General features: G+C 52.7%; 55 protein-coding genes, 3 tRNA genes and 1 pseudogene (2 of these 59 cut by a window edge). 9 read left to right on the top strand and 50 right to left on the bottom strand.

Annotation, left to right across the window (positions count from 1 at the left end):
• Positions 1–356, top strand: the final stretch of a protein-coding gene (locus JZM60_RS12505; protein ID WP_207162773.1) for a helix-turn-helix domain-containing protein. It extends 496 nt beyond the left edge of the window; the window shows 356 of its 852 coding nt (coding positions 497–852); the start codon falls outside the window, past its left edge; the stop codon is at positions 354–356.
• A 141-nt stretch (positions 357–497) separates the two neighbouring features.
• On the opposite strand, the gene JZM60_RS12500 is transcribed toward JZM60_RS12505, so the two are convergent.
• The 7 genes from JZM60_RS12500 to JZM60_RS12470 form a co-directional block, all read right to left on the bottom strand.
• Positions 498–574: transfer RNA gene (locus JZM60_RS12500), tRNA-Arg, on the bottom strand.
• 84 nt (positions 575–658) lie between these two features.
• Positions 659–1,174, bottom strand: a complete 516-nt coding sequence (locus JZM60_RS12495) for an adenine phosphoribosyltransferase (protein WP_207162772.1) — start codon at positions 1,172–1,174, stop codon at positions 659–661.
• A 33-nt stretch (positions 1,175–1,207) separates the two neighbouring features.
• A complete protein-coding gene (locus JZM60_RS12490; RefSeq protein WP_207162771.1) occupies positions 1,208–2,191 on the bottom strand; it encodes a sigma-70 family RNA polymerase sigma factor in 984 nt (327 codons plus the stop codon).
• A 34-nt stretch (positions 2,192–2,225) separates the two neighbouring features.
• Positions 2,226–2,876 carry a protein-L-isoaspartate(D-aspartate) O-methyltransferase gene (locus JZM60_RS12485; protein WP_207162770.1) on the bottom strand — a complete coding sequence of 217 codons (651 nt, stop codon included), beginning with the start codon at positions 2,874–2,876 and terminating at the stop codon, positions 2,226–2,228.
• Between the two features lie 134 nt (positions 2,877–3,010).
• Positions 3,011–3,760 (bottom strand): 5'/3'-nucleotidase SurE, encoded by a 750-nt coding sequence (surE, locus tag JZM60_RS12480; RefSeq protein ID WP_207162769.1) that lies wholly within the window; start codon positions 3,758–3,760, stop codon positions 3,011–3,013.
• Positions 3,761–4,070: 310 nt separating this feature from the next.
• Positions 4,071–5,666 carry a GH3 family acyl-acid amido synthetase gene (locus tag JZM60_RS12475; RefSeq protein ID WP_207162768.1) on the bottom strand — a complete coding sequence of 532 codons (1,596 nt, stop codon included), beginning with the start codon at positions 5,664–5,666 and terminating at the stop codon, positions 4,071–4,073.
• Positions 5,663–6,745, bottom strand: coding sequence for an alpha/beta hydrolase (locus tag JZM60_RS12470; RefSeq protein ID WP_207162767.1), 1,083 nt, complete (start codon positions 6,743–6,745; stop codon positions 5,663–5,665). The genes JZM60_RS12475 and JZM60_RS12470 overlap by 4 nt, the downstream gene beginning before the upstream one ends.
• Before the next feature lie 274 nt (positions 6,746–7,019).
• On the opposite strand from JZM60_RS12470, the gene JZM60_RS12465 reads away from it, so the two are divergent.
• From JZM60_RS12465 to istB, 4 genes and pseudogenes are all read left to right on the top strand, one after another.
• Complete coding sequence (locus JZM60_RS12465) at positions 7,020–8,195, top strand: PP2C family protein-serine/threonine phosphatase (protein ID WP_241426251.1); 1,176 nt, start codon at positions 7,020–7,022, stop codon at positions 8,193–8,195.
• A gap of 7 nt (positions 8,196–8,202) precedes the next feature.
• Complete coding sequence (locus JZM60_RS12460; RefSeq protein ID WP_207162765.1) at positions 8,203–9,177, top strand: ATP-binding protein; 975 nt, start codon at positions 8,203–8,205, stop codon at positions 9,175–9,177.
• Between the two features lie 366 nt (positions 9,178–9,543).
• Positions 9,544–11,061: pseudogene (gene istA / locus JZM60_RS12455) on the top strand (IS21 family transposase); the annotation flags it as partial.
• A 16-nt stretch (positions 11,062–11,077) separates the two neighbouring features.
• A complete protein-coding gene (gene istB / locus JZM60_RS12450; protein WP_207162069.1) occupies positions 11,078–11,839 on the top strand; it encodes an IS21-like element helper ATPase IstB in 762 nt (253 codons plus the stop codon).
• A 61-nt stretch (positions 11,840–11,900) separates the two neighbouring features.
• Here istB and JZM60_RS12445 read toward each other — a convergent pair whose 3' ends face one another.
• Positions 11,901–12,161 (bottom strand): hypothetical protein, encoded by a 261-nt coding sequence (locus tag JZM60_RS12445; RefSeq protein ID WP_207162764.1) that lies wholly within the window; start codon positions 12,159–12,161, stop codon positions 11,901–11,903.
• A 57-nt stretch (positions 12,162–12,218) separates the two neighbouring features.
• On the opposite strand from JZM60_RS12445, the gene JZM60_RS12440 reads away from it, so the two are divergent.
• Together JZM60_RS12440 and JZM60_RS12435 are read left to right on the top strand one after the other, a co-directional pair.
• A complete protein-coding gene (locus JZM60_RS12440; RefSeq protein ID WP_207162763.1) occupies positions 12,219–12,365 on the top strand; it encodes a hypothetical protein in 147 nt (48 codons plus the stop codon).
• Positions 12,366–12,523: 158 nt separating this feature from the next.
• The gene (locus JZM60_RS12435) at positions 12,524–12,727 is read left to right on the top strand and encodes a hypothetical protein (RefSeq protein WP_207162762.1); all 204 of its coding nucleotides are present in this window, start codon (positions 12,524–12,526) and stop codon (positions 12,725–12,727) included.
• A 107-nt stretch (positions 12,728–12,834) separates the two neighbouring features.
• Here the strand turns inward: JZM60_RS12435 and JZM60_RS12430 are convergent.
• The 42 genes from JZM60_RS12430 to JZM60_RS12225 form a co-directional block, all read right to left on the bottom strand.
• Positions 12,835–12,911, bottom strand: a tRNA-Pro gene (locus tag JZM60_RS12430).
• Positions 12,912–12,918: 7 nt separating this feature from the next.
• Positions 12,919–13,269, bottom strand: a complete 351-nt coding sequence (locus tag JZM60_RS12425) for a MerR family transcriptional regulator (protein ID WP_207162761.1) — start codon at positions 13,267–13,269, stop codon at positions 12,919–12,921.
• Between the two features lie 22 nt (positions 13,270–13,291).
• Positions 13,292–13,567 carry an integration host factor subunit alpha gene (locus JZM60_RS12420; RefSeq protein WP_004511650.1) on the bottom strand — a complete coding sequence of 92 codons (276 nt, stop codon included), beginning with the start codon at positions 13,565–13,567 and terminating at the stop codon, positions 13,292–13,294.
• 95 nt (positions 13,568–13,662) lie between these two features.
• A complete protein-coding gene (pheT, locus tag JZM60_RS12415) occupies positions 13,663–16,068 on the bottom strand; it encodes a phenylalanine--tRNA ligase subunit beta (RefSeq protein WP_207162760.1) in 2,406 nt (801 codons plus the stop codon).
• Positions 16,069–16,139: 71 nt separating this feature from the next.
• Entirely contained in the window at positions 16,140–17,156 is a 1,017-nt protein-coding gene (locus JZM60_RS12410; protein WP_207162759.1) for a phenylalanine--tRNA ligase subunit alpha, read from the bottom strand.
• 74 nt (positions 17,157–17,230) lie between these two features.
• On the bottom strand, positions 17,231–17,584 hold the full coding sequence (rplT, locus tag JZM60_RS12405) for a 50S ribosomal protein L20 (protein WP_207162758.1): 354 nt from the start codon (positions 17,582–17,584) through the stop codon (positions 17,231–17,233).
• 110 nt (positions 17,585–17,694) lie between these two features.
• Positions 17,695–17,892, bottom strand: coding sequence for a 50S ribosomal protein L35 (rpmI, locus tag JZM60_RS12400; protein ID WP_004511654.1), 198 nt, complete (start codon positions 17,890–17,892; stop codon positions 17,695–17,697).
• A gap of 36 nt (positions 17,893–17,928) precedes the next feature.
• Positions 17,929–18,447 (bottom strand): translation initiation factor IF-3, encoded by a 519-nt coding sequence (gene infC / locus JZM60_RS12395; protein WP_207165591.1) that lies wholly within the window; start codon positions 18,445–18,447, stop codon positions 17,929–17,931.
• Between the two features lie 11 nt (positions 18,448–18,458).
• Positions 18,459–20,369 carry a threonine--tRNA ligase gene (gene thrS, locus JZM60_RS12390; RefSeq protein ID WP_207162757.1) on the bottom strand — a complete coding sequence of 637 codons (1,911 nt, stop codon included), beginning with the start codon at positions 20,367–20,369 and terminating at the stop codon, positions 18,459–18,461.
• A 73-nt stretch (positions 20,370–20,442) separates the two neighbouring features.
• Positions 20,443–20,517, bottom strand: a tRNA-Val gene (locus JZM60_RS12385).
• A gap of 63 nt (positions 20,518–20,580) precedes the next feature.
• The gene (locus tag JZM60_RS12380; protein ID WP_207162756.1) at positions 20,581–21,669 is read right to left on the bottom strand and encodes a glycosyltransferase family 9 protein; all 1,089 of its coding nucleotides are present in this window, start codon (positions 21,667–21,669) and stop codon (positions 20,581–20,583) included.
• A 94-nt stretch (positions 21,670–21,763) separates the two neighbouring features.
• Positions 21,764–22,999 carry an ATP-binding protein gene (locus JZM60_RS12375; RefSeq protein ID WP_207162755.1) on the bottom strand — a complete coding sequence of 412 codons (1,236 nt, stop codon included), beginning with the start codon at positions 22,997–22,999 and terminating at the stop codon, positions 21,764–21,766.
• Between the two features lie 191 nt (positions 23,000–23,190).
• Positions 23,191–24,180 (bottom strand): glycosyltransferase family 2 protein, encoded by a 990-nt coding sequence (locus JZM60_RS12370; RefSeq protein WP_207162754.1) that lies wholly within the window; start codon positions 24,178–24,180, stop codon positions 23,191–23,193.
• Positions 24,180–25,268 (bottom strand): glycosyltransferase, encoded by a 1,089-nt coding sequence (locus tag JZM60_RS12365; protein ID WP_207162753.1) that lies wholly within the window; start codon positions 25,266–25,268, stop codon positions 24,180–24,182. Before JZM60_RS12365 ends, JZM60_RS12370 begins: the two co-directional genes overlap by 1 nt.
• Complete coding sequence (locus JZM60_RS12360; protein ID WP_207162752.1) at positions 25,256–26,557, bottom strand: radical SAM protein; 1,302 nt, start codon at positions 26,555–26,557, stop codon at positions 25,256–25,258. Before JZM60_RS12360 ends, JZM60_RS12365 begins: the two co-directional genes overlap by 13 nt.
• 67 nt (positions 26,558–26,624) lie before the next feature.
• On the bottom strand, positions 26,625–27,452 hold the full coding sequence (locus JZM60_RS12355; RefSeq protein ID WP_207162751.1) for a class I SAM-dependent methyltransferase: 828 nt from the start codon (positions 27,450–27,452) through the stop codon (positions 26,625–26,627).
• Complete coding sequence (locus JZM60_RS12350) at positions 27,445–28,140, bottom strand: ABC transporter ATP-binding protein (protein ID WP_241426250.1); 696 nt, start codon at positions 28,138–28,140, stop codon at positions 27,445–27,447. Before JZM60_RS12350 ends, JZM60_RS12355 begins: the two co-directional genes overlap by 8 nt.
• A 4-nt stretch (positions 28,141–28,144) precedes the next feature.
• Entirely contained in the window at positions 28,145–28,933 is a 789-nt protein-coding gene (locus JZM60_RS12345) for an ABC transporter permease (RefSeq protein ID WP_207162749.1), read from the bottom strand.
• A 5-nt stretch (positions 28,934–28,938) separates the two neighbouring features.
• Entirely contained in the window at positions 28,939–30,252 is a 1,314-nt protein-coding gene (locus JZM60_RS12340) for a radical SAM protein (protein WP_207162748.1), read from the bottom strand.
• 5 nt (positions 30,253–30,257) lie between these two features.
• Positions 30,258–31,352 carry a radical SAM protein gene (locus JZM60_RS12335; RefSeq protein ID WP_207162747.1) on the bottom strand — a complete coding sequence of 365 codons (1,095 nt, stop codon included), beginning with the start codon at positions 31,350–31,352 and terminating at the stop codon, positions 30,258–30,260.
• Positions 31,330–32,217, bottom strand: coding sequence for a glycosyltransferase family 2 protein (locus tag JZM60_RS12330; protein WP_207162746.1), 888 nt, complete (start codon positions 32,215–32,217; stop codon positions 31,330–31,332). The genes JZM60_RS12335 and JZM60_RS12330 overlap by 23 nt, the downstream gene beginning before the upstream one ends.
• Positions 32,210–33,082 (bottom strand): decaprenyl-phosphate phosphoribosyltransferase, encoded by an 873-nt coding sequence (locus JZM60_RS12325; protein WP_241426249.1) that lies wholly within the window; start codon positions 33,080–33,082, stop codon positions 32,210–32,212. The genes JZM60_RS12330 and JZM60_RS12325 overlap by 8 nt, the downstream gene beginning before the upstream one ends.
• Positions 33,079–33,993, bottom strand: a complete 915-nt coding sequence (locus JZM60_RS12320; protein ID WP_207162745.1) for an ABC transporter ATP-binding protein — start codon at positions 33,991–33,993, stop codon at positions 33,079–33,081. The genes JZM60_RS12325 and JZM60_RS12320 overlap by 4 nt, the downstream gene beginning before the upstream one ends.
• The gene (locus tag JZM60_RS12315) at positions 33,994–34,860 is read right to left on the bottom strand and encodes a hypothetical protein (protein ID WP_207162744.1); all 867 of its coding nucleotides are present in this window, start codon (positions 34,858–34,860) and stop codon (positions 33,994–33,996) included. It lies immediately after the preceding gene.
• An 8-nt stretch (positions 34,861–34,868) separates the two neighbouring features.
• Complete coding sequence (locus JZM60_RS12310) at positions 34,869–35,660, bottom strand: ABC transporter permease (RefSeq protein ID WP_207162743.1); 792 nt, start codon at positions 35,658–35,660, stop codon at positions 34,869–34,871.
• A 2-nt stretch (positions 35,661–35,662) separates the two neighbouring features.
• On the bottom strand, positions 35,663–37,393 hold the full coding sequence (locus JZM60_RS12305) for a tetratricopeptide repeat protein (RefSeq protein WP_207162742.1): 1,731 nt from the start codon (positions 37,391–37,393) through the stop codon (positions 35,663–35,665).
• A 102-nt stretch (positions 37,394–37,495) separates the two neighbouring features.
• Positions 37,496–37,888 (bottom strand): hypothetical protein, encoded by a 393-nt coding sequence (locus JZM60_RS12300; RefSeq protein ID WP_207162741.1) that lies wholly within the window; start codon positions 37,886–37,888, stop codon positions 37,496–37,498.
• Positions 37,889–37,930: 42 nt separating this feature from the next.
• Complete coding sequence (locus JZM60_RS12295) at positions 37,931–38,158, bottom strand: type IV pilin protein (protein ID WP_207162740.1); 228 nt, start codon at positions 38,156–38,158, stop codon at positions 37,931–37,933.
• A gap of 217 nt (positions 38,159–38,375) precedes the next feature.
• Positions 38,376–39,752: a sigma-54-dependent transcriptional regulator gene (locus tag JZM60_RS12290; RefSeq protein WP_207162739.1), complete on the bottom strand. Its 1,377-nt coding sequence runs from the start codon at positions 39,750–39,752 to the stop codon at positions 38,376–38,378.
• Between the two features lie 50 nt (positions 39,753–39,802).
• Positions 39,803–41,446: a two-component system sensor histidine kinase NtrB gene (locus tag JZM60_RS12285; protein ID WP_207162738.1), complete on the bottom strand. Its 1,644-nt coding sequence runs from the start codon at positions 41,444–41,446 to the stop codon at positions 39,803–39,805.
• A 9-nt stretch (positions 41,447–41,455) separates the two neighbouring features.
• Positions 41,456–42,673, bottom strand: coding sequence for a type II secretion system F family protein (locus JZM60_RS12280; protein WP_207162737.1), 1,218 nt, complete (start codon positions 42,671–42,673; stop codon positions 41,456–41,458).
• A 30-nt stretch (positions 42,674–42,703) separates the two neighbouring features.
• On the bottom strand, positions 42,704–43,801 hold the full coding sequence (locus JZM60_RS12275) for a type IV pilus twitching motility protein PilT (RefSeq protein WP_207162736.1): 1,098 nt from the start codon (positions 43,799–43,801) through the stop codon (positions 42,704–42,706).
• A 42-nt stretch (positions 43,802–43,843) separates the two neighbouring features.
• Positions 43,844–45,550: a type IV-A pilus assembly ATPase PilB gene (gene pilB, locus JZM60_RS12270; protein ID WP_207162735.1), complete on the bottom strand. Its 1,707-nt coding sequence runs from the start codon at positions 45,548–45,550 to the stop codon at positions 43,844–43,846.
• Between the two features lie 65 nt (positions 45,551–45,615).
• A complete protein-coding gene (locus JZM60_RS12265) occupies positions 45,616–46,476 on the bottom strand; it encodes a shikimate dehydrogenase (protein ID WP_207162734.1) in 861 nt (286 codons plus the stop codon).
• 3 nt (positions 46,477–46,479) lie between these two features.
• Positions 46,480–48,339 (bottom strand): glycosyltransferase family 117 protein, encoded by a 1,860-nt coding sequence (locus JZM60_RS12260; protein WP_207165589.1) that lies wholly within the window; start codon positions 48,337–48,339, stop codon positions 46,480–46,482.
• A gap of 2 nt (positions 48,340–48,341) precedes the next feature.
• Positions 48,342–49,376 carry a lysylphosphatidylglycerol synthase transmembrane domain-containing protein gene (locus JZM60_RS12255; protein WP_207162733.1) on the bottom strand — a complete coding sequence of 345 codons (1,035 nt, stop codon included), beginning with the start codon at positions 49,374–49,376 and terminating at the stop codon, positions 48,342–48,344.
• Positions 49,373–50,341 (bottom strand): bifunctional riboflavin kinase/FAD synthetase, encoded by a 969-nt coding sequence (locus JZM60_RS12250; RefSeq protein WP_207162732.1) that lies wholly within the window; start codon positions 50,339–50,341, stop codon positions 49,373–49,375. Before JZM60_RS12250 ends, JZM60_RS12255 begins: the two co-directional genes overlap by 4 nt.
• A gap of 9 nt (positions 50,342–50,350) precedes the next feature.
• The gene (gene tatC, locus JZM60_RS12245) at positions 50,351–51,211 is read right to left on the bottom strand and encodes a twin-arginine translocase subunit TatC (protein WP_207162731.1); all 861 of its coding nucleotides are present in this window, start codon (positions 51,209–51,211) and stop codon (positions 50,351–50,353) included.
• A gap of 78 nt (positions 51,212–51,289) precedes the next feature.
• A complete protein-coding gene (rnr, locus tag JZM60_RS12240; RefSeq protein ID WP_207162730.1) occupies positions 51,290–53,593 on the bottom strand; it encodes a ribonuclease R in 2,304 nt (767 codons plus the stop codon).
• A 274-nt stretch (positions 53,594–53,867) separates the two neighbouring features.
• A complete protein-coding gene (locus JZM60_RS12235) occupies positions 53,868–54,437 on the bottom strand; it encodes a hypothetical protein (RefSeq protein ID WP_207162729.1) in 570 nt (189 codons plus the stop codon).
• Positions 54,438–54,598: 161 nt separating this feature from the next.
• Positions 54,599–55,780: a type I restriction endonuclease gene (locus tag JZM60_RS12230; protein WP_207162728.1), complete on the bottom strand. Its 1,182-nt coding sequence runs from the start codon at positions 55,778–55,780 to the stop codon at positions 54,599–54,601.
• Between the two features lie 144 nt (positions 55,781–55,924).
• Positions 55,925–56,428, bottom strand: coding sequence for a helix-turn-helix domain-containing protein (locus tag JZM60_RS12225; protein ID WP_207162727.1), 504 nt, complete (start codon positions 56,426–56,428; stop codon positions 55,925–55,927).
• A 26-nt stretch (positions 56,429–56,454) separates the two neighbouring features.
• On the opposite strand from JZM60_RS12225, the gene JZM60_RS12220 reads away from it, so the two are divergent.
• Positions 56,455–56,664, top strand: coding sequence for a helix-turn-helix domain-containing protein (locus JZM60_RS12220; RefSeq protein WP_207162726.1), 210 nt, complete (start codon positions 56,455–56,457; stop codon positions 56,662–56,664).
• A gap of 116 nt (positions 56,665–56,780) precedes the next feature.
• On the top strand, positions 56,781–57,671 hold the 5' portion of the coding sequence (locus tag JZM60_RS12215; RefSeq protein WP_207162725.1) for a hypothetical protein. Its footprint extends 105 nt past the window's final position; only the first 891 of its 996 coding nucleotides appear in the window; its start codon is at positions 56,781–56,783; its stop codon lies beyond the right edge, outside the window.

Below are 57,671 nucleotides of genomic sequence, written 5' to 3'. Positions count from 1 at the left end.
GGAGCGTTTTTGAATTCATACAAACACACTGGCTGCCACCTGACCGTTTGCCGCAGGACTTCAAGCGAGTTGATGTTGCTAAAATATGCCAGATGCTAGAAAGAAAACGCGGTGGGGGGTACGGTGACGAGAAAAACGAATCCTTGAAGCTTATTTACAGAACGTTCAATGAAGTGGTCAGGAGATACGATGTTCCCGACACGGCAATGGACAAGCTGGATGATCTGTTTGTAACCAAGTTCAAGGAACTGTCGTCAGTTCCAAGTACCTCAATCAAAGTAACATTACTGATGGCTGAAATAGGGAAGGCTCTGAAAAGTCTGGGGTGTCAGAAAAGAAAAGAGGAGCAATACTGATCGGGAAATGGTTTGAGTGTAGCAGAGGGTTCCAGAAGATCGAAAATGGTTCCATGATTCAATTTACGCACAGAGGTTCCACAAGAGGTTCCATTCAAGACAAAGCGGGTTAGCTCTTGTGAGCTAACCCGCTGTTTTTATTGGCGTCCCCGAGACGATTCGAACGTCCGGCCCCTTCCTTAGGAGGGAAGTGCTCTATCCAGCTGAGCTACGGGGACAGAAGTTCTTTTTTATAGCCCATCATCTCTGGTTTTGCAACCCTTTTCCCGGCTGAGAACAGAGGCAAAACGTGGCCGAATCCCTTAGAATGAAAGGAGCGAGAACACTTTACCCTCTGGCAGTTTCTTTCTGCCGGCAAGAAATTCAAGCTCGGCCATGAAACAGCATTCGACAATTTCTCCCCCCAGGGCCGTTACCATGTCGACAACGGCAGCCATGGTGCCGCCGGTGGCAAGAACGTCGTCGGCTATGACCACCTTTTCCCCCTTGCGAATTGCATCGGTATGAATCTCGAGGGTATCGGTGCCGTATTCAAGCTGGTAGGTCTTGCTGAACGTTTCAGAGGGGAGTTTTCCCGGCTTACGCACGAGTACCACGCCGGCACCGAGTTTGTAGGCAAGGGCGGCGCCGATGATGAAGCCCCTGGCCTCGACGCCTACCACCTTGTCAATCTTCTCTCCAACATATCTATGCGCCAACAGGTCAACCATTCGCTGAAATGACTTCGCGTCGGCCAAAAGCGTTGTAATATCTTTAAAAACAATTCCCTTCTTGGGGAAATCAGGTACATCCCGGATTATATTCCTGAGGTCATTCATTCCTGTTGTGTTCTCCTTATTGCTCATTCAAAATCACTCGATTGCGTTAATGTCACTGTTTTCAATATATTTTCTCAGTTTTTCAAGAGATTTGGCTTCTATTTGCCGGATCCGCTCCCGGGTTACGCCAAAGCTCCGACCTATTGTGTCCAGGGTTTGAGGCTCCTTGTCTTCAAGTCCAAAGCGCAGAGTCAGAATCTTCTGTTCGTTGTCCGTAAGGGAGGCAAACCACTTGGAGACGATTTCATACTTGTTCAGGTCTTCGAGAAAAGTCGCCGGAGATACGGATAAAGTATCTTCTATGGTATCTATAAGGAAATAATCGCTGTTCTCACCCATTGGACGCTCAATTGAATAGGTTTTCTTGAGCAGGACCATGAGGCGGCGTATGTATGCCGGGTTGACGTTCATCTCGGTAGCGACTTCTTTTACAGTCGGCTCCCGGTTAAAGCGCTGCACCAACTCGCGGGTTGTTTTGAGCATTTTGTTAATGTCGTCGGATACGTGAACAGGAAGCCTTATGGTACGCGACTGGTTCACCAGCGCCCGTTCGATGGACTGGCGTATCCACCAGGTGGCATAGGTGGAGAAGCGACATTCCTTGGAGAGCTTGAACCGTTCCACCGCCTTGATGAGCCCCATATTTCCTTCTTCAATGAGGTCGAGGAAGGGAAGACCGCGGTTTATGTACCTTTTGGCGATCTTTACCACGAGACGCAGGTTGGACTCTATCATCTTGTCCCGCGCAGCCTTTTCACCCTTGGCAATTCTGGCCGCAAGCGCTTTTTCTTCATCGGCGGTAAGAAGCGTAGTTTTCTGGATTTCCCGGAGGTATAGCTTGATTGCGTCGTCGAAATGCTCTTCCTCGACGACCTTCACTTCCTCGTCAGCTTCCTCTTCTTCTTCCTCCGGCTCTTCGAATTCAAAAGAACTCGGTTCCGGTTCAATCAAGTCATCCGCCTGCCGCTCAACATGCTCTTCCGGTTCCACAACTTCCTTTTCGAGAAAATCATCCATGCTTGTCCCCGTTCAGCGAAGCGGTTTTAACCGATCACTCTTCAGTGCCCCACCCATACCTGCCAACTAGCTTGACGAATCTGCACCCGGCTATATCGTCACGGACAAATGAACCATCCTCTTGTTTTATTACCCTTACAAGAATCTGCTCGAACTGACTCCCCACCGGTATCACGAGCCGTCCACCTGGTTTCAGCTGGTCCACAAGCTTTTCCGGTATATCCGGAGCTCCAGCCGTAACTATTATGGCATCGAAGGGAGCTTCCTCTTCCCAGCCGACCGTACCATCGGATATCTTGATGTTCACATTCAGAAGGCCGATACTGTCGAGGGCCTTACGAGCCTTTAACGCCAGAGGGCGTATCCGCTCAACGGTGTAGACGCGATCTGCCAAAGTGGCAAGAATTGCCGCCTGATATCCCGAACCGGTACCGATTTCAAGCACCTTATCGCTTCCGGACAGCTGCAAGAGTTCGGTCATGAGGGCAACCATGTAGGGTTGCGATATGGTCTGCTTCTCCCCAATGGGAAGGGGTGTGTCGCTGTATGCCTGGGCAGCCATCGCCTCTTCAACGAACACGTGGCGGGGAACTTTCAGCATCGCCTCGATGAGACGCCGGTCCTTTATGCCGCGAGAGATGATTTGAGACTCCACCATCCGCTTTCGAGCGATGTCAAAATTCATGTAAATCCCCTATATTCGCTGAAAGGCAGACTATAACAGACCGCCCGGACGCTGTCCAGCATTAGGATGCGGGTACAAGCGACGCCACACTTGGGTGAAAAAACGAGCAAATTGGCATTTCAACATGCGTTGCCCTACGACAGAAAATCCCAGGTTTTCAGCTTGGACAGGGAAGCGTAGTTGGTAAGATCGAGATGTAATGGAGTAATTGAAATGCAGCCACGTTTGACAGAGTAATAATCCGTGCCTTCGATATCCCGGAACTGCATCTCGCCATTCCCTATCCAGTAATAGTTTCGGCCCCGGGGATCGGTATTGGTAATGATTTTCCCTTCGTAATCTCTCTTGCCCTGTGTGGTAATCACAGGACATCCAAGTTGTTCCTGCGGAAGGTCGGGAACATTTACATTAAGGAGTGTATCCCCCGGCAACCCGTTGACTGCGACCATATGCACGAGTTTAGCCACAAAGGAAGCCGCCGCCGTGTAGTTCTCGCCGCGCCCGGAAGTCACAAGCGACACCGCCAATGCCGGTATCCCCATGAGTGTCGCCTCCATTGCTGCGGAAACCGTCCCCGAATAGGTGATGTCATCACCCATGTTTCCTCCGCAGTTAATGCCGGAAACCACCAGATCAGGCTTGAACCTGAGGATCGAATGAATAGCAAGGTTGACGCAATCGGTCGGCGTGCCGTCCACAGCGAAAATCGATGGGCGGATTTCGCTGGCCCTGAGTGGATGATGGAGCGTTAAAGCGTGCCCAACCGCACTTCGCTCACGGTCAGGAGCAACAACTACCACCTCCGCCACGGCCCGCAACGCATCAGCGAGAGCCCTGATCCCGGGAGCGCGCACTCCGTCGTCGTTTGTGACAAGAATCTTCATGCTTACCCCCAATAATCAACTGCGAGCCGGCAAAAAAATAGACCGTTTCGGAGCTCGAAACCGTCTACGGTAAAAATGTGAAAATGGCCGGGGTAACAGAACTTTAACCTGCAACCAGTAAATCCACAGTTCATAACTGGAATTATGGCAAATAACCGGGCATTTGGTGTGTGATTTTTTCACAGCAGGAAGACATTGTCCACATGAAAAACCGAATAATGAACAACTCGTGGCTCAAGCTCTCAAAACAATACTCAATGACAACTGAAAAAAGCGGTTGGCTCCCTACTGGGCGGCCAGCTAGTTTTTATCACGGCTGCTGAGACTGCTCAGCGAACATTGCAAGGCTCAAGATCATTTCCCCCTCGACCGTCGGGTCGATATGGGGGATTTTGCTCTGACCGCCGAACTTTCCCCGCACCTCTTTTGACCAGCGGTAGATGATTTCGTCACCCACAGTTACAACCCGCGGCACAGCTATGCGTCCCTGTTCCCGAAATGTGGCGTAGTCGGCATTCAGAGACCTAAGCGTTGCATCCAGAAGACGCGCCAGGGTTTCGCCATCGCGCTCGTTCATTTCTCCAACCGCCAGCACCCACATATGCCGCCGGTTAGTAATATCGGGGCCGACCATGAACTCCCTAACCTCTATGCCGACTGTCCGGTTGAGCCGGGCCACCGCCTCTTCCACCTCCCCCTGGGTCACTTTTTCCTCGAAACGGTCCAGGAACTTGTCCCTCCCCGTAAATTCAATGAAGAGCGGCTCCCGGTCGGTAAAGCGGATGGTGTCGCCGATGTGATAGCGCCACAGCCCAGCACAGGTGGTGAGAATCACGGCATAGCGCCGCCCGATCTCTATCTCCTCCAGGGTGGTCGCCGGGGCATCGGGAGCCGGCACACCCCGTTCGCCCAAATTCTCGAAGGGGACAAACTCGAAAAATACTCCGTAGTGGGGGACGAGGCGCATGCGCTCCTCTCCCAGGAGTTGAAAAGCCATGAACGCTTCCGATGAAGGGAGTACCTCCAGGCACTTGGGGAGGCGATCGCGAAAGAGAACCTCAAACTCCCTGCGGTAAGGCTTCATGCTGGTGCCGCCATGGATGATGAGTTCGAGGTTCGGCAGAAGCTCCGAAAGGGGGCGGTGCCCCATCTCTTCCACCCGCTGCAACAGTAAAATGACCCATGGTGGAACGCCGGAAATCCCACGGATGGATCGGTCCGAAAGAAGCAGCCCGGCCAATTCCGTCACCTTTTCTTCCCACGGCAGGGCGGATATTCTCATCCCCGGCGCTATGAACGGCTTGAGGAAAAATGGGCTATGGCGCAGGGTGATGGCGCTCATGTCGCCGCTTCGGACCCCGTCACCCAAGTCTGTCAGGTTCGTATTTCCGGACATATAGAGGAGCTTCCCCTGGAAGAGGCGGCTCTTGGGGTTGCGGTTGAGGTAACAGGCGGTCATGTCCAGGGCGGCCCTTTTGTTGGCGGCGAACATTTCCCGGGAGAATGGAATGTATTTGGTGGGAGCCGTAGTGCCGGAGGTCTCGCAGAAAAAGGGAATCTTCCCCGGCCAGGTGGCATCCTCAAGATTGAGCCGTTTACCTCCTTGCTCGTCCCGGAGGCCGGAGCAGAAGTATTCATCCCAAAAGTCGGTGTAGGTACGAATCGGCACCCTCCGGCGGAATTCGGCATAGAGCCGGTCGAAGGGCTCGCCTGCCAGTTCGGCCAGGCCGTGGTCGCGGCCGAATCTTGTGGCCGCCCCGGTGGCCACAAGACGTGGAAGAATCTCCCGCTGGCTCGCAAAAGGGTCGCGGGACTCGAAATTCCGGGCAAAGGCCGCGGCGCCGCTCTTCAGCATCAAATCCAGGGCCGGCGCGGTCAGAGTTCTGAAAGGTGAGTTAACAGTCATGAAACCACCGCCAGGAGCAGAGGTGTCGAGAGGCGGTCGTACCATGATTCTATAAACGGATTATAGCAGTGCTGATGAAAGATGAGTGACGCATGGGCCACGGCGTCGCCGCTAACCGGGGAGGTAACGGTCCGCACCTTGCCCCGTGGAAATAGCCGCATACGGGCATTTTCATCCCGGAGGGCAGACAACGTGGGGGAAGCGGGGACCAGGATTTCGTCTTCCTTCTCGGCCAGAAGCACCAGGGACGGCCCGCCGAAGACGATGCCATCCGTTGTCGCCGGGGCATCCCGCAGAGCCATGACCCTCTCGTAACCGCCAAGACAGGAAGTGCTTTCCAGAACTCCCATGATCTTTTTCCTTATGGATAAGTGCCGGTTCGATAAAACGCGGTTCTCAGCTCCAGCATCAAAGAGGGCCTGGAAGCAGCGGCGGGCTCGCTCGATCCGGCGGTTCAACTCATCACCATCATTGGTTTCGGTCTGCAGAATCCGCCGCAGGTTGCTCTCCAGCATCCTGACTCCTCCGCGTCGCTCACTTTCCGGCCGCAACAAATCTTCAATACAGAGCACCGGACTCGTCATAACAGCGCCTCTAATTAAGAGGTCTGCGGCATGCCCCTCCCGGAAAAACCGGGCTACCAGGCTACAGCCGAAGCTGACGGAAAAAATTACCGGTTTCTGTCCCTTGCGGTTAAGTTCTTCGACCAGGTCCGCCAGTTGGGCGAAAAAGTACGGAGCCGAAAATCCTGAGCGGGAGAAATTGATGTAGTAAATGGAGCCGTAACGCCGAAAGATCTCCCGCTGGAACTCCACCGCCTCTGTGGCATCGGGGACGAACCCACCGACAACAATTGTAGGAACTTCCCCTTGTCCCTTCTCCTTGAACAGGTGGTTGCGGACGGTATGTATACTCGGCAGTTCGCTCACCAAAGCCAATTGCCGGCGCCTGAACTTTGGCGAAAACGTCTTTATGGCCATTTGCCTGATAAAACCGGAGGTGGCGGTTGCCATTCCCATAAGTGCGGGGTGAGTGACAATAGCTCTTCGGGCCAGGGGGATGACGGCATTTGTGATCATGGTCGGCTCTCCTGTCGTTTTCTTCTCTTATGCCAGCGGCCGGTTACAGCTCGGTGGCAGACGGGAAAAAAGCGTGTGGCTCCGGTGGATTCGATGTGAACAGGAGAATGCCTGGTGAATAATCAAGGCAATATTCACCCGACTGTAACGCCATCATGACATTACCCGACGATAATGCTTCATGAGATGTGCGATGAACGAATACGCCTAACTAGATCAGCGGGTTAAGGATGGATTGTTAATGACGGAATATTGTGGAACCGGTTTGCCGGTTTTGCGTGACATTGCGGTGCCGGTTGCCGGAGTCTCTCCAAACGCAACGGTACGGGAAGTTGTCGGTATTTTCCAGGGCGATGCTACGCTTCTCACCCTGCCGGTATTCGATAATGGTGAATTTCTGGGGATTATCAACCGTAAAGTTCTTACTTTCAAGCATCTCGGGCGGCCATTCGCCATGGAACTTTATGGGAAAAAACCGATCAGGGTGCTGCTTGACGAACACCCTCTTGCCATGAATGCATCCATTGACATAAACAGCGCACTGGAACGGCTCATTGAAGCCGATCCATCCCTTGAAACCGACTCATTCCCGGTTATGGACGGCATGCGATGCGTCGGCATCGCCTCGGTGGCGGAACTGATGATGAGCATATCCAGAAACCAGGCTGAGTTGCTGGAAACTCTCAACTGCCTCACCGCCCGTATAAGAGCGGAGGTCGAAAATGCGAGGTGTACCCAACAGGATCTTCTCCCCCTCGATTCTGCCCGCTTTGGCCGCCTGGCCATAACTGCGAGCATGACCACCTCCACGGAAATCGGAGGAGATTTTTATGATTACATTTGTCTTTCCGATTCAACGGTCTGCATTGTCATGGGAGATGTGAGCGGACACGGAATCCAGGCGGGAATGGTCACCACCGCTGCCAAAGCCAGCCTCCATACCCTTATAGCGACCGGCGCCACCACTCCGGCTCAACTCCTGTTCGGCATGAACAACGCGATTCTGGCCACTGCCCACCAGAACCTCCTCATGACTTGCGTCGTCATCAACATCGATCAGCAGCAACGGACGGCCACCATCGCCAACGCCGGCCACACCTTTCCATATCTCTCCCGCACGTCTCCACCATGTCTTGAGCGAATCGAGGAAGTTTCGGGATTTCCCCTGGGCCTTGAGTCCGACGGAATCTACACCGAGAGGACGATCCCTTTCCGGGAGGGAGACAGGCTGATCATATATACCGATGGGATAGTGGAAGCCACCGACAGGATGGGATGCCAATTCGGCTACGAACGGTTCGAGGCCATCCTTCAGGAACACGGAAAAAGCCCGGCTGACCAACTGAAACGGAAACTGTTCACCGTTATTCACGCATTCTCCGCCAGCGACACCCTCGATGACGATGTGGCAATTCTTATCGCTTCGTTCGACAACAAACCAGAGAGATGACATAGCCATGAATCCGCCCATCCTAGCATTCTTCAGAAACGATACCGACAAACGGCGCTGGAAATCCGACATGGCCTCCATCCCCGGCATAGTCTCCATTGTAACGGAAGAATCGGCCCATTCGCCGTTCAAGACAATATGCCGGTCAGTGCCGAAACCGCAATTCATCCTATTGTCAGCCTCATTCTACCCCGACAAGGGATTCGGCATTACTACTCTCATCCGGAATCTGTTCCCCGGCACGGAGATTCTGCTAATTTCACCGGCATTCGAACCGTTCCCCGACATCGCTCTACTCTTCAGAGACGGCATCAGAAATCTCGTCGTTGTACCAACATCCCCCCTCCCCCTCTCGCAAGGCATCGGCCCGGTAGATCCTCCGTTAAGCGTAGCCATTAAATCCCTGACAGCCGACAGACATGAACGGATGTACGCCTGTCTACGTCAGGGGACAACAGTCAGTGAATTCACTCTTACCTCCAGCGATCAGAAAGAGCCCCTCATAAAACATCTTGAGAATACTATTAACGGAAAATCGACCGAAGAGGAGTTCCTGCGGCAGCGGGCAGCCCTAATAGCCGACGAGATGATCGAAAATGCCCTCTACGGTGCCCCCCGCAACGGCGACGGCACCCGGATCTTCCGCAAGGGTGAGCGACGTGAAATTCTCCCTGGTGAAAGGATCGAAGTTCGCTTCGGCTTTGACGGAGAGAACCTGGCAATAGAAGTCAGCGACGGATGGGGAAGCCTCCTCCCGGAGGAGATAATCGGGCATCTTGAAAAGAACAGGGACAGAGACGGACTGCCACCAACGGACGGCGGACTGGGCCTGTTCCTCATCTGGCGCTTCGTCGATCATCTTTACGTCTCCATAGCACCAGGCAGGGAAACCGTCGTGAGCGGCCAAGTGCGCCTCGCCACGCCGGGGGAGCTGCCCGAGGCAAAGGGATTCCACATGGAGGCGCTGCGCGCCTGCGCCTGAACCATACAAATCAATGCATAACTCAGGGAGGAGGGAGCATACAACACAAAGGAGAACAGACATGGAAACAGATTTCAGAGTTGTAGTTACACGTGAAGGGCTCACGGAAATTGTTCAATTTTACGGGATAATTGACTCCAGGGCCGAGAATTGCGTATTCCGGACGAATCCGGCCACCATTCCGGCGGGAAAGCGGCCACCGTTCCGACGGGAAACCGGCCGGCATTCCGATTTGATTGCGGCCACCATTCCGGAGCAATCCGGCCAGTGTAAAATGAGAGTGTAGTCGCGGGGTAACTCCAACAGGTATCCTGCCTTCCTTGATTGAATAACGAGGAGGGCGTGATGCCGAGAGAAAGAGTTACCATGCGAAAGATACGAGAGATACTCCGCCTTGTTTGGTCGTGTAACCAGAGCCGGCGTGATACATCCAGGACCTGCGGTGTCGGCAAGAGCACCGTGGATGACACCATCAACCGGGCAGTCGCCGCCGGTTTTTCCTGGCCTTTGCCTGCCGATCTCGATGATGAAGCCCTTGAACTGCGCCTCTATCCCCCCGTTGTCAACCCAGCCTCCCGCAAGCTGCCCCAACCCGACTGGCGGGCTCTGCACGATGAACTTGTCAAACATAAGAAGCTCACCCTCATGCTGTTGTGGCAGGAGTACAAGGAGGGCGAACCCTCCGGTTACCAGTACAGCCAGTTCTGCGAACTGTACCGGCAATGGAGAAAGAAGCTCGACCGCTCCATGCGCCAGGAGCACCGTGCCGGCGAGAAGTTCTTTGTCGACTACAGTGGCCAGACGGTACCGGTTGTGGACGCCACCACCGGCGAGGTCCGGGACGCCCAGATGTTCGTGGGTGTCATGGGCGGCAGCAACCAGACCTATGCCGATGCCACTTGGACCCAGTCACTTGCAGACTGGACCGGATCCCATGTGCGGGCGTTCGGTTTTATGGACGCCGTCCCGCATTGCATCGTTCCCGACAACTTGCTCTCCGCCGTCACCAAGACCTGCCGCTATGAACCCGATATAAACCCCACCTATGCGGCACTTGCCGATCATTACGGCACCGCCATCGTTCCTGCCCGTGTACGCCATCCCAAGGATAAGGCCAAGGTCGAAGGGGGCGTGCTGATTGCCCAGCGTTTCATCCTGGCAGGCCTGCGCAACCGGACCTTCTTCAGCCTGGCCGAAGCCAATGCCGCCATTCGTGAACGCCTTCTCCTTCTGAACAACCGCCCCTTCAGGAAGCTGCCCGGATGCCGACAGAGCCGGTTCGAGGAGATTGACCTTCCGGCCATGCTGCCTTTACCGGAAACACCCTATGAGTATGCCCAGTGGAAGAAGGCCCGGGTGCACATCGATTACCATGTCGAACTGGAAGGGCACTTCTACAGCGTCCCGCATCGCCTGGTGAAGGAACAGGTGGATGTGCGTTACACCGAGACGATCGTCGAGTGCTTCTACAAGGGAAACCGGGTTGCCTCCCATCCCAAGTCATCTGTCCAGGGCAAACACACCACCACACCGGAGCATATGCCCAAAGCCCACCGTGAGTTCGCCGAGTGGACACCGGAGCGGATCATCTCCTGGGCCGCCCAGACCGGAACAGCGACGGCACAGGTGGTGGAAACCATTCTGTCACGCAAGGCATATCCCGAGCACGGCTTCCGATCCTGCATGGGGATCATCTCGCTTGCGAAGCGCTATACCAAAGAACGTCTGGAGGCGGCCTGTGAACGGGCAGTCACCATTAAAGGCGTCACCTACAGAAGCATCAAGTCGATCCTAGAGAACAACCTGGATCAGAAGGCGCTACCCAAACAGATGGAACTACTTCCGGTTGCCCACGAGAACATCAGGGGCACGGATTACTACAACGACGAAAGGAAACTGTATGCTGACACAACCGACCATCGAGAAGCTGAACTCGATGAAACTGACAGCCATGGCTAGGGCCTTTGCGGACCAGATGCAATGCCCGGACATGGCACAGCTCTCCTTTGAAGAGCGCTTCGGCCTGATCGTGGACTACCAGATGACCGATCTGGAAAACCGGCGGATGCAGAACCGACTCAAGAACGCCAAGCTCAGGCTGTCTGCCTCGATCGAGGATCTGGACTTCCGCCAGGGAAGAGGTGTTGACCGCTCACAGGTCATGTCCCTTGCCGGGAATCAGTGGGTGAAGAGCCATCACAACATCCTGGTGACCGGGCCGACCGGCGCCGGCAAGAGTTACCTGGCCTGTGCGCTGGCACAGAAAGCCTGCCGGGACGGTCACTCTGTTCTCTACCAGAGAGTGCCGCGGCTGCTTCAGGAGATCGCGGTATCCAGGCTCGATGGCCGCTACAACAAGATCATTGCGCCGCTAACCAAATGCGAGGTGCTGATTCTGGACGACATGCTCATCTCTCCCCTGACGCGGGAGGAACAGCGGGAACTGCTGGAGATCGTCGAGGAACGTTATGACCGCAAGGCAACCGTTATCACCAGCCAGCTGCCGGTGAGGGCCTGGCATGATGCCATGCAGGATCCGACTCTGGCTGACGCCATACTGGACAGACTGGTGCACAATGCCTACAAGCTGGAACTGAGGGGTGAATCCATGAGACGAAAACGATCCGTGCTTGACCAGAAAACAGAAACTGTGACAGAGTAAAAACCCACACCCCGAGACTCTCTCTCACCACTGGCCGGAATCACCGGAACGCTGGCCGTATTCACAGCGGAACGGTGGCCGCCATCACGTCAGTTCGACTGGCCGCTTTCACCGGAATACGCAAGAATGCACTCCGCGAGCTGGCGGGCATGGTAAACGGGCCGAACGTCCGGTGCGATTTCAACAAATCCGGCAGAATCAATTCAATGGGTATCGCTTTTCTTCTCAGGTTCATGAAACAAATCAGGGATGACAAAAGTGCCAGCATCAGCATCCGCGGGCTCAGCCAGGTAAACATGATTTTGTTCAAAATGACGGGCATCTTTCTCCTGGCCACTGCCGAGCAGTGAACTGACTGGCTCTTCCAAGGAGCTTAAACATGAACATACTGAATTGGGATATAACCATAGCAGGTCTCTCGGAACTGGACCGTCAGATCGAAAAACTGCGAACTCTCAGGGATTCATACAGAGAGGCGAATATAGCCTACTACGGCAAGGAAATCGCCGACATGCTCAACAGTTGACGATACAACCATCCGTACGCGGGGACTGAAACGCAAAGCCCGTTCTTCCCGAAAACTCCATATGAACAGTCCCCCGCCATACTTTGGCAGTGACCTAAAGGGGCACATTCCATCTCCCCTGCCGGCATCAACAACATAATAACCAAGGAGCGTAATCAATGAATACCGTAACCATCTTACACAGACATACCCACAATGCGATTGAGACCCTCCAGAACGCTCTTCAGAGCTGCCCCCACCGTCAGACCGACCAACTGATTCTTTCAGCACTTGTGGCGCTGCGGCAGATGCACGATGACGTCAAGAGCCTCGACAGCATCGATACTGAAATGGACCCGGAAGATTACTGCTGCGCAGTGTAATGGACCGATGGAGTGGAAACGCCACTCCAGGGGCCACAAAAAGAAAAAGGCCACCCCGTTTGGAATGGCCTAATCCTTCACAACACATTATCTGGTTGTGATTTGTCTGGTCGGGGCGACTGGATTCGAACCAGCGACCACCAGACCCCCAGTCTGGTGCGCTACCAGGCTGCGCTACGCCCCGATATATTTTACTGCGACAACATTCGGCGGATTGTTTCCAATTCCTGCCGCACTTCATTTACAACCTTCAAAAGACCGCTTGCATCATCTGAATCAACTTTTGAGTCGTTCTTGCAATCGGTTTTTAATCTCTTACGGGCACCTTCAATGGTCAGCTTTTCAGTATACAGGAGATGCTTTATCTCCTGAAGAAGCTGAATGTCCTGCTTTGTGTAGAGTCGCTGCCCCGTTCGGCTTTTGGGTGGCTTCAACTCCTTAAACTCAGTTTCCCAGAACCGAAGCACCGAGGCTTTGAGCGACGTTAATCGCACAACCTCTCCGATCCTGAAATACTGTTTATCAGGAAGATTGGCCTCCAACTTCCCTCCGGGGAAGAACTTCTCAGGAATTGATCGAGGACTTGAGGACCTGACTCGGCTTAAACGTGAGAATCCTGCGGGCGGATATGATTATCTCATCACCGGTCTGAGGATTTCGGCCACGACGGTCGGCCTTTTCCTTGACAACGAAATTACCAAAACCGGCGATCTTGATCTTCTCACCATTTTCGAGGGTTTCCTTGATAAGACCAAAGACCCGCTCAACAAGCTCAGCGGATTCTTTCTTTGAAAATCCCACCTTCTCGTATATCTGCTCAACAATATCTGCCTTGGTCATATACTCCCTCAAAATCAATAAGTTATCAAAATATATCGCGCTTACCGAAGGCGACAGGATTTATAGCACAGCAGCCCAAGATAATCAACCTGTTTTTAACGTATCGTCACTTCTAACTTTTTCACCAGCGTATCAACCACACGTTTGTGCAGTGGAGAAACCTCATCATCCGCAAGTGTCTTCTCCTGCGAACGGTACCTGATTCTGATTGCAACGCTCTTGAATCCTTCAGGCACGTGTTTCCCCTTGTAGAGGTCGAATATCTCGGCACATTCAACCTCCTTGATTCTTAAAGCGTTAATGCACTCCAGAATGGCCGACACGGGAGTTTCATCCGCAATGAGCATGGCAATATCGCGGAATGTATCGGGGAAACGGGAAGGAGGCTTGATGGTGACCCGATCCGAATTGAGCATGGCAAGCTTCTCAAAATCCAGCTCAAGATAATAGAGGGGTTGATCAATGCCGAAATTTTCCTGAATATCGGGATGGAGTTCGCCGAAGGAACCGAGAATTTCTTTACCGCTCCGGACGACGCATGACTTTCCCGGATGGAAATATGGATCGCGACGTTCCTGGACAAATGTTACATCCCCTATGGAGAAGTCATCGAGAATATTCTCGACCACTCCCTTCGCATCATAAAAGTCCACCTGATGGCGTTCCTGGTTCCACCCTTCGCGATGGCGGGCTCCAGTCATGATTCCGCCCAGGCAGAGGGGTTCTCTGGGAAGTTCTTCGCCTTCTACGGGAAGATAGACGCGCCGCAGCTCAAACATCCGGAGCGTCAGCACACGATAGTTAAGATTTCTGGCAACCGTTTCAAGAAGCCCGGGAAGAAGCGTAGTGCGCATCACGGACTGCTCTTCCACGAGGGGATTACGCAGGCGGACAAAGGGCCTGCGGGAATCGCCGTCGCCCAGGAGCAGCTTATCCAGAACCTCCGGGGACATGAAACTGAAAGTGATTACTTCGTTGAAACCCTGCCCGACCATAACGTTCTTCAAACGCTTAACCAGGCGTTGATGATGGGTTGGTCGGTCCGATATGACTCGGGCCATGGGCATGGTCACGGGAATCGTGTTGTAGCCGCTCAGTCTTGCGATTTCTTCCACCAGATCCACTTCGCGCTCAATATCGACCCTGAAGCTGGGCACGGTTACATTGAACACCCCCGGTTCAACAACTTCGACGTTAAACTCAAGCCTCTTGAATATGTCCGCCATTTCGCCGGCAGACAATTGAATACCCAAGAGTTTATTGCACTGGTCAACACGGAACCTGACCGTGGAATTTGGCACCTTTGAGGAGTAGACATCGATGACACCCTTGGCGACACGGCCACCGGCAAGATCCGCAATCAGCGATGCAGCGCGGTCAAGAGCCGTGACAAGAATGCCGATGTCGGCGCCCCGCTCGAACCGGTGCGAAGACTCCGTGTGAAGCCCGAGACGCTTGGAGGTCCTGCGGATTGCAGAGGGGTTGAAATAGGCACTTTCCAGAAGGATATTCGACGTCTCCTGACGGATCTCGGAGTTTTCGCCCCCCATTACCCCGGCAAGCGCGACACCTCGCTCCCCATCACGTATTGTAAGATCCCCAGACGTGAGGGTGCGTTCCTGGCCGTCAAGAGTAGTGAAACGTTCCCCATCAGCAGCACGGCGTACAACAATTTTACTGCCGGCAAGAAGATCGGCATCAAACGCATGGAGTGGATGCCCGTACTCAATCAGAACATAGTTGGTTACATCAACCACATTGTTGATGGAACGCATGCCGACTGCCTCCAGACGCCTGACAAGCCAGGATGGCGACGGCCCGATGGAGCAGCCGGCAATATAACGGGCGGTATAGCGTGGGCAGAGTTCAGAATCCTCGACGGACACTTCTGCGCGGTCGCCAACGGGAAAATCAGACTCCACAACCGCGTGCCGGGCATATCGCACAGAAGTACCGAGTTTTGCTGCAATCTCCCGTGCAATGCCTACGATACTCAGGCAGTCGGCCCTGTTTGGAGTAAGCCCGATTTCGAAAATCGTGTCCTTGAGACCGAGGGCGTCGAACACAGGAACTCCCAGCGGAAGATCGGCAGGAAGAATAATGATCCCCTCAGACTCAGCGGCCAGACCGAGTTCCTTTTCCGAGCAAAGCATCCCACAGGATTCTTCGCCCCTTATCTTCGAACGCTTAATCTTAAAATCTCCCGGCAGGACCGCTCCGATTTGCGCAAGGGCCACCTTGTCGCCAGCCTTGAAGTTCCGGGCGCCACACACGATAGCAAGCGTCTCTTTGCCGTTATTGACCTTACAAAGCGAAAGCTTGTCCGCATTGGGGTGCTGGGCCTTCTCCTCCACAACGGCAACAACGACCTCATCGAGTCCGCCGCCGACATGCCGAACCCCCTCCACCTCCAGGCCGAGCATGGTAAGAAGATCCGCAAGCTCCTGCGGTGAAAGGTCAAAATCGACAAATTCCTTGAGCCAGTTGTATGTGACTATCATATTCTCACCCTATCCGGGACATAATTAGTAATTAATACGGAACTCTAGTCCCTGTTTGTTCCACCGGCACTTTAAAACTGCTGCAGGAAACGCACGTCGTTATCGAAGAAAAGCCTCAAATCTCCAATGCCGTACTTGAGCATGGCAACACGCTCCACCCCCATGCCGAAAGCGAAACCTGAAATAACCTCGGGATCATATCCCACATGACGGTACACTTCAGGATCAATCATCCCGGCTCCGAGAATTTCAAGCCAGCCGCTTTCCTTGCAGACTCGACACCCCTTCCCTTTGCACATGACACAGGCGATATCCACCTCGGCGCTGGGTTCGGTGAACGGAAAAAAGCTCGGGCGCAGACGCACCCCGATATCTTTTCCGAAATACTGGGTCACAAACGTAGTCAGAATCCCTTTGAGATCGCCGAAAGTTACGCCGTTATCCACCATAAGCCCCTCAATCTGGTGAAACATGGGCGAATGGGTGGCATCGGAGTCGCACCGGTAAACCGTACCCGGAGAAATAATCCTTACCGGTGGCGCATGCTTAAGCATGGTACGCACCTGAACCGGAGACGTATGGGTTCTCAGCAGGATGGAATCATCCACGAAGAAGGTGTCCTGCATATCCCTGGCCGGATGGTCCTTGGGAAAATTCAGGGCTTCGAAATTGTAGAAATCGAGCTCAACCTCGGGCCCTTCGGCGACCTGAAAGCCAAGACCGGAGAATATATCCGATATCTCCTCAATCACGAGAGTTATGGGATGCTTAGTGCCACGGGGTGTCCTGCGGCCGGGCAAGGTAACGTCGATCCGTTCACGCTCAAGCCTCTCGCGCTTACTTGCATCCCGGACACGGTCAAGTGTTTCGTCCAGGCGTGTCTCAAGCTGATTCTTGACCGTATTGACCAACTGGCCAACAATTGGCCGCTCCTCCGGAGGAAGGGCTCCCAGCCCTTTCATAACGGCTGTAATCGCGCCCTTTTTCCCAAGATACTTAACTCTTAGTTCCTGGAGAGACTCTTCAGTTCCAGCCCCGGAGATTTCCGCGAGAGCGGCCTTGAGAAGACCATCAAGTTGTTCTTTCATAACGAGGACCCTTTATAAAAAAAGAAATGGAACGCTGAGCATTCCATTTCTTTTTTTATCCGGCTGAATTTCCACTAAATCTGTGTTTTTGCGACAGTGGCGATCTCAGAGAAACCCTTGGGATCCGAAACAGCCAGATCCGCCAGGACTTTACGGTCAATCTCGACACTCGCTTTTTTCAGTCCATGGATGAGCTTGCTGTAGGAAAGCCCATTTGCCCGTGAAGCTGCATTGATTCTCGTAATCCAGAGGGCACGGAAATCACGCTTCTTGACCTTGCGGTCCCTGAATGCGTAATTAAGCGCACGGTCTACGGCCTCTGTCGCACTCCGGAACAATTTGCTCCGGGCGCCACGAAAACCTTTGGCAAGTTTGAGAACCTTGTTTCTTCTGCGTCTCGCTTTAAAACCTCGTTTAACCCTTGGCATCAGCTACTCCTTTTACAGGTGAATTTTGCCGGATCCGCAAGGGGAGGCGCTTCCTCACGGTTCACGGACTTATGAAAAACAGGTGACCGGAATGAATCCCGGCCCCGTTTTTACTTATAGGGGATCAATCTTGCGATATTTTTTTGATCCACAGCGGCAACAATAGAGCTCGAACGGAGTTGACGCTTACGCTTGCGCGTCTTGGAGGTAAGAATATGGCTCGTGAAGGCGCTGTTTCTCTTGATCTTACCGCTGGCAGTCTTTCTGAAGCGCTTTGCGGCGCCGCGGTTGGTCTTAATCTTGGGCATTACGTTTCTCCTTTTCTATACTTAATGATGCGAAATCTATTTTTTCACCTTGGGGGCGACGATCATGAACATGCTCCGCCCTTCCATCTTAGGCCTCATCTCGATAACGGCAATGTCCTCAATCTCGGAGGCCACACGCTCAAGGGCACGCATCCCGTAATCCATGTGGGTAATCTCGCGGCCACGGAAAACCAAAGTAACCTTGGCCTTGTTACCCTCTTCGATAAAACGGCGTACATGCTTTATCTTGAACTGGAGATCATGCTCGTCGGTCTTCGGACGAAGCTTGACCTCTTTAACCACGACATGAGACTGCTTTTTCTTGGCTTCCTGAAGCTTCTTGCTTTGCTGATACTTGAACTTGCCATAATCCATGATCCGGCAAACAGGCGGCACAGCGGTCGGAGAAACCTCAACCAGATCGAGTTGCTGACTCTCTGCAAGCGCCAGGGCATCGTTCAGATTCATAATGCCAAGCTGCTCGCTATTTGCTCCAACCACCCGTATTTCGCGGGCTCTGATGGCTTGATTTACATTTACTGTCGGCTTGGCTATGGCGCCACCTCCTATTTGAAACGTTTGACTTCTTCGGTTAAGAACGTGACAAACTCCTCGGGCTTCATGGCCGCAAGGTTAGTAGCATCGCGGAACCGGGGAGTCACCGTCCCGGTCTCCACTTCCTTGTCACCGATAACTAGCATGTAAGGAATTTTCTGGAGTTGTGCCTCGCGGATTTTGAATCCAAGCTTCTCATTGCGGAAATCTTTCCGTACCCTGACCCCGCTTGCCCGAAGAGTTTCAAAAACCTGCGCGGCATAGGACTGTTGGTTATCCGTGACGTTCATCACGATGGCCTGAACCGGCGAAAGCCACAGGGGGAAGTTACCGGCAAAGTGCTCTATGAGAACACCAATAAAGCGCTCAATCGAACCGAGGATTACCCGATGGACCATGACAGGCCGCTTTTTCTCTCCATCGGCATCCACGTAAGTCAGATCAAACCGCTCAGGGAGCGTAAAATCGCACTGGATTGTAGCACACTGCCACCTTCTGTCAAGAGAATCGCGTAGTTTGATGTCAATCTTCGGGCCATAAAAGGCGCCATCCCCTTCATTAATATCATATGGGCGCCCCGAATCCTTAAGAGCTCCCAGCAACGCATTGGTTGCACGCTCCCAGTCCTCATCCGATCCGATTGACTTTTCGGGCCGGGTCGAAAGTTCCATTTCGAACTCGAACCCGAATATCCCCATAACGTCATTAACAAAGGATATAACCCCTTTTATTTCATCATCAAGCTGCTCAGGAGTACAGAGGATGTGGGCATCATCCTGGGTGAAGCAGCGCACCCGCAGCAATCCGTGAAGAACCCCGGCGCGCTCATGGCGGTGCACCGTCCCCAATTCGAAGAAGCGCAGCGGCAAATCGCGATAACTGCGCAGATGCGACTTATAGATCATCATGTGACTGAGACAGTTCATGGGCTTGATGCCGAACCCCTGCCCCTCCACATCGGTAAAATACATGTTCTCGCGATAATTTTCGTAATGGCCGGAACGCTGCCAGAGCTCGGTCTTGAGGATCTGGGGGCCCACCACGATGTCATAACCACGCTTCAGGTGTTCCTTGCGCTCGAAATCCTCCAGGACGGTTCGCAGCATGGCCCCGTTAGGATGCCAGATAACGAACCCCGCACCGACTTCATCGGAAAACGAGAAAAGGTCGAGTTCGCGTCCCAGCTTGCGGTGATCACGCCGCTTGGCCTCTTCAATCCGCTCAAGATATGCGTCCAGCTCTTTTTTATCAGCAAAAGCGGTCCCGTAGATCCGCTGGAGCATCTTGTTCTTTTCATCACCGCGCCAGTACGCGCCGGCAAGGGAAGTTAATTTGAATGCACGGCAATTGGAGGTGGAAGGAAGGTGGGGGCCACGGCAGAGATCGACAAAGTCGCCCTGGCGATAGAGGGAAACCGTGTCATCGGCAATCGCTTCTATCAATTCAATCTTGTACGTTTCGCCCATATCCTTGAAAAGCTTGATGGCATCGCTCTTGGAAAGAACCTGGCGCTCAAGCTTAAGATTGGACTTTGCAATATCCCGCATGCGCGATTCTATTTTATCGAGGTCTTCGGGGGTAAATGCGTGATCGACATCAAAGTCGTAGTAGAAACCATTCTCGACAGCAGGACCGATGGTAACCTTTGCCTGAGGGAAAAGCTCCTTGACCGCCTGGGCCATAAGGTGGGAAGTAGAGTGACGGATAATCTCCAAAGCCTCGGGAGATTTTTCGGTAATAATCTCAACCTTGGCGCCATCCACAAGCTGCGCTGCCAGATCGACAGCCGACCCGTCAATCTTGCCGGCAATGGCGGCCTTGGCAAGCCCCGCCCCAATGGAAGCAGCCAAATCGCGCACTGTGGCGCCCGCAGAAAGAACCCTTTCCGACCCGTCCGGAAGTGTAACCTTAATGTCACCCATCGCTGGCCCCTTAACACGAAGAGGCATCGAACTTCGATGCCCCTTACACAGCCTAGGCTGCAAGTTGTTTGAATGGTAGGCGCGGGCGGTCTCGAACCGCCGACCTCTACCGTGTCAAGGTAGCGCTCTCCCCCTGAGCTACGCGCCTACATGCAAAAACGAATTCTCTAGATACCAGCCACTCCCGGATAAGTCAAGGCTTTTGTCAGGTTCACTGGATTTTTTTTGTGGCAAGGAGAGCCAATACTGACGACTCAACCTCATCAACGGATATATCAGCCATACAACGGGCATTAACTGGACACTTCGGAGTATAGCCGAAGGTGGTACATGGTGAGCACGGAAGATCTTTGTTAATGACAATATGACTGTCGCCCCGGGGCGCCCACTTCTTTTCCCTCCCCGGACCGAAGAGAGAGACCGTGGGAACGCCGAGGCCAACGGCGATATGGAGAATGCCGGAATCGCCACTGACGAGTAGTGACGAGCGAGCCAGGACGGCGGCGGTTTCAGCAAGACTTGTTTTGCCGGCGAGATTCAGTGCACCAGCCCGCTCAATCGTTTCTGCATCTTCACTATCTACGGCACTTCCAACCACTACAACAGCAATTTCCTTTCTTTGAAGCCGAGTAGCAAGTTCGGCAAACTTGCCACCCCCCCAGCAGCGTTCCGCAATGCTTGCCCCGGGAAAGAGGGTCACAAATACCCTTCTCTTTAAAGAAGCAAGGAGACTCTCGGCAGTTTCGGCATCCCGTTCGGCAACATCCAAGAACTGCCCCTCCCCCCTTCCACCGCCACAGCCGAGCGGTGCCAATAGACGCATGAAACTATCGGCCTCGTAATCGTCCTGCTCGTAAGGAATAGCCTGGGTAAAGAGCCGCCGGCGTTCGTTGGTTACGAAGCCGATTCTTGCGCCTGCACGAATCAGCCGGGCAGCTACGGCCGAAAGCCGATGCCACTGCTCCGTATCTATAACCAAATCGTACCTGGATTTAAGCGCAGCACGAAACTCCGACGCCACATCATAACGGCGAACCGAGCTGATTCCGGGGCAGAGGACAAAAACACCCGCATTGCGCCGTTCGGCCAATATGTCGATGGATACACCGGGAAAACAGCGGCGCAGCGCCCTCACAGCTGGTATCAGAAGCACCGCGTCTCCGATACCGCCCGGACGGATGAAAAGCACGGAGATTGGGGGGAGACGGACGTCACGGTGACTGGATGGTGGAAGCAACTGTATGATCAGGCGACCGACAAGGCGATCGGCATGTTTGAGAAGTGCCTGTAAAACCGTCATACCGGATACTCCATTTTTTTAGCCAACATCTTAACCACGGGGCAGGAACAGCCATGCTGCCTCCCATTTGTGGATGCATTAAGGTTCAAGGCTTTCAATACAAAAATCCAAACAACCACAATGGAATTCTGCTCCCAGAACCGATCTCGACAGAATCCAAAGCCAGCCAAGCGTTTTCAAGCCCTTGTATCTGCGAGGAATCTTTATTCTTTCCCCCAACCTCAAACGTCACACTGTCATTCACCAGAAAATCACCCTTTACCGGCACACGCACCTGGTGAGCGACACTCACCATGGCAAGAAAAAACGTTTCCCGGACAGCACCACTATCCGGGGCAGCCCCCCCTGCAAGGGCATAATACAGCGTCGGGTTATTCAGGTATATTTTCTCAGGTTTTTCCAACGCCCTTAATCCCTTGCCGCTCCTGGAGACAGTCCGAAGAATGCCGGCATCCTCAAGGAGTTTGAGATAATTTTTAAGTGTGCGCTCATCGCCAATATCCAGCATATTCTTCAGATGTTTCATATCAGGAGTATAGGGAACCAGTGAAGAAACAATCGCCAGAAGACGTTCTATCTTACGCACAGACACGCCATTCAAGTTTTGATGAATGGCAGGCAAATCAGCCTCAAGCGTTGTATGCACATTTTGTTCAATAGTCAGGTAGAACTGTCCTCTGTCGTTAAACTCCTTAAAATATGGATAATATCCGGTTGCCAGATACTCTTTGAACAATGCGAGAACCTTACGATCATGCCCGGCAAGGGTTGCAACAACGGTATCAGCAATCCGCTGGTGGTTCGCAAGGATCTCATTGAGTGAGACCTTGTCAAAATGGATATCACAATACATCCCCAGGTACTCTCGAAACGACAGGCCATGCATCCGGTATAACAGGGCTCGTCGACTCAGATCGTGGCTGCCTTTGGCTATTTCCAGTGCCGAACTGCCGGAAGCAAGCATCCTGAGATCAGGAAACGTATCAAATATGCTCTTCAACTCCAGTGACCAATCCGGATATTTATGAATCTCATCAAAGCAGATCAGCTTCCCCCCCAGTCCATAGAATTCTTCGGCAATGTCATACAGGGAAGTTCGCGAAAGAAGAAAATGGTCTGCCTGTAGATACAGTATATGCCGCGAGAAACGGTCACCATTTGCCTGCTCCAGCAGATACTGCGTCATAGCTGTAGTCTTGCCGATGCCACGCTGGCCGACAATAATGGAAAAACGGTTGGTAAGTGGTGTTTCCTGCAGGAAATAGCGATGAAAACTGCGGTTGCGCAGATGCAGAAAGGTCTGGCTTAAGGAATAAAGTTCATCAAGCATAGTGGCCCCCATAGGAATAGGTCACTATTTTACAATATTTTTTTAGTATTGCAATACTATCACCGGGGCCATCTTCTTAAATGCTCGCTTTTAACGGTGAAAAGATGGTTCTAAGGGGGAAATGAGCCCCAATATCGAAAGAAAACAGCGGTGTATCAATTATTTAGCTTGGTCCGACCCCGGACGTCCTTTCAATGCTTCTGAAAAATTACATTAATACTCACAAAAAAAGCATACTGTTTCGATAAAATTACGATAAATGGAAAAATTAGTGCTTCAAATGGAGTGTATGCACCATCGCGAGCCAATTTGTAAACTGAACAAGGAAATGCAATTATAGAAAGCAAAAATGACATGAGTTTCTGGAGAGGAAGAAGTGCATAACTTCTAATTATCACAGGATGCTGATACATATGGCGCTTTCGGCTCTTTTTTACATCACCGGTTACATAATTTCGCAGGGTTCTGAAATAGGCCCCCAGACTTTCACGCGAATGATGCGATACTACAAGAGAAGAGATAATACGAAACCGGTAGTCACACGCGATAAGTCGATAACAGAGATCAGGATCTTCCCCCCCAGGACGCCTGAAAGACACATCAAACCCATTAATACTCTCAAGACAACTCCTCTTGAAAGACGCGTTTGACGTTCTCAGATATGCAATCTCTTCGTTACCCTTAAGTTTGGTAACGTGTACCGGTCGTACAACCAACTGAGTAATAACAGGAATATAGTTAAACTCATCGAGGTAGCGGATGAAGTGTCCTGCTAACGAATCACCATTATCAATCACGGTGTCAAGCGGTCCACCTATACCGGCAATATCCCCTTCTACGCTCTCCCAGGTGTTTATGATCCTCTGAAGCCAATTCGGTGGAAGTATGCAATCATCGTCAGTGAAACCGATATAAGGGGCAGTGGCGGTTGCCACACCAGCATTCCTGGCCGCTGAAACGCCGGCATTAGGCTGATGAATGACATTAAGATTGACTGCATCGGCTTCAACAAATTCCTCTAGCACCTTAGCAGTTTGATCAGTCGACCCATCGTTTACCACAATCACCTCGAAAAGGTGCCGAGGAACGGTCTGATTTACAATTGAATTGAGACAGGTCCTCAAATAGTCTGCCCTGTTGCAGGTTGCAATTACTACACTGATAAAGGGATTGTAAGGCATCACTCTCCCGGCAACCGCAGAATGTCGGCATCGCCACTGAATTGATGTTTCAAGCAACCTGTGCGTGGCATGACAAAGGCTCGAACAAGCCTGACAACTTCCCCCATTCTCAGAAGCAGGCATAAAGTTGCTGCCTGCCTGACAGGAAATGCTGGCGGAAGTTTTGAGGCGAATTTTAGAAGTTCAGCCGGACCCACCGTCTTTGCAACAGTTTTAAGAAACTTGCCTTTTGAAAGCGCGGGAATAAACCAATCACTTTTCTCACAAAGATGAGCAAATATTCCCAAGCGAATCTCGTGATGCTTGGGGTGCCTCTCCATGTCTCCAGTGGGATGGTCGCCACCGAGAATTCGATTGGAACTGAAGTGGTTACTGCCATGCCGGCGATAGCATCCATGAACCGTAGGGATCAGCAATGAGCCACCAACCAAGTTAGCAAAATGGCAAATATAATTATCAGCGCATATACGATAGGTGTCCGTATTGCCAGGAACAATCAAGTCCAGAACCGAGCGTCTGAACATCATAGAACTTGTGGTCGCCCATACCCAATACGGATGATAGATCGGACGACTCGTTACGTATTTGAACCGGCCCTTAGCTTTGTGGTCAGAATGTATGCCCGAGACAATCTCCCCGTACTCATCGATCTGATATTGATTTGAACTCGTATACGCAACCGGCTCAAAACGGGCGTGAGCATACAGATGTGCCTCAATGAAATCCTCTAGAAGCAGGTCGTCGGCATCAACATAAACAACAAAAGAACCCTCTGCATGATGCAATCCGGTGACAAAACCACCCATTTGTCCTCGATTGGTTTCATGTCGTACGAATGTAAAACGCCCTGCCGCCTCACCACTTGAGATAAACGCTTGAATAATGCCCGGAGAATCGTCCGTCGAACAGTCATCGACAACGATACACTTGAAATTGCTGTAAGTCTGGCGTGCAATCGAGCGGAGACAATCTGCGACATACTTTCCGTAATTGTAATTGGTTACAATCACAGTAACAAAGGGGTCACGCGCTGCAACACCCTCCAGACGGACATCTTCAAGCAATGAAACAAATCCTAAAGCGCCCAATAAAAATCCTCCTCCTCTACCACCTTCCATTGGCTACCGATAAAATGCTTCGGGTCGTCAACACTCTGAGGCAATTCAATGCACGTTGCCTCATCAGCACCGAACAGCGCGGCATAATCACCGTGGAAACCATCGCAGACCTGTTTGAGAGAGCACGATCGACATCTCTCCGCATAGATATACCCGCAATGACTCTCCGCACGAAGCCTGGCATTAGTCCGATAGAGCTGTTCGCGAGAATCGAGGCAAGATGCCGATTCCTCTTGTTTTCTGAGCACCATCGAAGAAAGTTTCCGGTTAATAGATTCCGCCGCAGAAAGGAGACGCGGGGACGAGGAAAACGCAGCGTGCAACCTCTCCGCAGCGTGCTGGATGACTCCAGGATACTTCACTGGCGTATAGCTGGCTTCCTCAAGACTTATCACCGGAGAGAGATCACCATCCCTCATCCGTTGCGGCCTCATTCCCGTCCAAGACCACGATGCAAAGTCCCATTCATGAATATCATAGGTAAGTTGCTGGAAGTTGTAAATTGACTTCCAGTGGCGGTCGGGAACCATGCAGAAGGGGAAGTAGCGGACGTTCACTTCTACGCCTGCATCAGTGAGAATGTCGAGGGCTTCGACGAGGGGTCCGGAAACGTCACGGTAGCGCGGGACATTCTTATCAGATCGCTTCCCTTCTTTCCGTTGGTCCTCAAACGGATTGAATGCAATAAAATTTACTGCCCTAGCTCCCTTCTCCACTGCCAGACGCGCGATTCCCGAAAGTTGGGGCAGTGCCAATTTTGACAGAACGCTGTTGAATCGAAACGGAACACCGATATCGACCAGGTTGTCTAGAGCTCTCATTTGTTTACCGTGAGCGCCCTTGACACCAACAATAGTATCAAATGCATTTCCAAGCCCGTGAACACTGATCAGGAAATCGCGGACACCGGCATCCTTGAGTTTCAAGCAGGCATCCTTGTTGGAAAGGATCAGAGCGTTGGTAATCAGAGTCGGCAACAGCCCAATTTCGCGACAATACATAACAAGTTCATAAATATCCGAATAGATGGTAGGTTCTCCGCCTTGGATATCAATGGAATTATTGTGATAAAAGTCTACAAGTGTCTTGCAAACTCTCTTAGCCTTTTCCAGCGACATGAAAGGATGTTCCGGATGACTCTGGTGTTTGATTCTATCGAGAAAATAACAAAAATGGCAATGTAGATTACAGGTTTGTCCGAGCCAGATTACACCGCGGCGAGTGATAACCCTACGTTGACTATTCTTAAATTCATTCATAATTCTATAACCTTCTTCATCCCATACAGTTAATATACAGATTCTATCAATTAGTTTAAAAACACAATTAATTATACTTCATGCCAGTTGGATTGCTAGCAATCACATAAACTGATTTAGTATAATCTCCTTTGCCATCAATAAATCCATTTCTGACAATCTCAACCTTGCTGTAATATACGCAAAATAAAATTTGGATCGATTTTTCAGTAAAATAATGTATGTGGTCAGGGTTGTTATATATAGTTTCAATAGGCAGCTCAGCAACAAGCTTTCCGTTTCTTGCTGTAGCCGTGCTGAGATCGCTGACAATTTTGCCCACATTAGCCACGTGTTCAATAGTGTGATATGCAAGAACTAGATCAAACTTTTCTCCTTCGAGTTTTTCAGCAGTGAATCTCTCTCCTTTAATTGGTAAAGAAAAAGCCCTGCTTCCCATTTCAGCCAAAGTCTTATTGCATTCAAATCCAAGAACCTTGTGACCGCGATTATTAAGCTCGTGAAGTAATTTGCCCTCAGAACATCCTATTTCTAAAACATTCTTCGACGAAATATCGCTAAATTTGGCATGGTCATAGATTGACTCAAGTCTTGGCCTTAAAAAATCATCCCAGTTTCCTTCCCAAAAATTTATGATACCCTGATGGCCTTTATCCTTCTGCCAATAGCTGAGTCCATCATAAAGGATATCTAGTTCGGACTCATTAAGCTGGATACTGGTGGTAGCATGACCACAGCAAGTGCAGCAAACGATATTAAAACGAGTATTACTGTCAACATGTTGCATTTTACTTTTACAAACAGGACAACAAATGCAATTGAGCTGCCATCTTGTCGTATTCTTAGCAATTTTCCATTTTAGGACACCATATAAATGTTTCAGTGTACTAATCACGAGCTACCACCTCTCCTTTTTCTAAATAGATGATCCGATCAGTAACTCGCCGCATTAGGTCGTGGCTATGAGATATGACTATCAAAGTTTTACCTTTGAATCTGAGCTCAATGATCTTATCAATACATTTATCCTGAAACTCGGTATCCCCCACGGAAATAATCTCGTCAATTAAATACACATCCGCCTCACTGTGAATAGCAATGGAGAACGCTAAACGAAGGTACATACCAGAGGAGTATTTTTTTACCGGCACTTGGATGAAGGAAGAAAGTTCGGAAAAATCAACAATAGAGTCAAATTTTGCCTTTATCTCAGGAATTTTCATTCCCAAGATTGCGCCGTTCATGTAGATGTTCTCTTTGGCCGTGAGGTCGGGATGAAAGCCAGCTCCGATTTCAATGAGCGGGGCGATACGACCTCGAACGTTGAGCGAACCGAGGGTCGGATGAGTGACCCCAGAGAGGAGCTTGAGAATCGTGCTTTTTCCTGCACCGTTGTGTCCGTAAAGACCAACCGATTCTCCTGGTGCCACCGAGAGTGAAATGTCGCTCAGCGCCCAAAAGTCGTTAACTCCGAGCACATTATCAAAACGACGGGTAAACACATTCAAAAGGTCCTCCCTCAGCGAGCGATGAAAAATTGCGTCGCGGGAGTACTTCTTCCAGACCCCATCCATTGTCAGCATTGGATCAGATAACATCGGCAAACTTTTTCTCGGTAATTTTGAAGACACGATAAGAACAGACGGCGTATCCGCCGACCAGAACCGCCATTACTGCAAGTTGCCAGAGGATAACCCCCCTTCCCTCAAGAAGACAGCGTCGCATATTTTCGATGATAAAGGTCAGCGGGTTACAGAGCAGAGCTAGCTTAAGTCCCATGGGTGCTGCATCCAGCGAGTAGATCACCGGCGTCGCGAAGAACCAGAGCTGAACCAGAAAATTCATCAACAGCTTGACGTCCCGGTAATAAACGTTCATTGCTGAAAAAACAAGGCAGGTGCTGATCGTAAAAAGGATGAGAAGGAGTGCGAGCGGAATAACATAAAGCATCTGCCAAGTGAAAGTGATTCCGAAATAGAGATAGAGCGGCACCAATAGAAGACCGGCAATAAGGAAATCGATAAATGCCAGTCCAGCGCCTGACAGAGGGAGTATCTCACGGGGGAAATAAATCTTCGTAACCAAATTGTAATTCTCTGCAAGGCAAGGGATCGCCGTCTGGAGGGATGACGCGAAAAAATTCCACGAAATCAGTGCAGTGTAGAAAAATACGGGGTAGGGATAGCTTGACACTTTGGTCGGCATGATAACCGTAAACACCACAGTGAAGAGTCCCATCATGCAGAGCGGTTGGATAACCGCCCAGACGATACCCAGAACGGTGTGTTTGTAGCGGATGCTCAGCTCCCTCCAGACATAGATGAGGAGAAGATCCTGAAAGGCATGGAGTTTTTTGATGTCATCAAGGATCGACATGACCTTCACAGTACCTTCGCCTGCCGTGAGATATAGTAAGTCGGATCATCGACACGCCCTGCAGAATGAACCGGTTCCGCCTCATCCATACCGAAAATCTCCGCATAATCCCCATGAAAGCCATCACAGATAGTCATCAGATTGCAGGTTTGACATGCTTCTCCGTAACGATACTCACAATGGATATCAGCATGTATCTTCGCCACGCGCCGATAGAGCTCAGCAGGGTTTGCGCACGATGACGCCAGTACCCGGCTAACAATTCGATAACCGCTGTAGAGGAGCGGTTTGAGCAGCCTCGCTTCTGCGAGCTTTTTGAAGATCTCTTTCGCGCGGGTCAGCCCGGGCGAAGCGTTGAGCGCCACAGGAGGCGAAGGCTGTCCGTCCCGCGTTCTCTGAGGCTTAAGCCCTGTCCACCCCCAAGAAGCGAAATCCCATTCACAATGGTCATAGGAAAGCTGCTGAAAGTTGTAAACATGATGGCGGTAGCGCTCCTCAACCATACAGAACGGAAAATAGCGGACATTTACCTCGATGCCCGCTGTTTCAAGAATCTCCAGAGCTGACTGAAGTAACGGCTTAACCTCACTATAGCTAGGCACGTTGTCAGAAGTGCGTCTCCCGTTTCTCCCTTGATCTGCGAATGGATTGAAGGTGATGAAATTGACAACCCGTGCACCAGTTTCCCGGGCCAGTAAGGCAATATCTGGCAACTGGCTTAAGGCCGGACCGGACATCACGCAATTGAAGCGAAACGGGATTGCCAACTCTCGCAAGTTGCGTAGAGCAGTCATCTGCCGACGATGGGCTCCGGTGACCCCCACGAGACGGTCGTGGACCTCACCAAGTCCCTGGACGCTGACCAGAAAATCGTTCACTCCCGCATCCCGGTAACGAAGGCAGAGTTCTTGGTCGTCAAGGAGTAGGCCGTTCGTAATGAGCGTCGGAGCCAGTCCAATGTCTCGACAGAAGGCAACGAGCTCAAGTATCCCAGGATAGATCGTCGGCTCACCCCCCTGCAGATCCAAAGCGGTGTTGCCATAGAAATCGACAAGGGTTCTACAGATCGCCTTAGCTTTTTCTAGTGACATGAAGGAATGCTCCGGATGGGAAGCAGTAGCGACCATATCGGCGAAATAACAGAACGAGCAGCGAAGATTACAGGTCTGCCCGAGCCACAGAACCCCACGGCGTGTCAGGGTGCGCTCAGTGGTTGTTTCCGGGCACCCCACATCAGTAACAGCGGGCGGAGTTGCTAATAACAACGCTTGTCGCAAGAGCTTAAACCGTTGCTGTGACGATTGCGCGGCCAGAGTCATGACCTTCAGGCCTCTCCTGTCCCGGATCTGCAGCACATCTGTGCCCCACTACGAAAATGCACCGGATCAGTAATTGCGCTGCCAGGCAACGGCTTGAGTTCATCGAGGCCGAACTGGCTGGCATAGGTATTCTCAACACCGTCGCAAAGCTCACGGTATTGACACTGCCCACATTCATCTCGCTTGGTATAGAACCAGCGTCGCAGCCCTTCCACAACACTCTGGTCAAGAATATCTGCCAGCGAATTACGACCAAGAGACCAAAGCGCGCCACAGGCAAACAACCCGTATCCCAGAATCCCGAGATAGCGCCAGACACTCGTCCCCTCTTCAAGGCGCGCCCTAACCCGGGGAACCCACTCGTAGGGATCCGAACTGACTTGGCGATGGTTGCAGACATGTCGTTCGTACCCCTGCATGAAGCAGAAAGGAATGTATCGCACGTTCACCGCAGCAATCCGTGGCGCCAGCAGATCACACGCCCCGCGGAGAGCAGGGGCCATTTCGGAATACCGAACCATCAACTTGTCCACCAAGTGTTTCGCGAAGCACCAGTCATTGATGGTGATGAAATTGACTTGAGCCGGTTCATATTCAAGTAATAGGCGCCCCAATCCCGAAAGATCATGAACATTGAGGCTATTAACCACCGTATTGGTCCTTAATATTAGCCCTTCCGCCGTGACGTTCCCAAGAGCCTTGAGCAGCCTGTTGAAACTTCCCGGAGTAGACGTAAGGGTATCGTGTATCTCCCCAGTATGGCCATGGACAGAAAAAAGAATCTCGTCAAGACCGGCCTCCTTCAACTGCTTGAGATAGGAGCGTTCAGCAAGGCGCCAGCCGTTGGTAATGATACACACACGGTTAATACCCTGCTGCTTGACCTCAGCGATCAGACGAGGCAGATCAGGATGTACCGTCGGCTCCCCGCCTGAAAAGTCGATCTCTTTGACTCCTCGGCGAACCGCATAAGCAACATCGCGCAGAATGTCGCCCATATCCCGGTTCGGAGCATCGAGATTATCGCGGTAGTAGCAGAAGACGCACCGTATATTGCACTTAAGGCCGGTAACTATTTTAACCCTTCTGGTTCTTTCCATATGCCTTATTGCTCCAACATGCTCCCCAAAAGCCCTGAAGCGAGAAGAGCGACCAGAGAAACTGAACATACTGCTCGGTCAGCCCGCCCCGCCACACCGACGGTAATATTCCATAGACAAGGCGCCTCGACATCAGAAATGGAGTCGCAAGGCCCCATAACGGCTTTCTGAACAGATATTTGCGACTGAACGCTGCGGCACCGCGCCCATTAAGCCGACACTTCAGACGATACTCGTCGATGGTCTCTTCGTGTGGATGAAAAATGAGAGCCTGCGGATTATACTCGTGCCTAAAACCGGCCCACCGGGCGCGCAACCCCAGATCATTGTCCTCCCAACTCGGTTCGGGAAATGCTTCATCAAAACCATTTAGAGATTCGAACACATCTCGACGATAGGCTATATTGTTCGTGGCCCAGCACTTACCTGAGTAAACTGTTCTTTCCAGAAGCAAAGGTAGTGCCGCTTTGCGTTGATAGGCAATAGTTCGCCCGCAAACCAGGCCAACACCAGATTCGCCGAAAGATCGGACAATCTCTCGAAGCCAGCTGGGGTCGGGCACCGAGTCATCATCAAGGAAACAGAACAATTCGCCTGAAGCAAACCGTGCCCCGAAGTTTCGCGCCGCGGCCGGACCGCCATTTTCCTTTCGTGCAAACGAGAGACGCTCGCCAAGAAACTGCCGCGCTTCGTCGACAAGCCCTTCTATTTCTTCTTTATTAGGCGAGCCGTCATCAATGACAATAACTTCAAAGATACCGTCAAAGTTCTGGCACGAAAGCGCGGCAAGGCATTTACCGATCCACCCTGTTCTTCGGTACAAAGGAATAATGATTGAAACTTGCGGACGATTACCATCAACCATACAAAGTCCACAGCACCATAACAAGCCAGGTAAGGCTGATTAATAAAATGGCAGGATTCTTAAGTAACGCTTCGGTCGGATCAGCTGATTTACCCGAGTTGGCCAGCAGAGCAAACTGGATAATACCAAACGTACAAAGGGGGACAGTATAAACAAGATTCGGCTTTTGCAGGGTGTAGACCGTGTAAGTTACAAGCACCGCAGCACCGCACATGTAGAGAATGCCTTCCAGAAATCCCTTTGGGTAATGAGCCAGACTCATACGATGCTCCTTCGCCCTGCCACCCAGCGCATGGCTCTCGGAAAGCCGCTTGCCGGTACTGAGAAACACTGAAAGGAGAAAAACATTCAGAAACAACCAGTGCGAAACAGCGACTCCGGTTGCAATCCCTCCTGCAATAAGCCGAAGAACAAAGCCTGTTGAAATGCAAAATATGTCAATAACCGGATAGTTCTTGAACCTGATCGAATACAGCGTCGAGACAACAAGGTAGCTTAACAAAAATAAGAAAAATTTTTGTCCGCACCATCCGCCAAGCAATAGTCCCGTCGTCACCAAGAAAAAAGCAAAAACTCCCGCAACAACGCGAGAAATAGAGCCAGAAGGCAAGGGTCTCAGGTGCTTTTTAGGATGATTCTTGTCCCGCTCCTCATCCATAATATCGTTAATGACATATGTGGCACTTGAAGATAGGCAGAAAGCAAGAATCGGTACAAGTGATTGTGAGATTAGACCCTTAACGAGAATCTGTCCCCCCAGAAGCGCTGGGAAGAGTAAAAGAAGATTCTTGAGCCATTGTTGAGGCCGAAGAAGTCGCACCATCTCAATAGCTGGCCACCCCTGTCGCACCTCTTGTATGGTCACCGATTGCCCTTCTTTTTTAAAATATCGAGAAAAAACGATTCCAAATTTTTTCGCTGGGGTTCGATTCGTTCAATACTCCCCCCGCGAGCGACCAACTCAGTCATTGATTTATTCAAATCCTCTCGCTTCAAGACGATTTCAACAACGCCGTGAGCAATCGCCCTACTGACGGTTGCGCAACTAAGACCTTCGGGAATGTTTCGGACTTGCAATACATATCCTTCTGTACCGTCACGCAACAACTCCTCGACGTTTCCGTCGTACTGCAATTTCCCCCCGACAATTACCCCTACGCGATCACATACCTTTTCCACGTCATCAGTAATGTGAGTACTGAAAAAAACTGTCTTCCCAGCTTTTTTGAGTTCAAGAATGATCTCCTTGACCAGAGCCCTCCCGACAGGGTCCAGACCACTCATCGGCTCGTCAAGAATAAAGACATCGGGGTCATGGATGAGTGCTTGGGCAAGCCCGACCCGCTGGACCATCCCCTTGCTATATCCCCGTATCGGGCGCCTGCGTGCTTCCCAAAGATCCAGCAACTTGATCGTAGCCTCACTGCGAACGGCTATGTCTTCATCACTCATTTTAAAGGATCGGCCGACAAACTTCAGGTACTCCTCGGCCGTGAGATAATCGTAAAATGCCGGATTCTCGGGCAGGTAGCCAATATGGGCTCGCGCCTGGGGGCTCTCGATCTTCTGCCCCATGATTCGGGCCGTTCCTGAAGTGGGAGCGATGAGCCCCATGATCGTCTTGATCGTCGTGCTTTTACCGGCACCATTGGGGCCAAGAAAACCGTAAACTTCTCCGGATGCAATTGTCAGAGAAAGATCGGAAAGAGCCTCCACCTTACCGAATTTCTTTGTTCGAAAGACCTTGCACAATTTGTCAATTTCGATTGCTGCCATCTAGTGTTCCTTCCCCTTGGCAGCCCCTGAGAAAGAGAAGCCGCTCGTACTCATCACTTTTCCTTCCGGTGCAAGACAAAAGGTTCCTCCGTAGGGGTCTCTCGGCAAAGCAGTCAGATAACCTTCGCTAACCAACACTTCAATCGCCTGAGGCGGCATTCCGAAATCCTGCCTGTACTTCTCCAGCGCGACTTCGATCCGCTTCACCTCCATAAACGCCTGCCTGCGGACAGACAGTGTCTTGCGAACCGATTCGTTTCGCGCACTCTTTGCCATCGCGCCAAGATATGAGATCGCCAGATCCGTCTGCCCCGAATCATGGAAATAGCGGCTCGCCAAAGACTGAAAAAGCGGTTCCCCCGAAAGCTCAGCCGCCCGTTGATAGTACATAGCAGCGCCAGCGTAATCCTTCAGGAAAAATGCGCTGTTAAAACCGGCAAAGTACGGCAGATACCAGTCCCAGTCGCGGTATTTCATGCCGTATATAAGCAGATCGTTGGCGATCTTCGCCTGGCCGGCATCCCAAGCGAGAATTGCCTGTGCAAAATAGTAACCGTCCATATTATACGGGTCCAGCCTGAGAGCCGCATGCAGAGTCCGCGACATGGCCTGATAATCTACAGGCACTTGAATCTTGTTCTGGGCCTTCTCCAACAACCCTCCGTAATAAAACAGGACTTTCATAATCAGCCATGCACCAGCTGCCTCACGATGATCAGCCGACATCACCTTCATGGTATTTACTGTCGGTATGTAACCAACTTTTTCGATAAAAGGTTTCCCACGCATGTAATCTGTCAGGGAAATTACCGTAGCCAGATAGATCAGCACAAGCAGCGGCAAGACTATGTAGGCGGTTCGTTTCATGGCAGTCTTCAGACCATCTCGCGACGGGAAAATATCAACGAGGAGACAATCATAAGAATGCTCGAATAAACCACACAGTACACCAGTGGAATAAGTATACCTTGTGGCGGCACTGCAATACTATAGATGGCGTTGACCTTCAGATTGAACGCACTGAAATTGGGAAGCACGTAGTAGAGCACCAAGGCTGCCTTTCGAGCAAACAGTGGCAATGCCTGAGATGCCGGAGAATTGAGATAATCATACACTTGCTGAGAAGCGTTGCCGGCAAGATAGACTGAAATAGTGCCGAAAACGGGAAGAAAGAATGATGTACTCACCGTAGAAAAGAGAAAGGCAAAGGAAACGAGAAGTATGTACTTGAGAGCCTCCAGGACGATACTCCCCGCAACAATTCCCCACATTATCGGACGCTCTGAGGGGTAGATGTGCGAGGCAGACCAGATCACCCCCATGGACACCGTGCCGAGCAGAATCATTGTCACGAAAATGAAAACGGCTACTCCCAGGAACTTGCCGACCAGGTACGCACTCCGTGAATGGGGAAGACTTATGACGCTGAAGGTATAGCGACGCTCCATGTCTTTCCAGAGCGAAGTCGCTCCAAGAAAAACCGAGAGGAGCAATAAAATTAACGATATGAGCGAAAGCGAAAGAGTGATCGACAGCTCTGTCACCTGTCGCATCGACAACGAACTAACCGTTGGTATGAACAGGAATATAATCGCCACCATGAGAATTCCGTGAAAAACCCGGTCTCTGATGATGCCCTTGAGAGTTACCGCGATGATATCAAACATGCTTACTCCTTCCCCAGCTTGTTTGTCAGAGTGAGTGCCGCTGCACGGTACAGAGCATCAGGTGGCGCTCCCCGCCAAGCTCGTTGAAAGGAATCCCGCGCCGCCGCTCGGTCATTCAGGCGAAGTTGCACATAACCAAGGCGGTAATAATAAAACGGGTCATTGGTGAGGGCAATCAACTTCTCAAAAGCCCTCACAATTTCCCGATCGGTTTCATTTTTCGACTTTTCATCGATCATTCGTGACCGCCTTGCATCAGAGACGGACAAAAACAACTCCCAAATCTCGCGCTGATAATCGCTCGGTCTGCTCAGCCTGTCACGCACAAGTGCATTGGCCTCATCGAGCTTTCCCTCCTCAACGAGCAACCTGATTCTGTTTAGGGAAGAAGGTTGGAACTCCCCAACTTCATTGGACCTAATGATGGAATTTGCTTCGTCAATTCTCCCCTTGTCCCTCAGGGCGACAGCCAACTCGTTCTTTGCAGCAGTAAACCCGGGAGATTTTTTTGCCGTATCCTCGAAAAGCGTTAAATTGTCCTGCCAGACAAAGTTCCTTTGAAGCGTAATACTCGTCAACACGAGGAGCAGAGCGACCACCCCATACTGTATTTGCCGATCAGCAACACGAAATTTATTGAACAAATCAATCGAGGAAACCGTCAAAGCTATAATAAAAGGCGCGGAAGCGATGTACAGATAACGCTCGGCCAACGGGGTCCAGGTAATCTTGAAGAGTGGAAGCAATAGAGCGGGAGAAACCGAGCAAAATGCTAGAAACAGAAGGTACGATACGACGGTGCGACGATACGCAACGTAGGCCATCAAGACAAGCGCGATCAAGCCAAGCCAGAGATAATGTGGAGATATGCTCGTAATCCCGAAATTGAGAGGGACAGGCAAAAACAGTTTTTTGACATAAAAGCCGAGCGAATTCAAAGCAATGCTTACAGCGTCCACGAACAACAGCGATGGTTCGTTCTGTGAAATGTTTGCCGCAGCCGAAACGATCTTGTCGCCACCACTAAGAGCTACCCCTCGCATCACCATATACGCAGCCGCAGCAGCAAGCAAAACAAAACAATTGAAGAAGCGTATAGGCCCTGCAATTAGTTCATGACGATCTATTGGTTGTATCAGGCACCAAATCAGTATCCCTGGAAGCAAAAAGAGTGCTGTCTCCTTGGCAAGACATCCTGCCAGAAACAGTACTCCTCCCAGAACAACATACAAAGACGATGACCAGAAACGAGATTTAAGCAACAGTATTAATGATAAAAAAACTAAGAACCCTGCAAGTAGATCGGTCCGGGCGGAAATCCAATTCACAGCCTCTGTATTGACGGGATGTAATCCGAACAAAAGAGCTGCTGAAAGAGCAGCACCAGGAGAATCAACTCCTTTATCACGAAGAATCTGCCGCGAGCTGACAAATACCGCAAGCGCATTCAACCCGTGCAGCACTATGTTTTCCAGATGCATGAAACTTGCTTCGATACCCCAGAGATATTTATCCGCGATAAAACTGAGCCCAACCAGTGGACGGTAATACTGGGCATAGGCATGGGGGAAAAACAAATCCTTAAGGCTGAATTCTCCCATGTTCAGAAGGCCATTGGCCATTTTCATGTCGTCAATGGAATTGAACGGTGAAAAAATAGCAGGATAATAGACGGCTAGAATAATAAACACTACGAGTAGCTGCAAATAGCCTTCAGTTATCCTGTTCCCCACAGTCATTCTCCATCGTCACAATGGCAATAGCTGTCTCTTGAAAAATTAAAAGAGCGAGATGCCTGACGGCATCCCGCTCAGGGAGACAGATTTGCAAGTCTTTTACATTGCTGTCCAGCCGGCACCAGCAAAGGAAGCACTGTCTGTCGCGCTCACGTCGCCAGATGCAAGTGCCGTGGACCCTACAGCCTTCATATACATGGAAGTCGAGTTGAAGGCTGTCCCATAGAGATTCGTTCCGCCGTCATGCTTTGTTGCCAGCGCATAGGCCGACGGAGTGAAGTTAATAACCGTCTTTACGCCCTTAGAAAGGCGCCCGATTATTACACCTGTCGTGGTGCTCTGGGCAGCAGTAGCGTCTGCTCCCCCACGAATGGTCGGACCTGCAGTGCTCGTTGTAACGGCTCCCGAACTGAGAGCGGACGGGGCAGCAAAAGCGATAGTAGAAGATGCAATCACGGCAATGCATGCAAGTGCACATGATATTTTTTTCATTGTATTTCTCCTTTTCTTGTGTACAGAACTGTTTTCACCCGATTATTCCTGAGACAAAGCACCTGGGTACGCGCCTGCATTGTCGGCCCCATACGCTTCCATACCAGTCTTGAGGTTCTTGGTATCCGAGTTCGAGGCACTGTTTTTTGCCTTGGCCTGATAAGCCGAGAACTGCGGAATCGCAATCGCTGCGAGGATACCGATGATCGCAACGACGATCAGCAGTTCGATGAGGGTGAAGCCTTTCTTGTTCCTGAGTTTCTGTAACATGTGCATCTCCTTTCCTGTGTGTGCTTCTGGTGCGTCCTGGAATTAGGATACTTGGCCAATTACCCGTTTAGTCCTTAAACGATGCATCATATAAAGCAAAAGCCAGGCCAAATACTCATACACTAAAAGACCAATAATTTCAACTCACTTACTCGCAAAAAAAGTAAAAACACATCTTTGGTCACTAACGATTGACATTTTTCGTCACTCGACGCAATCACTCGTCATCCATACCGAATTTAGCCAGCCGATAACGGAACGAGCGAAACGTAAGCCCCAGGAGCTCAGCCGCCTTTTTCTTGACGCCACCCGAGCGCTCCAGGGATTGCTGGAGAATTCTCTTCTCGATTCCATCCAGGTAGCCTTCCAGATCCATCCCCTCTTCCGGAATTTCGAAATCACCGGCCGGGGCAGCCGATGTAATCCGGCTCCCACGAACCTGGGGCGGTAGACTCTCCTCTGAAATAGTGCCACCGCCAAGAACTATGCACCGCTCCACCAGGTTTTCCAACTCACGCACGTTTCCAGGGAAACCATATGCCATGAGCATTTTCAGGGCTCCGGCGGAAATAATCTCGCCACTCAGTGGGGTCTGGACATATTTTCGATAGAAATGCTCCACCAGCAGGGGTATGTCTTCGATGCGCTCCCGCAGTGGGGGCATCTGCAGCTGCACTACGTTCAGCCGGTAGAAGAGGTCTTCACGGAAGGAGCCTTCGCGAACCTGCTCTTCCAGATTCCGGTTGGAGGCGGCAACGATACGGACATCGGCTTTCTGATCGCCAGTCCCACCTACCCGCCTGAACTCCTTCTCCTGGATAACACGCAGCAGTTTGGCCTGGAGTTGGAGCGGCACTTCGCCAATTTCGTCGAGAAACAGAGTCCCCCCCTCCGCTTGCTCGAAAAGGCCGGCCCGGTCATTGATGGCGCCGGTAAAAGACCCCTTTTTATGACCGAAAAGCTCGCTTTCCATGAGGGATTCGGGAATCGCGCCGCAGTTGACCGCAACAAAGGATTTGTCCTTGCGGGGACTGTTGTAGTGAATTGCCCTGGCTACAAGCTCTTTGCCGGTGCCGCTCTCACCCTGTATCAGAATGTTGGCAAGGCTGGGGGCAACCCTTTCGATGAGAGAATAGAGTTCCCGCATCTTTTTGCTTTTGCCGATGAGGCCACTGAAACTGTACCTGTCCTGAACTTCCAGGCGCAGACGCTGGTTTTCGCGCTTGAGATCCCTTTTTTCAAGGGCGTTGCGGACCAGAACCTTGACCTCTTCAACCTTGAAGGGCTTGGCCAGATAGTCGTATGCTCCGAGTTTCATGGCCTCCACGGCCTGCTCGGCGGTGGAGAATGCCGTCATCATGAGGACTGCGGTATCCGGTGCGCTCTCCTTGATCTTTCCCAGGAGCGCTATACCATCCAACCCCGGCATCTTCACATCGGAAATGACCAGGTCATAGCTGGCGCCGGCAAGAAATTCCAGTGCCTTTTGCGCACTGTCGGCCTGGTCCACCGCGTACCCCTCGCGTTTAAGGAGAATGGCGAGGAATTCCCTCATGCTCAATTCGTCATCAACAACCAGTATCCGTATTTCCATGACGTCTCTCCCTGACGGTAAGATGTGACAATTACCCGTGTTTCAAATGCTTAGTCGTTCCCCTGGACGGGAATGTAGATAGTAAAGAGTGTTCCCTTCCCCTCGGTGCTCTCGACCGTGATTCTGCCGCCGTGGGCCTCCACAATTCGGTAAACGGTGGCAAGCCCCAATCCTGTTCCGCTGGCCTTTGTGGTGTAGAAAGGCTCGAAAATCTGCGAAACCGTTTTCTGGTCCATTCCGCAACCATCATCGGCAACCGTTATCCGGTACACACTCCGCTTTTCGCCACCGGAACGAATTTCATCGATCCGGTCAGCGTCAATTACGATTGCCCCGGAACCGGACATTGCCTCCGCCGCGTTTACAAGCAGGTTCAACAGTACCTGACGGAACTGATCCGAATCTATCGGAAGGGTAAAATCCGAATCCACGCCATTCACGATCCTGGCAGCGCCGAAACGGCGATCAGGTACCAGAAGGGACGCAATCTCGGCCACCAAGGCGTAGAGGTTAACCGATCCTTTTGCCGGCTGATTCGGGCGTGCGTATGCGAGAAAATCGGTAATCAGACCGTTAAGCCGGTCGGTTTCACGCAGAACTATGGCCAGGAGCTGGCGGTCGGCCTCTGGAATTCCATTCCCCTGGGAGATGAGCTGCACTGATCCGCTAATGGCTGCAAGGGGATTGCGAATCTCGTGCGCCATGCGGGCAGAAAGCTCGCCGATAACGGCAAGCCGGTCGGCACGCTTGAGATTCTCCGCCATGCGCTTGATCTGGGTCAGGTCCTGAAAATTAATGAGCGCCCCTGCCCTGCCCCCCTCAGTTACGCCCAGTAGAACGCTATTGAACCCAATGATGAGCTTGCGGCCATTATTAGGCAAATATTCGAACTCTCCCCGCCGGACATTCAAAGGATCGCCGCCCAAAGAGCGAAAACCCGGGAAGATGTCATACAGATCACGATCATAAGCATCCTCTTGAGTGATGCCGGTCAGAGTCTCAGCATAGCGGTTGAATACCCTGATCCGCCCCGCAGAGTTCACTGTCAACAGACCGCTGGTAAGGTTGGAAACAATTGTACTGTTAAGCCGCTCCAGCCCCTCGTAATCAAAGGCCCTCTTTTCAAGCTCTGTTTCGCTTTGTCTGGCCTTTTCGGCCAAATGCCCCGTGAGGAGGGCCGTCAGGAAATAGGCCAGAAAATTAATAAATAAAGTAAAGAAGATATAGTTGGTGCCGTAGCTCTGGGCGACAAGGGGACCAAGCCCCAGGGAGACCAACTGCCCGTAATACTGCAGATCAACGATACCACCGTATATGATTGCACAGAGTGAGGCGGTGTAAAAGGCTTCCCGCCGCGCCAGTAGGACGCTGGCGCTGGTAATCGCCAGCAGGTAGAGAAACGAGAAGGGGCTGGCAATCCCCCCCGTATAAAGCAGAATCCCCGTAACAAAAAGGATATCCCAGATAATCTGGGCGTAAGTGAGTAAAATCCCGAATTTTTTAGCGAACCTGAGGATCAGGAGCGAAAGGATGGAGAAACCGTAAGAGGCAACCAGGATGGCGGTAATGCTATCGAGCGCCTGACCGCTGAGTGGACCGGTACCCCGAACCCGCAGGACGATGGTGGAGACCAGGAACAGTGAAACCACCACCACCCGTGCAAGGATGAACCATAGGAGCCGTTTTCTAAACATCTGCTCCGGCTAGCCGCCGACGGTACCGGCAAGTTTGAAGATCGGCAGATACATGGCGATGACAAGGCCCCCGACGGTGGTCCCCAGGAATACCATGAGCATCGGTTCCATGAGTGCCGTAAGAGCGCTAACCGCGTCATCCACCTCATCATCGTAGAAATCGGCGATCTTGCTCAGCATGGCGTCCATGGCGCCGGTGGCCTCGCCGACGGAAATCATCTGCACCACCATGGGCGGGAAGACTCCACTTTCCTGTAGCGGTTCAGCCATGGTCTTGCCTTCAGCGATGGAACTCCTCACCTTGTAAACAGCTTCCTCGACCACCTTGTTGCCGGCAGTTTTGGCAACGATCTCGAGCCCATCCATGATGGGCACGCCGCTGGAGATAAGGGTTCCGAGGGTACGGGTGAAACGGGCCACCGAAACCTTGCGGATGAGGGGACCAGCAATGGGCGCCTTGAGAGCTATGGTATCTATGACCTTTTTGCCGTTGGGCGTGGCGTAGTACTTCTTGATGGCCACAACCACGGCGAAAACGAGGCCGACAATAAGCAGGATGTACTTAAGCACGAAGTCACTGAGCGCTATGACGATCTTCGTCGGGGTAGGCAGGTCTCCGCCGAAATCGGCAAACATCTTGGCGAATGTCGGAATAACGAAGATCAGAATGACTGCCACAACGCCGATGGCGATCGTCATGATCGTAGCGGGATAGACCATGGCTCCCTTGATCTGCTTCTTGAGCTTCATGGCCTTTTCGATATAGGCCGCAAGCCGGTTGAGGATGGTGTCGAGAATACCGCCGACTTCACCGGCTGCAACCAGGTTTACGAATAGCTGGTCGAACACGTTCGGATGTTTTGACAGAGCATCGGCAAAGGTTGAGCCCCCCTCGACCGTCTCCTTGACCTTATGCAGCACTTCCTTGAAGGTCTTGTTCTCCTGCTGGCTTGAGAGGATATCGAGACACTGGACGAGCGGAAGCCCCGAGTCGATCATGGTGGCGAACTGCCTGGTAAATACGACAAGATCCTTCGTTTCCACCTTTTTGGCGAAGCCGGGTAACTTGAGCTCCATACTTAGCCCTTTACCCTCCTCCTTCACGGAGATGGAACCGAACCCGAACTTTTTCAGCTGCGCTTCAACCGCAGCGGCGCTGGCGGCCTCCATGACCCCCTTCTGTGCCGCACCGGTTCTGCTTCGAGCTTCCCAACTGTACTTCGGCATCGCTATCCTCCTGGCTTCCTTTCGAACCCTCTATCTTGCGGGAGGGCGCGGTCCCTGAGGCCGCACACCGCTGGTCAGCATCTGCTTCAACTCGTCCGGGTCGGGCGATCTTCCCATGCCAACGTCCATGGAGATATGCCGTTTCTGCAGCAATCCATAAAGGCACTGGTTCATGGTCATCATGCCGAACTTTTCCTGCCCCACCTGCATCTGCGAGTATATCTGGTGGATCTTGTCCTCGCGGATGAGGTTGCGGATGGCCGGATTCGGCACCATGACCTCTATGGCGAGGACCCTCCCCTTGCCGGTTGCCCGCGGCAGAAGCGTCTGCGACAAGACCCCTTCGAGAACGAATGAGAGTTGAGCCCTGACTTGAGGCTGCTGATACGACGGAAACACGTCCACAATCCGGTTGATGGTCTGGACCGCCGAGTTCGTGTGGAGGGTGGCAAAGCAGAGGTGCCCGGTTTCGGCAAGCGTCAGAGCCGCCTCGATTGTTTCCAGGTCCCGCAGCTCGCCCACCAGCACCACGTCGGGGTCCTGGCGGAGTATGTATTTGAGGGCGTTCTTGAAGCTCTTGGTGTCAGCCCCCACCTCGCGCTGGTTCACAACGCAACTCTTGTGGGGATGGAGATACTCGATGGGATCTTCGACGGTGACGATATGCTCGTGGCGGTCGGTGTTTATCTTGTCGATAATGGCAGCAAGGGTTGTCGACTTACCGCTGCCGGTGGGCCCGGTTACCAGGACAAGCCCCCGGGGCTTCTCGGCCAGTTCCCTCACCACCGGTGGCAGGCCCAGCTCCTCGAAGGATAGAATCTTGTACGGAATTACCCGAAAAACCCCGGCCACGGCACCCCGCTGGACAAAAACATTGCCCCGGAAACGGGAGAGTCCCTTGATCCCGAAGGAGAGGTCCAGCTCGTTATTTTCCTCGAACTTATGCTTCTGCTGCTCGGTGAGAATGCTGTAGCAAAGCTGCTTCGTGTCCACCGCGTTCAGCACCGGCATTTCCAGGGGAATGAGCTTCCCGTCCACCCGGATCTGCGGGGGCGAATTGGTGGTCAGGTGCAGATCGGAACCGCCGCGATTAACGAGTTCCGTAAGGAGCTGGTGCATATTGGCCATAAGGTGTTCTCCCTTCGCAACGCCGGCAACAGTGCGTTACGCTTACTCGTCGGCCACGGTAACCCGCAGCACCTCCTCAAAGGATGTAACCCCCTCTTTCAGCTTCGTAAGGCCCGACTGGCGCATGGTTTTTATCCCCAGGCGCATCGATTCCCGCTTGATCTCGGCAGTGTTAGCGCCGTTCAGGATCAACTCCCGTATCTCTTCCAGCATCGGCATGACCTGGTAGAAACCTACCCGCCCCTTGTAGCCGGTATTGTTGCACTTGGAGCAGCCGGTCCCCTTGTAGCACACATACGAGGGAGCTTCTTCGGGAGCAACGCCGGCATCGATTAGCGCCTGAACCGGAATTTCCTCCGGCTCCTTGCACTCTGAGCAGACCCGGCGGGCAAGGCGTTGGGCCGTGATGAGGTTAACGGCCGACGCAACCAGGAACGGTTCAACCCCCATGTTAAGGAGACGGTTGATCGTTGCGGGAGCATCGTTGGTATGGAGCGTTGAGAGCACCAGGTGTCCAGTGAGGGCAGCCTTGATGGCAATCTCGGCAGTCTCGAAGTCCCGGATCTCGCCGATCATGATAATGTCGGGGTCCTGGCGGAGGAAGGAACGGAGAGCAGCGGCAAAATTGAGGCCGATATCCTCGTGCATCTGCACCTGGTTGATTCCGGCAAAGTTGAATTCAACCGGATCCTCGGCGGTTGAGATGTTCTCGGTTGTCTTGTTCAGTTCTCCAAGGGCCGAGTAGAGGGAAACCGTCTTGCCGCTTCCCGTGGGACCCGTGACCAGAACCATGCCGAAGGGCTTGTGGATCTGCTCCTTGAAATGATGGAGGGCATCGGGCTCATAGCCGAGCTTGGTCATGTCCAGCTGAAGGTTCGACTTGTCAAGGAGCCGCAGGACGACTTTTTCGCCGAAGAGCGTCGGGAGCACCGATACCCGGTAGTCCATGTCCTGGCCGCCGCCAAGTTTTATCTTGATCCGGCCGTCCTGGGGGAGACGCCGCTCGGCGATGTCAAGTTCAGCCATGATCTTTATGCGGGAGGTGATCGCGTTCTTGAGCTTCAGGGGGGGTTTCATCACCTCGTAGAGAACCCCGTCAATCCGGTAACGGACCCGGAACGACCGCTCGTAAGGCTCGATATGGATGTCGCTTGCCTTCCGCTTGATGGCATCGGTCAGAATCAGGTTCACCAGCTTGACGACCGGCGCGTCTTCGGTTGCCCTCTCCAGGGACGAGACGTCGACCTCGTCGGCGGTGTCCACGACCTCGAGATCCTCCATATCAAGGTCGCCCATGACATCGGCCAGTGACGCTGACTGGTCGTAATACTTGTCGATGGCAGTCTTTATGGCCGACTCGGAAGCAACAACCACCTCAACGTTGTAGCCGGTCATAAACTTGATATCGTCAATCGCGAAAATGTTGGAAGGATCGGTCATGGCGATGATCAGGGTGGAACCGGCCCTGTTCACCGGAACGATCTGATACTTTTGGGCAACATCGGCGGGGATTATCTTGACGACCGCGGCATCGGCCTCGAACTCGCTCAGATTGATGGAGGGAACGCCATACTGCTTTGAAAGGAAGGTAATAAGGTCCTGTTCGGAAATCAGACCGTTTTTTGTCAGTATGGAGCCAAGGCGAAGCTGCCCCTCGGACCCCTTCTGCTCATCAAGAGCCTTGGCGAGTTGCTCTTTGGTAACGATATTATTTCTAACCAGGAGTTCTCCCAGTCTGTTGGCCTGCATAGTTTCTCCGCGGGAAAAAGTCACCGTTAATGGTAGGGCGGCAAAACCCCAATGTCAAGAAGTGGTTAGCGGTTCAGCACAGTCAGGATACGTCTCCTCATGACGCCGGTTGGCGGCTCCATTCCGCTCCAGATGGAAAGTGCGCACTCACCCTGTGCCACAAGCATGCCGATCCCGTTGGCGCAACTAAGTCCGGCCTTGCGGGCTTGCGCAAGCAGGGGCGTTTCCCATGGAGCATAGACCATGTCATACACGGAAGCCGTCTGCTTCATGCGCGAAATATCGAGTCCGTCAAAGGCAGATTCCCCCATACCCACGGACGTGGTGTTGACAAGCAAGTCAAAATTTTGGACTTCCGAGTTAAACAGAGAGATATCGAGAGACTTTGCAGCAAATTGCGTGCCGCTGAAAACGGCCGAAAACTCCCCCGCCAGTTTTTCTCCCCTCCCATGGCTCCGGTTTGCAATTGCGACAACAGCCGCTCCCGCCTGGGACAGAGATGCCACAGCAGCCCGGGCCGCACCTCCGGCCCCGAGAACGAGAATTCGCCGGCCGGCCGGGTCAAACCCCAGATCCTCGCGGAGCGACTTGATGAAGCCCGCACCGTCGGTATTATACCCCACCAACTCGTCCCCTTCGCGCTTTACCGTATTGACCGCGCCAATGAGGGCGGCTTCGGGGGTGATCCTATCCAAAAGGGGAATTATGGCAGTCTTGTGGGGGATGGTCACGTTGAAGCCGATAACCCCAAGGGTTTTGAGCCCCATGACGGCACGGGGAAGATCCTCCTCGCGCACGGCAAAGGGAACGTAGATCCAGTCGAGCCCCATGGCCTCAAGGGCGGCGTTCTGCATGAGCGGCGACAGAGAATGGGCCACCGGCCGGCCGATGATGCCGAGCACGCTTGTTTTTCCCGTAATATCCATGGGTCACCTCAAACCGAATGCGCCGAGCATCTGCTCAACCTGTCCCCTCAATTCGGGCGCAACGGCGGCGGCGAGGCGCAACTCCTCCGCCCCCTGGGAGCGGTAGCCGGCCCGCAAAAGGGTCTCCCCACCCTCTAGTCTCCCCATCGCATATATCAGGATCGCCTTCCCCGTATCGAGATCGCGGAAGCCCATCTGGCTGGTATAGCCACGGGCGCTGTAAAGGCTCCATACGGAAAGGTCAGGAGGATAGATCGTATTGCTCCCACCCTTGACCAACTGGTAAGCGATGCCGCGCTGTTGCATTCCGTATTCGTTAAAGGGGAGCGAATAGCGGGTGGAAAAATCTATAAAAACCGGTCTGGACCCGATCTGCTCGGCAACCGCCATCTTCAGGGCAGACTCGGCAGATTGGAGAGATTCGGGTACGGACCGCAACATACTCCGGCTGAAGAGATGCGGAAAGGCGTCGAGATACCACCGGAAGACCAGATGCGGCGTATGGAGCAGATCCAGGTCGTCACGCATCCGCTCGACCCCCTGAAGATACCAGAGGGGGAAGGCACCGCTGTCCCCCCAGGTGTAAAGAACGGTCCCCTGGGGAAGGGAGCGGAAGGTGTTGGATGCATAATCGAAGGCCACATAATTTTCGTGCTGGTCGTTCTCGTAGTAATTCAGGGCGCAGATGGTTGCGGGAAGCAACAGGATGAACACCCCGACGAGGACCTTTACCGGCACCGACGTCAATTTTTCGACTGCAATGTTGGCAAGGGCACGTCTCAGAAGCCAGAAAAGCCCCACCCCCATGAACACCGCCGAGAGAAGGTAGAGCGGAGTGAAGAACTCTTCGGTAAGAAAGATCAGATCGGGCTGGGTATTGAAGTAGCCCACAATGACCAGAAGCGATGTGGCGATTCCAAGGAAATAGGCGATAACTTCATCCCGCTGCCGCCGGAACGAGACGACGAGCCCCAGGACCAGGAGGCCGATTCCCACCCAGGTAAACTCTTTAGGAATATTGAAGGCCCCCATCTGCTGCCAGAGAAGTGCCGCGTCCCGGTGGGGAGGGTCGCTGGGGTACCCCTTGCGGAGCAGGTTCCAGAGGAACTGGTCGAGAGTGCGGGGATCTCCCCAGTTGAGAAGCGGATTCTTCAGGGCCCGCACCGGCATGTGGAGCTGGATGGCAAACCCCAGCAGACCGAAGGAAACGGCCAGGAGAAATTCCTTGATCCGGCCAAGGAGACGCCAGTCCCTGGAGAGGATGAGCCAGGCAAAGGCAGGCAACATGAGAACGATGGTCTGGTGGGCCCCTGTGGCAAGCCCGCAGAGAAAAGCGCCGAGATACACGTAATGGGGGCACTCCTCCCCCTTGTCGTAACGGGCACGGAAGCGGAGCAGAGCCCAGAAAACAACGGCAACGATAAATGCAACCAGGGGATACGGCTTGTCATGGTTCGACTGGAGCCAGAGCCGCGACGAGAAGGCAAATGCCAGGGCCGCCGACATCGCGCATCCCCGGGCAACATAGCGTGACATGGCGCGGTCGGTTGAATCATCATGGGCAACCAGGGTCATGACCAGGAGATAAACCCCGTAACAGGCCGCCGCCGCCGAAAGTGCCGTGGCTATATTCACACGAAAGGCAATGCTGCCGAATGGGAGCCAGGTAAACGGCTTTGCGTAGTTGACAAAAAAGGGATAGCCGGGAGAATGGGCCGTGCCGAGGGAATGGATGGCAGTGATGAACTCGCCGCTGTCGAAGAAGGTGACCGATGGGGCAAGGGTCAAAAGATAAATTGCAAGGGGCACGGTTACCGCGAAGACGGCAAAGGGATCGATCCGCCGAAAAAAGGAAGAAAGCATCTTCACCTACCCTCCGCATGGGTATTTTGCATGCCGGCCCTTCTGCCGAGGGCCGCAAGCGACTGGTTCTCCCGCCAGAGGCAGGCAAGTCCCGCCACTATGACCGGAAAGAAATTGATTCCGTGAATCACGATAGCAACACTAAGGGCAGTTTCCCGCGGGACCCCGAATACAAGCAGCCCGTACACGCAGGCGGCGTGGTACGTGCCGACGAAACCGGGTGAAGCCGGTACCATCACCGCAAAGACGAGAAGGACAAGGATAAAGGCCGAGACGGACAGGGGAAAGTTCATCCCGAATGCCCTCAGCACAGAATAAACCGGGAGCAGCGCTACCCCCCAGATGATTATTGAGGTACCGACAAGGGCCAGCCGCTCCTTCCAGTGGGGGGTAAGCCGAGCCCCCTCGATGAACGCACCGAGAAACGGAATGACTTTTTCGGCAACTCCATTGGGAAATGGCTTCAGAAGCCTTTCGAGAATCCGTATGGTCCCCATGGTGTTTCGCCGCAGCAAAACCAGAAAAACCACGACTGCCAGGTACAGCGCAAGGGTCAGGTACCCTCCGGCAACGAGCCCCTGCTGAGCCGTCTCACTCCCCGGCGGGAGCCGGAGGGTGAACACTGTCGCCATGAGCAGGAGCAGCACCGTGAAGCCATCGGCAAGCCGATCGATGACCAGCGTGGCCACCACCGCCCCCGTCCCTATCCCCTCCCGTTCGCCGAGAACATAAGCCCGCACCAGTTCCCCGAGTCGCGCAGGGAGAAGGTTGTTGGCCATGTAGCCGATAAACGTGGCAGACACGAGATTGGCGAAGGAAGCCTGTTTGATGGGCGAGAGGAGGTATTTCCAGCGAACCGCCCGCACCACGTAGCCAAGCATGGTGAACACAACGGCAGGGATGAGCCACTCCCACCGGATACCGCGAAAGGCCCGCAGGAGCGCGTCAGGGTCTACGGAACGGAAAAGAAGCCCCAGCAGGACGATACTGATCGCAACCCCGGCCCAGAGGCGCTTGTCACCAAAGGGTGAGGTCACCGGCGCTCCCCTGCCAGATACTCCCGATATTCGACAATCGAAACATCGCGCAACAGCTCCCGGCACCGGGCCACGTCGCGGGCGATGGCCTCCCGCAGGGCTTCAGGGCTGGGGAACGTCACCTCGTCCCGGATCCGGTCCACGAAATAAAGCCTGACTTCCCGGCCATAGATGTCGCCGTCGAAATCGAAGATGAACACCTCGATGGAAAGGCTCCCATTATCAAACGTCGGGTTGTCGCCGACATTACAGGCGCCATCGTAGATGACATCATCGACTTTCACCTTGACGGCATATACCCCGTTTTTGGGAATCAGTTCTTTGTCGGTCCGGAGGTTGGCCGTGGGAAATCCGAGCCCCTTCCCCCTCTGACGGCCATGGACAACGGTACCGCCAATAGAGAAATGACGGCCTATGAGGCTGACCACTCCCCGCACGTCCCCTTCGGTAATCATGCGCCTAACCGCCGTACTGCTGTACACGATTCCACCGCCGGCAATCGGTTCGAGAACATCCACCTCAAAGCCGAGTTCTCCCCCAAGGCGCCGGAGCATCCCGACGTCACCCTCGCGATTCCTGCCGAATGCGTAGTCATAACCGATGATGAGCTTGCGCACCCCGATCCTCTCCACCAGGATTTCACGCACGAAACGTTCGGCGCCGACGGTGGCGAACTCTGCGGTAAATGGGATCGTGAGCAGGTAATCCACCCCCGAGGCCCCGATGAGAAGCTCCTTCTCGGCATAGGTATTGATGAGGCGGAACTCTTTTTTCAGCCCGAGGGTCTTTAGGGGATGGGGAACGAACGTGATGACCAGGGATACGCCGCCAAGATCCGCCGCTTCCTGCCTGACCCGCCGGAATATCTCCCGGTGCCCCAGGTGGACACCATCGAAATTGCCGATGGTCGCCACAACGTTGGGAAGCTTCCCGGTTATCTCTTCAATGCTCCTGAATATATGCATGGCCTGACATTACTCCCCGTCACCGCCGACTGTGGCTTCAAGCGGGACATCTTTTTTCTTCCCGAAGAGAAACACGAGCCAGACGCCGATCTCGTACATTCCGTAAAGGGGGATCATGATGACAAACATGGTAATGAGGTCCGCATGGAAGGCGGCGACGATGGAACTGGCCAGCAACGCATAGCGCCGGTTTCTGGCAAGAAATGAATAGGTCACTACACCGAAACGGGACAACAGAAGCAACAGAACCGGGAGATCGAAGATAAGGCCAAACAGCAGAATGAGCCGCAGGCAGAAGTTGATATAGGCGCTCATGTTGAAAAGGCTGTTCAGCCCTTCGGCCTCGTAGGAGAGGGAAAAATTGATGATGACCGGCCAGATGATGATCAGGAAAAAAAGCGCCCCAATGCAGAAGCTGATGGAACTAACCGTAACGAACGGAAAAACCAGCCGCTTTTCCCTTCGGGTGAGACCCGGCGCAATGAAGAGCCAGAGCTGGTAGAAAACGACGGGGAGAGCCAGAATAAAGCCGGCAATGATCGAGATCTTGCACTGGACGAAAAACGGCTCCAGGGGGGCGCTGTAGTTGAGCTTCCGCTCCTTGGGCGCAGCTTCAGCCTCTTTGCCCAGCTCGAACTGCTGGTAGGCAGCGGGCCAGCGTTTGCCCACCTCCACGTATATCTGCTTCTTGATCTCGGTAAGGTATGTCTTGCCGCTGATCGGTCTGGTTACGAACTGCAGCACTTCGTCGGAAATGTTCCAGGCAAAGCCCATTCCGACAATGACCGCAACAATTATGATTATGAGCCGCTTGCGGAGTTCTCCCAGATGTTCCAGAAATGGCTGGACTTTCTCGTTTTCCTTACTCATTCAGGCACACTATCCCTTTGTATCATTAGTAAAGACGGACAAGACTATCACAGCACGGCAAAACCTAGCAATACTCTTTCACCGGCGCCTTCCGCGGCCTCCCCCTCCTTTGCCGCTCTCCTTCCTTCCTCCCCTGCTGCCGGCCTTTTTCCCACCCTTTGTCTGCTGCCGCCGTTCCTCCAGTACCCGGGGGCGCTTCCCCGCCACGGGAATATGGGGGTATTCCTCCGCTCCCGGCGGCGGCGCCGCGCCGGGCCGCCGCTCATGGAGCCCGGCCAGAACAAACTCGATCTGCTTCTTCTCGATGCTCACAGAGGCAACGGTAACCCGGATCTTGTCGCCAATGCGATAGGTCTCCTTGAGCCGTTCGCCCACCAGGGAATGCTGTTTTTCCACATAGCGATAGAAGTCATCTTTCATGGTGGAGATGTGAACCATCCCCTCCACGAAAAGCTCCGTAAGCTCAACGAAAAGACCGAAAGAAGTGACCCCGGTAATATAACCGTCGAAGTCCTCCCCGATCTTCTGGAGCATGAACTGGGCCTTCTTGAGGGCCACGATTTCCCGTTCAGCCTCCATGGCGACCCGCTCCCGCCGGCTTGTCTGCCCAGCCGTCTCGGGGAGCGACGTCTCCAACCGCTCGATGTCTTTCGCTGTAATCTTCCCGGCCAGAAGCGCCTTGAGAATACGGTGAACGACCAAATCGGGATAGCGGCGAATGGGGGATGTGAAATGGGTGTAGCAGCGGGCCGCAAGACCGAAGTGCCCGAGGTTCTCGTGGCTGTAGCGTGCCTGCTTCATGCACCGCAGGAGCACCTGGTTGATCATCCGCTCTTCGGGAGTCCCTTCGGTCTCGGTAAGAAGCCGCTGAATCTCCGCCGGTTCCACCCGGTCGCCGTCCATCCGGAAGTGAAAACCGAAGTTGAAGATGAACTCCTGGAAGTCCATGAGCTTTGCCGGGTCCGGGGGTTCGTGGACCCGGTAAAGGGAGGGGATTTCTTTCGCCTCGATGTGGGAGGCCACCGCCTCGTTGGCGGCAAGCATAAATTCCTCGATGATTCGGTGGGCCAGGTTCCGCTCGGCCTGAACGATGTCCACCGTCTCACCCTGCAAGTCGAGGATTATCTGCGGCTCGGGAAGGTCGAAGTCGATGCTGCCCCGCTTGCGCCGTTTGTCCGTAAGGCGCTGGGCCAACTCACGCATGGCTTCCAGATGGGGGACCAGCTCTTTGTGGGGCGCAATGGCCTCGACATCGCCATCCACGAGAATCTTCTTTACGATGGTGTAGGTAAGGCGGGCATCACTCTTGATCACGCTCGGGTAGAAGGAAGCCTCCTTCATTACGCCTCCGCGGGTGAAGACCATCTCAGCCGTCAAGGTCAGCCGGTCAACCCTGGGATTCAGGGAGCATATCCCATTGGAGAGTTCTTCGGGGAGCATGGGAATGCAGCGGTCGGGGAAGTAGACCGACGTCCCCCGCAGGTAGGCCTCCCGGTCCAGGGGAGCATCGGGCTTCACGTAGTGGGAAACATCGGCAATGGAGACCCATAACCGGATGTTTCCCCCCCGCTCCTTCCGGACAGCCACGGCGTCATCGAAATCGCGGGCCGTCTCGCCGTCGATGGTGACGGTGACGATATCCCGCAGGTCGGTCCGCCCCTTCAGGTCCTTCTCCCCTATGGCCTGGGGGACTGCCCTGGCCTCATTAAGCACGTCGGCCGGAAACTCGAAGGGGAGCCCGTGCTTCGCAATGATGGTTTTTACTTCCACCTCCGGATCGTCGGGGAACCCCAGTATTTCCACAATGTGCCCCTCGGGCCGCCGCTTCTCCGAAGGGTAGGCCGTTATCTCGGCAACGACGACCTCCCCTTCCCTTGCCCGGCCGATGCCTTTCCGGGGAATCACAATCTGCTGGCTGATGCGGGTCTCGTCGGGGACAACCACGCCAAATCCCCTGAGCTGCTCGAAGCGTCCCACGACCCGCGTCTGTCCCCGCTCCACGGTACGTACGATCCGCCCCTCCTTCTTGCCGCCGGCCTTGAAGGTTTCAACCCGCACCTCCACCGTGTCGCCGTGCATGCTTCCGGCCAGGGCCCGGGCGGGGATATAAACATCGTCTCCCCCCCCTTCGGGAATGACAAAACCGTAGCCGTCCGGGTGGCACGAAAGCCGCCCGGTCACGAGGTTCTCCCCGTCGGTCAAGGCGTAGCGGTTTCCCTTGAACCGCACGAGATGCCCTTCGGAGACGAGTTTGTCCACAAAGGCTTTAAAGCTCTTGCGCTCCCCCTTGGTCACCCCGAAAACCTGCATCAGCTCGCGGAACAGGGCCGAGCCGCCATGTTCGCGAATCGCTGCCTGTATCGTCTCCCGATTCCTTTTCATTGTCAGTCCTTTCCCCTCAAGCCCGCACCGGACTACTATGCACACGGCCATCAAGGGTGTCAATTCGTATAAATAAGGGGGGGCGTCATAATAAGTAAGGGAAAATTGTCATAATGTGGTTGGCGATAGTTTACGAATGGTTGTCAAAGGGGGGGGAATCGGCGCCAAATCAAAACGACTTTGATTATGTCGGCCGCGCGGCGAAGTGATTAAAATCGGATCGCCGCCGGCCAACCAGCTTAACCTTTTGAGGGGCGACTTTTGCCCCTCATTTTTATTTTAGATCGATCGTCCAAGAGCTGTCATATCCATCGCTCATTACCAGCTTTGTAAAACCGAGACTACGGAGGTTCTCCACGACATTCTCGTCATTGATCATTTTGTGGACCAGGGGCCGACTTACCAAAACCCATTTGATCTTCAGTGTGCTGCTCTCTTTTCCTTGGGTGGAAACATACGCGTCCATCCCTTTGTCCAGGAGCTGCCGCTCGTACTCCTTTGCGAACTTCTTCCTGTTCACCGCTCCAATCCGCTTCGCAATCCGGGCGGCATCCTTGTCGGCCTTGGCCTTCTTTGCCCGCCACTCATCATAAAGAGCTTGGGCCTTCTTATATTCGGGTGAATCCTTCGGGATATCCCTGAAAAGCCGGTTTGCCTCTCCCATGTCGCCTGTGCGAATAGCAACCGTCATCTTTTTTAGAGCATCTGCAGGCGCCAGTTGTACCGGTTGGGGGGCAGGTGGTTGTGACTGTGGAGCAAATTCAATTTTGCCGCAGGTAGTCAGTCCTTGGGAGATGAACCCAAACGCGAAAATAGCTCCAAGGAAATAAAGAAGCTTTTTCATCCTCCCCTCCAATCATTTTATTTACTCCGCCTTTTCCCGCTCTTTCTCTTCTTTGAGCAACGTCCATATCCTCATTTTCCCCACATCGCTCAGGCTTCTCCAGTCGTCGAGGAAGGCACTCTCTAGCGGATCCGCCTCAGTCTGCCAAGTATTGAGCAATGCTATTGCTCCAACTCTTTCTTGCTCTCACGCTTGAAGTTGCTGTCCTCTTGGCAGTACATCAATGATTCATTCACAAAGTCGGATAGTTTCATCAAATACTCCGGTTTGGGTAAAACAAAGCTATTGCCTGGCCCGAACTCCAGCCCCCGCTTGACTACCTGGTCTTTTTGCTGGTCAGAAAGATTACCGTTAAAGTAGATAAGTGGCTTTGCGCGGTCTCCGACGTAACGAACAAGCCAGCGATTCACCTTTCCTTGATAAAGCACAGTGTAGTAGCTCTCGGTGTCCTTCCCGACAATTTCATCTTCAGAGACCTGCCCTTCAAGCATGGTCTGGATGATAGATAAAATCCGGCGCTCAGTATCAGTCGTAACAATTTTTGAATTGTTGGGGTCTACCTGGTCACCACAGATCGCAGGAGCGGGGAATTCTGCTTCCACAACAGGTGCTACCGCAGCAACAGGGGGGATCGGAGCGGATAATCCACTCACAACCATGCGGCTGATCGCGTCGGCCACCGACTGCTTTACTATCGGTGTGATTGTCTCAATCACCTTTCCGGTGAGCTTAGGCGCGAAGTTCGCGCGGGTCGCAACGAACCTGACGAAATCAGCATCCGGATCCCTCAGACAGTTTTCGATGACAGCCTGGAATATCCCCAGGTATACCCTCTCTTCGGCGAATGATTTCAATTTGTCTGGATGAAAATTATCATGGCGGAACCGTGCCAGCTGCTCAGCGTCACTGTCTGACAGACTCGTGAGGTCAACAGCCAAAAAGGGAGAACTATCCATCACATTCGGATTCTTGAGGTCCGTAAAGAACCTCCATTCCTGTCCGTTGGTAATGGCGGCAATTGCCACTCCTGGCGTAGCGTTGAAGTATCGCGCGAGCTGTCCGGTATGGTTGGTCAGCTTTTCGACGAACGGTTTTGCCTCAATGAACATGACCGGGTGCCCTTCGGAGAAAAGGGCATAGTCAACACGTTCACCGTTCTTAATCCCCGGCATGTCAGCGCCATATTCAGCTTTTACCTTGGTAGGGTCAAAGGGGTTGAAATCGAGTAAGTTCAGAAACGGCAGGATAAGGGCTTGCTTGGTCGTTTCTTCTGTTGAGCAGTGTGGCCCAACACTCTTGACATGCTCCACATGCTTAATCAGCCTTTCGTTGAAATCCGGCATATACCCTCCTCGATATTAGGATGACATTGCAGACGAGACGACTGAATTGGTTAAGAGTTGGCGTGCCTTGGTTCATTTGCGAGATTTTTATGCTTTCTCTTCTCACGTGTCGGTTTAGGTTTGTTAATGATAACAGCCAATCCATCAAGTTGGTTCATCCTGTCCGCCATTCTCGTTATTGCTGTTGTTCGTACCTGGATCAAGTGCCCGTAATTGAGCTTTCAACGCCTCGATCTTGTTCTTATTCCCTTCCCTGAAAATCCTTACTAACTTGTTTATATGAAATCTAATTTGCCGGGATGATGAGTCCTCTGGAGATGTAATCAAAATGGGACCCAAGATTGGCTCGTCAGAACAGTACATCGGGGGGTCGCCCTGTAATACCCATTCTTTTCTTACTCGGTACACGTATTCCATAGCTATCAAGAGAACAAGAGTTGGCTTAACGTTTCCTCTTTCAATTTCTGAGATTATCGATGTTTTTACCCCTAGCTTTTCAGCAAACTTCCCCTGAGAAAGTCTAGTAGTTTCACGTACATGTCTAAATCGCACACCGATTGAAGCATATTTTGGTAACAGATTTGTTTCCATAATTTGAAAATTTGTCCTTGCATATTCCAAATTTTGGAATATGATAACTGTTATCAAGCTAGTTTGAATTTTGGAGGTGGCCAGTGAAAGCAAACGTCATAAAGGCCCTCATGATTCTCAAGGGCATCTCGCAAACGGATATCGCCAAGCAACTCGGCGTGAAACGTTGCACAGTGTCCGGTGCCGTTAATGGCCTTCGCAAGTCTCGACGCGTCCAAAGGGCTATTGCTACTGCCCTTGATGAAGATTACGAATCGCTCTGGGGAGAGCCGCCGAAATCTGCCGTGCTTTGAGTCTATCAAATTCATTTTGATTTTAACAGGACTCAGAGGGACGGCAACACGTGATTCTGCAACAAGAGGAGCCGTCAGATGCTGATGGGATTCCCAATCATTGAGGAGATTAAACAATGAAGAAGAAGTCACTTGATCCAACATCTGAGGCTGCAATTGATTTTGTGAAATTTGAAAATCAACGTAGTCAAGGGCACAGAACCCCGGAAACCATTGCCGCACATGAGATCTATGAAGTAAGGCGTGCTGAGTCAGAGAAAGAACTGAGTGCACAACGTGAAGAAATGGAGGCAGTCCGGCAAGAGTCCTTTGCTATGGGGGCCATCAAGGCCATTGACGCCAATATCGCATACAACGAGTTTCTGAAAGTCATAACCATATACCGGATCAAGCAGCAGAAGGATTACAAGTTTGGCGGTATGACCTGGGACGAATTCTGCGAAGCAAACGGTATCGCCCGGAGGACAATCGACCGGATCATTGAGGAAGTGCGACCGGTATTTGAGGCATTTTCGGCCAATTTGGCCGATTTGTGCGGCATGCCTCTTAGTAAAATCAGACAGTTAGGCAATTCGGTTTCGGCCAATTTGGCCGAAATTCAGGATAACGCCATCATCTATGGTGACGAAACCATCCCCATTACCCCCGACCACTGCGATGAAATTCAGGCACTCATTGACCGTATCAACGAGGATTTGGAGCAGAAGAACGCTGCCGTTGAAGAGGCCAAGAAGAGCCTCGCTACCACAGACCGTGTTCTTGCAGGCAAAGAAAAGAAACTCAACGAGTATGAAAAGAAGCTGGCCAGAATGGAGGAAGAGGCCGCCAGTAAAGGGCTGTCTCTTGATGAGGAAGATTTTCAGAAAAAAATCGAAAATCTTAAAATGAGTTTTGACGGCTATCTTTTGCGTGTAGATCCCGCTTCAAACATCTTCGCTCATTACAAAGAAGTCACTCCTCGCATGCGGGCAGCATTGATCAGTTTTCTCCATTACATACAGATGCAA

This window comes from Geobacter benzoatilyticus, from assembly GCF_017338855.1.
GTDB classification, from domain to species: Bacteria; Desulfobacterota; Desulfuromonadia; order Geobacterales; family Geobacteraceae; genus Geobacter; species Geobacter benzoatilyticus.
This window is presented reverse-complemented; position numbering and strand designations above follow the sequence as displayed.

Bases quoted from the DNA above. Each gene is read 5' to 3' on its own strand.
- JZM60_RS12300 (WP_207162741.1), bottom strand. From the start codon at position 37,888: ATGAAAAAAATATCATGTGCACTTGCATGCATTGCCGTGATTGCATCT.
- JZM60_RS12475 (WP_207162768.1), bottom strand. From the start codon at position 5,666: ATGACTGTTAACTCACCTTTCAGAACTCTGACCGCGCCGGCCCTGGAT.
- surE (WP_207162769.1), bottom strand. From the start codon at position 3,760: ATGAAGATTCTTGTCACAAACGACGACGGAGTGCGCGCTCCCGGGATC.
- JZM60_RS12495 (WP_207162772.1), bottom strand. From the start codon at position 1,174: ATGAATGACCTCAGGAATATAATCCGGGATGTACCTGATTTCCCCAAG.
- pilB (WP_207162735.1), bottom strand. From the start codon at position 45,550: ATGCAGGCCAACAGACTGGGAGAACTCCTGGTTAGAAATAATATCGTT.
- JZM60_RS12340 (WP_207162748.1), bottom strand. From the start codon at position 30,252: ATGACTCTGGCCGCGCAATCGTCACAGCAACGGTTTAAGCTCTTGCGA.
- pheT (WP_207162760.1), bottom strand. From the start codon at position 16,068: ATGATAGTCACATACAACTGGCTCAAGGAATTTGTCGATTTTGACCTT.
- JZM60_RS12490 (WP_207162771.1), bottom strand. From the start codon at position 2,191: ATGGATGATTTTCTCGAAAAGGAAGTTGTGGAACCGGAAGAGCATGTT.
- JZM60_RS12335 (WP_207162747.1), bottom strand. From the start codon at position 31,352: ATGGAAAGAACCAGAAGGGTTAAAATAGTTACCGGCCTTAAGTGCAAT.
- rpmI (WP_004511654.1), bottom strand. From the start codon at position 17,892: ATGCCCAAGATTAAGACCAACCGCGGCGCCGCAAAGCGCTTCAGAAAG.
- JZM60_RS12420 (WP_004511650.1), bottom strand. From the start codon at position 13,567: ATGACCAAGGCAGATATTGTTGAGCAGATATACGAGAAGGTGGGATTT.
- JZM60_RS12260 (WP_207165589.1), bottom strand. From the start codon at position 48,339: ATGCTTTCTTCCTTTTTTCGGCGGATCGATCCCTTTGCCGTCTTCGCG.
- JZM60_RS12320 (WP_207162745.1), bottom strand. From the start codon at position 33,993: ATGGCAGCAATCGAAATTGACAAATTGTGCAAGGTCTTTCGAACAAAG.
- JZM60_RS12345 (WP_207162749.1), bottom strand. From the start codon at position 28,933: ATGTCGATCCTTGATGACATCAAAAAACTCCATGCCTTTCAGGATCTT.
- istB (WP_207162069.1), top strand. From the start codon at position 11,078: ATGCTGACACAACCGACCATCGAGAAGCTGAACTCGATGAAACTGACA.
- JZM60_RS12440 (WP_207162763.1), top strand. From the start codon at position 12,219: ATGAACATACTGAATTGGGATATAACCATAGCAGGTCTCTCGGAACTG.
- rplT (WP_207162758.1), bottom strand. From the start codon at position 17,584: ATGCCAAGGGTTAAACGAGGTTTTAAAGCGAGACGCAGAAGAAACAAG.
- JZM60_RS12485 (WP_207162770.1), bottom strand. From the start codon at position 2,876: ATGAATTTTGACATCGCTCGAAAGCGGATGGTGGAGTCTCAAATCATC.
- tatC (WP_207162731.1), bottom strand. From the start codon at position 51,211: ATGAGTAAGGAAAACGAGAAAGTCCAGCCATTTCTGGAACATCTGGGA.
- JZM60_RS12290 (WP_207162739.1), bottom strand. From the start codon at position 39,752: ATGGAAATACGGATACTGGTTGTTGATGACGAATTGAGCATGAGGGAA.
- JZM60_RS12310 (WP_207162743.1), bottom strand. From the start codon at position 35,660: ATGTTTGATATCATCGCGGTAACTCTCAAGGGCATCATCAGAGACCGG.
- JZM60_RS12380 (WP_207162756.1), bottom strand. From the start codon at position 21,669: ATGACGGTTTTACAGGCACTTCTCAAACATGCCGATCGCCTTGTCGGT.
- JZM60_RS12230 (WP_207162728.1), bottom strand. From the start codon at position 55,780: ATGCCGGATTTCAACGAAAGGCTGATTAAGCATGTGGAGCATGTCAAG.
- JZM60_RS12435 (WP_207162762.1), top strand. From the start codon at position 12,524: ATGAATACCGTAACCATCTTACACAGACATACCCACAATGCGATTGAG.
- JZM60_RS12275 (WP_207162736.1), bottom strand. From the start codon at position 43,801: ATGGCCAATATGCACCAGCTCCTTACGGAACTCGTTAATCGCGGCGGT.
- JZM60_RS12285 (WP_207162738.1), bottom strand. From the start codon at position 41,446: ATGTTTAGAAAACGGCTCCTATGGTTCATCCTTGCACGGGTGGTGGTG.
- JZM60_RS12265 (WP_207162734.1), bottom strand. From the start codon at position 46,476: ATGGATATTACGGGAAAAACAAGCGTGCTCGGCATCATCGGCCGGCCG.
- rnr (WP_207162730.1), bottom strand. From the start codon at position 53,593: ATGAAAAGGAATCGGGAGACGATACAGGCAGCGATTCGCGAACATGGC.
- JZM60_RS12350 (WP_241426250.1), bottom strand. From the start codon at position 28,140: ATGCTGACAATGGATGGGGTCTGGAAGAAGTACTCCCGCGACGCAATT.
- JZM60_RS12330 (WP_207162746.1), bottom strand. From the start codon at position 32,217: ATGGTTGATGGTAATCGTCCGCAAGTTTCAATCATTATTCCTTTGTAC.
- JZM60_RS12315 (WP_207162744.1), bottom strand. From the start codon at position 34,860: ATGAAACGAACCGCCTACATAGTCTTGCCGCTGCTTGTGCTGATCTAT.
- JZM60_RS12360 (WP_207162752.1), bottom strand. From the start codon at position 26,557: ATGAATGAATTTAAGAATAGTCAACGTAGGGTTATCACTCGCCGCGGT.
- JZM60_RS12470 (WP_207162767.1), bottom strand. From the start codon at position 6,745: ATGATCACAAATGCCGTCATCCCCCTGGCCCGAAGAGCTATTGTCACT.
- JZM60_RS12460 (WP_207162765.1), top strand. From the start codon at position 8,203: ATGAATCCGCCCATCCTAGCATTCTTCAGAAACGATACCGACAAACGG.
- JZM60_RS12250 (WP_207162732.1), bottom strand. From the start codon at position 50,341: ATGCATATATTCAGGAGCATTGAAGAGATAACCGGGAAGCTTCCCAAC.
- JZM60_RS12280 (WP_207162737.1), bottom strand. From the start codon at position 42,673: ATGCCGAAGTACAGTTGGGAAGCTCGAAGCAGAACCGGTGCGGCACAG.
- thrS (WP_207162757.1), bottom strand. From the start codon at position 20,369: ATGGGTGACATTAAGGTTACACTTCCGGACGGGTCGGAAAGGGTTCTT.
- JZM60_RS12375 (WP_207162755.1), bottom strand. From the start codon at position 22,999: ATGCTTGATGAACTTTATTCCTTAAGCCAGACCTTTCTGCATCTGCGC.
- JZM60_RS12445 (WP_207162764.1), bottom strand. From the start codon at position 12,161: ATGCCCGTCATTTTGAACAAAATCATGTTTACCTGGCTGAGCCCGCGG.
- JZM60_RS12295 (WP_207162740.1), bottom strand. From the start codon at position 38,158: ATGTTACAGAAACTCAGGAACAAGAAAGGCTTCACCCTCATCGAACTG.
- JZM60_RS12410 (WP_207162759.1), bottom strand. From the start codon at position 17,156: ATGAAAGAACAACTTGATGGTCTTCTCAAGGCCGCTCTCGCGGAAATC.
- JZM60_RS12235 (WP_207162729.1), bottom strand. From the start codon at position 54,437: ATGAAAAAGCTTCTTTATTTCCTTGGAGCTATTTTCGCGTTTGGGTTC.
- JZM60_RS12370 (WP_207162754.1), bottom strand. From the start codon at position 24,180: ATGCCTTACAATCCCTTTATCAGTGTAGTAATTGCAACCTGCAACAGG.